Annotated in this window: 52 protein-coding genes, 2 tRNA genes and 1 pseudogene (2 of these 55 running past the window's edge); 28 read left to right on the top strand and 27 right to left on the bottom strand. The window is 33.2% G+C overall.

The features are described 5' to 3' along the window. The 6 genes from EG348_RS14120 to EG348_RS14145 form a co-directional block, all read left to right on the top strand. Positions 1–1,654: the 3' portion of a helix-turn-helix domain-containing protein gene (locus EG348_RS14120; RefSeq protein ID WP_123983655.1), read on the top strand. 50 nt of this gene lie to the left of the window's left edge; 1,654 of the gene's 1,704 nt are visible here — the last part of the coding sequence; its start codon lies off the left edge, out of view; its stop codon occupies positions 1,652–1,654. A gap of 46 nt (positions 1,655–1,700) precedes the next feature. After that, positions 1,701–2,552, top strand: a complete 852-nt coding sequence (locus EG348_RS14125; protein WP_123983656.1) for an RteC domain-containing protein — start codon at positions 1,701–1,703, stop codon at positions 2,550–2,552. A 156-nt stretch (positions 2,553–2,708) separates the two neighbouring features. Further along, positions 2,709–2,975: a helix-turn-helix domain-containing protein gene (locus EG348_RS14130; protein WP_123983657.1), complete on the top strand. Its 267-nt coding sequence runs from the start codon at positions 2,709–2,711 to the stop codon at positions 2,973–2,975. Between the two features lie 35 nt (positions 2,976–3,010). Beyond that, positions 3,011–3,304, top strand: coding sequence for a helix-turn-helix domain-containing protein (locus tag EG348_RS14135; RefSeq protein WP_123983658.1), 294 nt, complete (start codon positions 3,011–3,013; stop codon positions 3,302–3,304). 97 nt (positions 3,305–3,401) lie between these two features. Next, positions 3,402–4,898: a DUF3945 domain-containing protein gene (locus tag EG348_RS14140; protein WP_123983659.1), complete on the top strand. Its 1,497-nt coding sequence runs from the start codon at positions 3,402–3,404 to the stop codon at positions 4,896–4,898. 72 nt (positions 4,899–4,970) lie between these two features. Further along, positions 4,971–7,061, top strand: coding sequence for a type IA DNA topoisomerase (locus EG348_RS14145; protein WP_123983660.1), 2,091 nt, complete (start codon positions 4,971–4,973; stop codon positions 7,059–7,061). 87 nt (positions 7,062–7,148) lie between these two features. Here EG348_RS14145 and mobC read toward each other — a convergent pair whose 3' ends face one another. Further along, a complete protein-coding gene (mobC, locus tag EG348_RS14150; RefSeq protein WP_123983661.1) occupies positions 7,149–9,149 on the bottom strand; it encodes a conjugal transfer protein MobC in 2,001 nt (666 codons plus the stop codon). Between the two features lie 503 nt (positions 9,150–9,652). Here mobC and EG348_RS21735 point away from each other — a divergent pair. Both EG348_RS21735 and EG348_RS21910 read left to right on the top strand, forming a co-directional pair. Then, the gene (locus tag EG348_RS21735; RefSeq protein ID WP_164463303.1) at positions 9,653–9,823 is read left to right on the top strand and encodes a hypothetical protein; all 171 of its coding nucleotides are present in this window, start codon (positions 9,653–9,655) and stop codon (positions 9,821–9,823) included. Between the two features lie 10 nt (positions 9,824–9,833). Then, positions 9,834–10,778, top strand: a pseudogene (locus EG348_RS21910) (recombinase family protein); the annotation flags it as partial. Between the two features lie 580 nt (positions 10,779–11,358). Here the strand turns inward: EG348_RS21910 and EG348_RS14160 are convergent. Both EG348_RS14160 and EG348_RS14165 read right to left on the bottom strand, forming a co-directional pair. After that, positions 11,359–11,440: transfer RNA gene (locus EG348_RS14160), tRNA-Leu, on the bottom strand. A 75-nt stretch (positions 11,441–11,515) separates the two neighbouring features. Then, positions 11,516–12,283: an MBL fold metallo-hydrolase gene (locus tag EG348_RS14165; RefSeq protein WP_123983662.1), complete on the bottom strand. Its 768-nt coding sequence runs from the start codon at positions 12,281–12,283 to the stop codon at positions 11,516–11,518. Between the two features lie 54 nt (positions 12,284–12,337). Here EG348_RS14165 and EG348_RS14170 point away from each other — a divergent pair, with 54 nt between their 5' ends. After that, positions 12,338–13,765: a nicotinate-nucleotide adenylyltransferase gene (locus EG348_RS14170; protein ID WP_072412559.1), complete on the top strand. Its 1,428-nt coding sequence runs from the start codon at positions 12,338–12,340 to the stop codon at positions 13,763–13,765. Positions 13,766–13,778: 13 nt separating this feature from the next. Then, a complete protein-coding gene (locus EG348_RS14175) occupies positions 13,779–14,228 on the top strand; it encodes a GAF domain-containing protein (protein ID WP_066750933.1) in 450 nt (149 codons plus the stop codon). 223 nt (positions 14,229–14,451) lie between these two features. Here the strand turns inward: EG348_RS14175 and EG348_RS14180 are convergent, their stop codons facing one another. Beyond that, on the bottom strand, positions 14,452–15,183 hold the full coding sequence (locus tag EG348_RS14180; RefSeq protein ID WP_123983663.1) for an ABC transporter substrate-binding protein: 732 nt from the start codon (positions 15,181–15,183) through the stop codon (positions 14,452–14,454). A 188-nt stretch (positions 15,184–15,371) separates the two neighbouring features. Between EG348_RS14180 and EG348_RS14185 the strand changes: the two genes are divergently transcribed. Next, positions 15,372–15,869: a hypothetical protein gene (locus EG348_RS14185; protein ID WP_123983664.1), complete on the top strand. Its 498-nt coding sequence runs from the start codon at positions 15,372–15,374 to the stop codon at positions 15,867–15,869. A gap of 58 nt (positions 15,870–15,927) precedes the next feature. Here the strand turns inward: EG348_RS14185 and mgtE are convergent, their stop codons facing one another. From mgtE to EG348_RS14195, 3 genes are all read right to left on the bottom strand, one after another. Continuing rightward, positions 15,928–17,250, bottom strand: a complete 1,323-nt coding sequence (gene mgtE / locus EG348_RS14190) for a magnesium transporter (RefSeq protein WP_123983665.1) — start codon at positions 17,248–17,250, stop codon at positions 15,928–15,930. A gap of 188 nt (positions 17,251–17,438) precedes the next feature. Then, entirely contained in the window at positions 17,439–17,591 is a 153-nt protein-coding gene (locus EG348_RS21740) for a bacteriocin-like protein (RefSeq protein WP_164463304.1), read from the bottom strand. 127 nt (positions 17,592–17,718) lie between these two features. Further along, positions 17,719–18,276 carry a pyruvate decarboxylase gene (locus tag EG348_RS14195; RefSeq protein WP_123983666.1) on the bottom strand — a complete coding sequence of 186 codons (558 nt, stop codon included), beginning with the start codon at positions 18,274–18,276 and terminating at the stop codon, positions 17,719–17,721. A gap of 173 nt (positions 18,277–18,449) precedes the next feature. Between EG348_RS14195 and rpsO the strand changes: the two genes are divergently transcribed. Continuing rightward, positions 18,450–18,719 carry a 30S ribosomal protein S15 gene (gene rpsO / locus EG348_RS14200; RefSeq protein ID WP_054510192.1) on the top strand — a complete coding sequence of 90 codons (270 nt, stop codon included), beginning with the start codon at positions 18,450–18,452 and terminating at the stop codon, positions 18,717–18,719. Positions 18,720–19,151: 432 nt separating this feature from the next. Here rpsO and EG348_RS14205 read toward each other — a convergent pair whose 3' ends face one another. Next, a complete protein-coding gene (locus EG348_RS14205; protein ID WP_123983667.1) occupies positions 19,152–20,576 on the bottom strand; it encodes a sugar MFS transporter in 1,425 nt (474 codons plus the stop codon). 461 nt (positions 20,577–21,037) lie between these two features. Between EG348_RS14205 and EG348_RS14210 the strand changes: the two genes are divergently transcribed. Further along, on the top strand, positions 21,038–23,305 hold the full coding sequence (locus EG348_RS14210) for a polyribonucleotide nucleotidyltransferase (protein ID WP_123983668.1): 2,268 nt from the start codon (positions 21,038–21,040) through the stop codon (positions 23,303–23,305). An 82-nt stretch (positions 23,306–23,387) separates the two neighbouring features. Here EG348_RS14210 and EG348_RS14215 read toward each other — a convergent pair whose 3' ends face one another. Genes EG348_RS14215 through EG348_RS14230 form a run of 4 tightly spaced genes read right to left on the bottom strand, consistent with a single transcriptional unit; the run spans position 23,388 to position 28,573 of the window. After that, on the bottom strand, positions 23,388–24,428 hold the full coding sequence (locus tag EG348_RS14215; RefSeq protein WP_123983669.1) for a DNA polymerase beta superfamily protein: 1,041 nt from the start codon (positions 24,426–24,428) through the stop codon (positions 23,388–23,390). An 18-nt stretch (positions 24,429–24,446) separates the two neighbouring features. Then, positions 24,447–27,296: a KGGVGR-motif variant AAA ATPase gene (locus tag EG348_RS14220; RefSeq protein WP_123983670.1), complete on the bottom strand. Its 2,850-nt coding sequence runs from the start codon at positions 27,294–27,296 to the stop codon at positions 24,447–24,449. Positions 27,297–27,299: 3 nt separating this feature from the next. Further along, positions 27,300–27,803 (bottom strand): hypothetical protein, encoded by a 504-nt coding sequence (locus tag EG348_RS14225; protein WP_123983671.1) that lies wholly within the window; start codon positions 27,801–27,803, stop codon positions 27,300–27,302. Then, on the bottom strand, positions 27,803–28,573 hold the full coding sequence (locus tag EG348_RS14230) for a DNA polymerase beta superfamily protein (protein WP_123983672.1): 771 nt from the start codon (positions 28,571–28,573) through the stop codon (positions 27,803–27,805). The genes EG348_RS14225 and EG348_RS14230 overlap by 1 nt, the downstream gene beginning before the upstream one ends. A gap of 433 nt (positions 28,574–29,006) precedes the next feature. On the opposite strand from EG348_RS14230, the gene cobT reads away from it, so the two are divergent. Genes cobT through cobC form a run of 3 tightly spaced genes read left to right on the top strand, consistent with a single transcriptional unit; the run spans position 29,007 to position 31,333 of the window. After that, positions 29,007–30,011: a nicotinate-nucleotide--dimethylbenzimidazole phosphoribosyltransferase gene (gene cobT, locus EG348_RS14235; RefSeq protein ID WP_123983673.1), complete on the top strand. Its 1,005-nt coding sequence runs from the start codon at positions 29,007–29,009 to the stop codon at positions 30,009–30,011. After that, positions 30,012–30,794 (top strand): adenosylcobinamide-GDP ribazoletransferase, encoded by a 783-nt coding sequence (locus EG348_RS14240; RefSeq protein ID WP_228414750.1) that lies wholly within the window; start codon positions 30,012–30,014, stop codon positions 30,792–30,794. It abuts the gene before it with no gap. Beyond that, positions 30,779–31,333 (top strand): alpha-ribazole phosphatase family protein, encoded by a 555-nt coding sequence (gene cobC, locus EG348_RS14245; RefSeq protein WP_123983674.1) that lies wholly within the window; start codon positions 30,779–30,781, stop codon positions 31,331–31,333. Before EG348_RS14240 ends, cobC begins: the two co-directional genes overlap by 16 nt. A gap of 229 nt (positions 31,334–31,562) precedes the next feature. On the opposite strand, the gene EG348_RS14250 is transcribed toward cobC, so the two are convergent. The 3 genes from EG348_RS14250 to EG348_RS14255 form a co-directional block, all read right to left on the bottom strand. Continuing rightward, a complete protein-coding gene (locus tag EG348_RS14250) occupies positions 31,563–33,314 on the bottom strand; it encodes a hypothetical protein (RefSeq protein ID WP_123983675.1) in 1,752 nt (583 codons plus the stop codon). A 244-nt stretch (positions 33,315–33,558) separates the two neighbouring features. Further along, positions 33,559–33,669 (bottom strand) — tRNA-OTHER (locus EG348_RS21745). 83 nt (positions 33,670–33,752) lie between these two features. Continuing rightward, the gene (locus EG348_RS14255; RefSeq protein ID WP_123985084.1) at positions 33,753–35,135 is read right to left on the bottom strand and encodes an RtcB family protein; all 1,383 of its coding nucleotides are present in this window, start codon (positions 35,133–35,135) and stop codon (positions 33,753–33,755) included. 98 nt (positions 35,136–35,233) lie between these two features. Between EG348_RS14255 and EG348_RS14260 the strand changes: the two genes are divergently transcribed. From EG348_RS14260 to EG348_RS21750, 3 genes are all read left to right on the top strand, one after another. Further along, positions 35,234–35,566 carry a HopJ type III effector protein gene (locus tag EG348_RS14260; RefSeq protein WP_123983676.1) on the top strand — a complete coding sequence of 111 codons (333 nt, stop codon included), beginning with the start codon at positions 35,234–35,236 and terminating at the stop codon, positions 35,564–35,566. 122 nt (positions 35,567–35,688) lie between these two features. Continuing rightward, the gene (locus tag EG348_RS14265) at positions 35,689–36,702 is read left to right on the top strand and encodes a helix-turn-helix transcriptional regulator (protein ID WP_123983677.1); all 1,014 of its coding nucleotides are present in this window, start codon (positions 35,689–35,691) and stop codon (positions 36,700–36,702) included. Positions 36,703–36,769: 67 nt separating this feature from the next. Continuing rightward, complete coding sequence (locus EG348_RS21750; RefSeq protein ID WP_164463305.1) at positions 36,770–36,907, top strand: hypothetical protein; 138 nt, start codon at positions 36,770–36,772, stop codon at positions 36,905–36,907. A 49-nt stretch (positions 36,908–36,956) separates the two neighbouring features. Here the strand turns inward: EG348_RS21750 and EG348_RS14270 are convergent, their stop codons facing one another. Further along, positions 36,957–38,141 carry a DUF1501 domain-containing protein gene (locus EG348_RS14270; protein ID WP_123983678.1) on the bottom strand — a complete coding sequence of 395 codons (1,185 nt, stop codon included), beginning with the start codon at positions 38,139–38,141 and terminating at the stop codon, positions 36,957–36,959. A 79-nt stretch (positions 38,142–38,220) separates the two neighbouring features. Beyond that, positions 38,221–39,600, bottom strand: coding sequence for a DUF1800 family protein (locus tag EG348_RS14275; RefSeq protein WP_123983679.1), 1,380 nt, complete (start codon positions 39,598–39,600; stop codon positions 38,221–38,223). A 233-nt stretch (positions 39,601–39,833) separates the two neighbouring features. Between EG348_RS14275 and EG348_RS14280 the strand changes: the two genes are divergently transcribed. The 7 genes from EG348_RS14280 to EG348_RS14310 all read left to right on the top strand — a co-directional run bounded on the left by EG348_RS14280 (position 39,834) and on the right by EG348_RS14310 (position 46,215). Further along, a complete protein-coding gene (locus tag EG348_RS14280) occupies positions 39,834–40,397 on the top strand; it encodes a hypothetical protein (protein WP_123983680.1) in 564 nt (187 codons plus the stop codon). Between the two features lie 116 nt (positions 40,398–40,513). Continuing rightward, on the top strand, positions 40,514–41,563 hold the full coding sequence (locus EG348_RS14285; protein ID WP_123983681.1) for a glucokinase: 1,050 nt from the start codon (positions 40,514–40,516) through the stop codon (positions 41,561–41,563). Between the two features lie 148 nt (positions 41,564–41,711). Further along, complete coding sequence (locus EG348_RS14290; RefSeq protein ID WP_123983682.1) at positions 41,712–42,278, top strand: YceI family protein; 567 nt, start codon at positions 41,712–41,714, stop codon at positions 42,276–42,278. 78 nt (positions 42,279–42,356) lie between these two features. Further along, positions 42,357–42,983 (top strand): YceI family protein, encoded by a 627-nt coding sequence (locus tag EG348_RS14295; protein ID WP_072411838.1) that lies wholly within the window; start codon positions 42,357–42,359, stop codon positions 42,981–42,983. Positions 42,984–43,284: 301 nt separating this feature from the next. Further along, the gene (locus tag EG348_RS14300) at positions 43,285–44,058 is read left to right on the top strand and encodes a hypothetical protein (RefSeq protein ID WP_123983683.1); all 774 of its coding nucleotides are present in this window, start codon (positions 43,285–43,287) and stop codon (positions 44,056–44,058) included. A 64-nt stretch (positions 44,059–44,122) separates the two neighbouring features. Further along, on the top strand, positions 44,123–44,761 hold the full coding sequence (locus tag EG348_RS14305; RefSeq protein ID WP_123983684.1) for an alpha/beta hydrolase: 639 nt from the start codon (positions 44,123–44,125) through the stop codon (positions 44,759–44,761). A gap of 110 nt (positions 44,762–44,871) precedes the next feature. Continuing rightward, positions 44,872–46,215, top strand: a complete 1,344-nt coding sequence (locus EG348_RS14310) for an ammonium transporter (protein WP_123983685.1) — start codon at positions 44,872–44,874, stop codon at positions 46,213–46,215. A 68-nt stretch (positions 46,216–46,283) separates the two neighbouring features. On the opposite strand, the gene EG348_RS14315 is transcribed toward EG348_RS14310, so the two are convergent. Continuing rightward, positions 46,284–46,763, bottom strand: coding sequence for a hypothetical protein (locus tag EG348_RS14315; protein ID WP_123983686.1), 480 nt, complete (start codon positions 46,761–46,763; stop codon positions 46,284–46,286). A 278-nt stretch (positions 46,764–47,041) separates the two neighbouring features. On the opposite strand from EG348_RS14315, the gene EG348_RS14320 reads away from it, so the two are divergent. After that, positions 47,042–48,463: an L-serine ammonia-lyase gene (locus tag EG348_RS14320; protein WP_123983687.1), complete on the top strand. Its 1,422-nt coding sequence runs from the start codon at positions 47,042–47,044 to the stop codon at positions 48,461–48,463. 275 nt (positions 48,464–48,738) lie between these two features. Here EG348_RS14320 and EG348_RS14325 read toward each other — a convergent pair whose 3' ends face one another. Then, positions 48,739–49,584: a prephenate dehydrogenase gene (locus EG348_RS14325; protein ID WP_123983688.1), complete on the bottom strand. Its 846-nt coding sequence runs from the start codon at positions 49,582–49,584 to the stop codon at positions 48,739–48,741. 408 nt (positions 49,585–49,992) lie between these two features. Between EG348_RS14325 and EG348_RS14330 the strand changes: the two genes are divergently transcribed. Then, positions 49,993–50,481: a GNAT family N-acetyltransferase gene (locus tag EG348_RS14330; protein ID WP_123983689.1), complete on the top strand. Its 489-nt coding sequence runs from the start codon at positions 49,993–49,995 to the stop codon at positions 50,479–50,481. Between the two features lie 75 nt (positions 50,482–50,556). Here the strand turns inward: EG348_RS14330 and EG348_RS14335 are convergent, their stop codons facing one another. The 8 genes from EG348_RS14335 to EG348_RS14370 form a co-directional block, all read right to left on the bottom strand. Then, positions 50,557–52,842, bottom strand: coding sequence for a cation:proton antiporter (locus EG348_RS14335; protein ID WP_410494127.1), 2,286 nt, complete (start codon positions 52,840–52,842; stop codon positions 50,557–50,559). 100 nt (positions 52,843–52,942) lie between these two features. Then, positions 52,943–53,332, bottom strand: coding sequence for a hypothetical protein (locus EG348_RS14340; protein ID WP_123983690.1), 390 nt, complete (start codon positions 53,330–53,332; stop codon positions 52,943–52,945). 110 nt (positions 53,333–53,442) lie between these two features. Continuing rightward, positions 53,443–54,153, bottom strand: coding sequence for a LytR/AlgR family response regulator transcription factor (locus EG348_RS14345; protein ID WP_185145479.1), 711 nt, complete (start codon positions 54,151–54,153; stop codon positions 53,443–53,445). After that, the gene (locus EG348_RS14350) at positions 54,131–54,901 is read right to left on the bottom strand and encodes a histidine kinase (protein WP_123983692.1); all 771 of its coding nucleotides are present in this window, start codon (positions 54,899–54,901) and stop codon (positions 54,131–54,133) included. Before EG348_RS14350 ends, EG348_RS14345 begins: the two co-directional genes overlap by 23 nt. An 8-nt stretch (positions 54,902–54,909) precedes the next feature. Then, positions 54,910–55,281, bottom strand: a complete 372-nt coding sequence (locus tag EG348_RS14355) for a hypothetical protein (protein WP_123983693.1) — start codon at positions 55,279–55,281, stop codon at positions 54,910–54,912. Next, positions 55,281–56,474: an alanine dehydrogenase gene (locus tag EG348_RS14360; RefSeq protein WP_123983694.1), complete on the bottom strand. Its 1,194-nt coding sequence runs from the start codon at positions 56,472–56,474 to the stop codon at positions 55,281–55,283. Before EG348_RS14360 ends, EG348_RS14355 begins: the two co-directional genes overlap by 1 nt. A gap of 70 nt (positions 56,475–56,544) precedes the next feature. Continuing rightward, positions 56,545–56,952 (bottom strand): tRNA (adenosine(37)-N6)-threonylcarbamoyltransferase complex ATPase subunit type 1 TsaE, encoded by a 408-nt coding sequence (tsaE, locus tag EG348_RS14365; protein ID WP_123983695.1) that lies wholly within the window; start codon positions 56,950–56,952, stop codon positions 56,545–56,547. Between the two features lie 163 nt (positions 56,953–57,115). Continuing rightward, positions 57,116–57,671, bottom strand: the 3' end of a protein-coding gene (locus EG348_RS14370; protein WP_123983696.1) for a T9SS type A sorting domain-containing protein. The gene runs 1,229 nt beyond the window's last position; the window shows 556 of its 1,785 coding nt (coding positions 1,230–1,785); its start codon lies off the right edge, out of view; it ends in the stop codon at positions 57,116–57,118.

Genomic DNA, 57,671 nt, shown 5'->3' on the forward strand with positions numbered 1-57,671 from the left:
CTGTATTTCGCAGGTTAAAAGTTCTTTATCATATCAGGAGATCCGTAAATACTATGAAACAAAAGAGCTTAATGATGAAACTGCGTTACCTGCTGTCAATACTTTTATTAAAAAGGCTAAAGCCAATAATGATGATAGAGCTCTGGCTTTAGGATATCGTGATGCCGTCGCGTACTCGTCAGTTGTTGATGTTAAACTGAAATTTGCTGACAGTACGATTCATGCTGCCCTAAGAACAAAAAATAATGATTTAATTAGTGATGCTTATTTAGGTAAAGGAATTATATACTCCTTTAACTTAAAAAAATACCAACCTGCTTTAGATGAGTTTTTGAAAGCCTACAATTATTCTCGTAATAGCAAAGATGAATATCTAAAACATAAAGTAAATTATCATTTGGGAAATGTAAAAAGCTATCTTGGCTACTATGAAGACGCAATTGGACATTTCAATAATTCTATTAATTATTTTGAATCAGGTTCGAAGAGGTCTGCAAACCCAAATACCAGTTACAATTTTAAAAAGGGATATTTTAATATTCTTCATCAAATGACGATTTGTTATAGGAATCTGAATGATTCTAAGACATCAGATAGTCTTATCGAATTGGGAATTAATTTGACAAGACAGCAACGTGATTTTCAATTGGAATATTCTTACTTTCTTAAATGCAAAGGCATATTATATTTTCATAAAAACAAACCGAATGATGCCATCTATTATTTGAATAAAGCATTACCCCCAATACTCAAGAAGAATGATTTTACCTGGGCAAGTGTTATCTATTTTTACTTAGGAAATGTTTTTATTAAAAATGGTGATGAGGAAAAAGGTATCGCTTATTTTACCAAAATCGATTCTATTTTTAATAAACATCAGTTTATTTTTCCGGAAGTAAGAAGGAATTATGAGTTTTTAATTGAGCATTACAAAAAAGAGAATAACGCTGCGAAAGAACTGTACTACACAAAACAGCTTTTAAGAGCTGACAATATTATTGTTAAGGATTTTAAATATTTGTCCAAGAAAATATTTCGTGAATATGACAGGAGAAAGATGGATGATGAAAAAGAAAGATTGGAAAGTTCAAAGTTTCTTACTGTAATTATAGCATTTATTGTGGTAAGTTTTACAATAGCTATTCTTATATATCGTCGTCACCGTGAAAAAGTGTTGAGAAAAAAGTATATAGAATTACAGGAGCGGTTAACTATTTATAGAAATAAAATTGAATCAGCCAAAGAGTCTCGTGAAGATCATACGCAATCAAAAAAACAGATTGTCAGTGACGAGAAGGCTGATGAATTAGCGAAAAAATTGGCTGCATTTGAAGAAAAAAATCAATTTCTCCAAAAAAATCTTACTTGTAAAAAACTTGCCGAGCAATTTAAAACCAATACTCATTATCTATCCACCTATATTAACGAAGTAAAAGGGACAAATTTTAATAAGTATTTGTCTGAATTAAGAATCAGATATATCACAAGTCTTCTGAACTCTGATCGCAAGTATCTCAATTATAAAATTGAAGGTTTGGCAGCAGAATGTGGAATTGCTTCCCGTCAGAACTTTTCAGATTTATTTTTCGAAATTAACGGGATAAGACCTGCAGATTTTATTAAAATGAGGCTTAAGGAACTTAATAATAAGTGATTTTTTCTGTAATTGATTGAAAGTTTGTAAATTTCTTAAAAAGGACATGGTAAACAAACTTTTTACAACGATTACAAAGATGCACGATCATCTTGAGCGAGATTTAAAATTAATCGCTGATGCACATGATGATCCTATTAAAATTGCTGAAGAATCACTTTCCACTATTGATCTCTCCATCAGAGAATTGAAGAAATTGATTAATCTCACTACTTTTGAAGGAATAGGTGAAGAAATACATTTCTTTAAAAATGTGAAGCCACTATTTATCTCAAAGTACATTTACTTTATGAAAGTACTAAGCATTGTTTCTTCAGTTCCTCATTCGAGCGCAAAAACTCTTAAAAAGTATTATGAGAATGAGTGGGAAAAACTTAAAAAATACCATAGTGAAAATGCTGATTTTTACAATTACTACCGTAGAAATGCAACCTACATGGATCACAAATATTTCGTACGAAATTCATTTGACCTCAAAATGAAACTTTCCTTCAATCTGTATAATTTTGATGAAAACTTTACCACCTCTCACTGCCATCAGGTGGCTCATGTGTTAGCCAATGATTTGCTGGAAGTTTTTTTAAGAAAAGAATCTGAGAAAGAGTTTAATGTTATGATTAAAAAAGAAGAGCACTTAACTGTTCTCAAATGGTCTGCCTCCAAGGTGGCACTGATTGAGCTTGCCTATGCTTTGCATCAGAGCAATTGTTTCAATGGAGGAAACATTGAGTTCAGTGAAATTATGCGCTCTTTTGAAAAAACGTTAGATATCGATCTAGGGAATTACTATAAGACCGTTACTGAGATTAAAGACAGGAAAAATGGAAGAACAAAGTTTTTACATAGGCTGTCCGATAATCTCGATCAGCATTTTAAAAATGTTGATGATGAAATTTAATGAGCTAAATAACTTTGTTTTTAAATTTTATAATGTAGTGCGTTTTGTATCTGTTTGATTTATAGTGTTTTTAAAGCTTTCTCTCGGTAGTACCGTTGTCCTACCGAGAGATTTTCTGTGCATTTTTGAAACTTTGTCCCAACAAAATACAACAAAATGCAAACAATTTCAATTTTAACAAAACAAGATTTACTCGATTTTAAAGACGAGCTTCTTAAAGAGCTTCTGGCACTGCTAAATGGTAAAAAGATTAGAAAAGAAGAATGGTTGAAATCTTCTGAAGTTCAAAATCTTTTAAAAATTTCAGTAGGAACTCTTCAGAATTACAGAATAAACGGAACCTTACCTTTTAAAAAGATTGGAGGTACACTCTACTATAAATATCAGGATATTGAAAAACTTCTCAATGGACACAATCAATGAATTTCTACTAATGTGTAATTATAAAATCAAATCTTATGAATATTGACAGAATAGAGTTTAACTCATGGATGGAAAGACTGATGGAGCGTTTTAACTTGCTTGATGATAAAGTAAAAGAAATGAAAAATCAAAATTTTGAAATTGATGGCGAACAGCTTCTCGATAATCAGGATGTCCTTCAGATGCTCAAAATAAGCTCAAGATCATTGCAACGCTACCGCACTTCAAAGCGGTTACCATATTACACCATCAGCGGTAAGTTATATTATAAACTTTCAGATGTCCATCAGTTTATACGGGATAGTTTTAATGGTAATTCCAAAAATTAATCCTTCCAGTCAAGGACATCATAAACCAGTGACTACAATATTCTAACTACGTTTTTTTTGCTTTTTTATCTTCATCCGCATAATTAATAAATTAATTATGAGCGATTCGGAAAAAGATAAAATAAAAGATATTGTTGAGAATCCGCAGTCAAAGGATGTTTCACAAGATAATTTATCTGATGCGCTTTTAGCATTAGATAAAAAGACAAAAAAAGTACAGCTTGTCAATGGATTAGATGCCAATGGAAATCTTATAAAAAAAGATTCTCAAAAGAAAAATCCCAGCCAATTTATTCGTATTGATAGAGGAGGAGACATCTTCTCCAACTTCTTTTCCAATTTCATCAGTCAGCTCAAAAATCCAACTGAATTTTCATTTTTTAAAATTTCAGAACTCGGCGCTATGCAAACTGCAAAAGAGCTGCAGGAGTATGTCGATAAGGCATCACCGAAAGAATTAGAGACCTTAAAAGGTTATGAAATCATAATTCAAAATAGTTTAACCCATAAAAATCAAAACAAAATGGCAACAAAATCAACAGAAACAGAAAATCAAGCCAAACAGGAAAGCCCGCAGTATCGCTATCAACCCGAACAAATCGACTGGCAGATTATGGCAAAGTTCGGATTAGATCAGGAAAAGCTAACAAAGATGAACGTCTTGGATCGTCTGCTCAGAGGATTTAAATCACACAAGTTGGTACCTATCACTATTAATTTAGGGAACGCGGTCAGCAGGATGGATGTTCGTCTTTCTCTACAAACGAACGATAGCGGACAAGTCCTCATTAATCTACATGGAATCCGTAAAGAACCTGATTTTAAAATGAAGTTTTTAGGTCACGAATTTTCTGAGCAGGATAAAGAAAATCTTAGAAATACCGGTAACATGGGAAGGGTAGTTGATCTGGTCAATCCCAAGACCAATGACATTATACCCTCTATAATCAGTAAAGACCGTTTAACGAATGAATTGGTTGCTTTAAATACCAATTATATTAAGATTCCCGATGATATAAAAGGAGTGAAACTTAATGATGAGCAAAAGCAAATTCTCAGTGAAGGGAAACCTCTTTATCTTGAAGCTATGATCTCAAGCAAAGGAGATTCTTTTAATGCTTCAGTACAATTTAACGCTGAAAAAAGGTATGTGGAGTTTCTGATAGATCCTTATAGAAAATTGGATCAGGTTCAAAACAGACAACAAACTGTAAACGAAGAACCACAAAAAGTTTTCAGAGGAAAAGAGTTAACTGATCAGCAGTTTGACAATCTGAAAGAGGGAAAATCGGTTTACCTAAGTGGATTGATTGATCAAAATGGGAACACATACAACGGTTATATTACGTTCAGTAAAGAAAATAGAACCACAGATTTTTCTTTTCAAAATCCTAACAAAGTAATTGATCAGGCTAAACCTGACGAAGCCCATAAAACTCAAGTGGCTGTTAATTCAGAAGGGAAGATCAACGAAGCAACGAAAAATACGAAAGAGTCTTTGCAATCAGCTCAAACAAATCCTGTCAATAAAAAGCAGTCAGAAGAACAACAAAAAACTAAACAGCCAACTAGAACTCGAAGAAGAAAATTATAAACGAATTTATTAGGCAACCCAATGGATTAATAAAGCTCATTGGGTTTTTTATTAATCAAAAAAAATAAAAACATGAAAGCAGTTATTGCAGAAAAGCCAAGTGTAGCAAGAGAAATTGCATTGCTCTTAGGTGCTACCGATAAAAAAGAAGGTTTCATTACAGGAAACGGATACTATGTAACGTGGGCATTTGGACATTTAGTAAGTTTAGCCATGCCTGAAGATTATGGGATTTCCGGATATCAAAAGGCTTCATTACCCATATTTCCTGACCCCTTTAAATTGATAGTAAAGAAGATTAAAAAGGGAAAAAATTATGTAAGTGATTCGGGAGCATTGAAACAATTAAAAATTATTGAAAAAGTAATAAATGATTGTGATAGTATAATAGTGGCAACAGACGCAGGGCGGGAAGGGGAATTGATATTCAGATATATTTATGAATATTTGAATTGTAAAAAACCTTTTGAAAGATTATGGATCAGTTCTTTAACTGAAAAAGCCATTAAAACTGGCTTTGAAAATCTCAAAAAAGGAAGTGATTTTGAGGGTTTATATCATGCTGCTGTCGGAAGAAGTCGTGCGGATTGGCTTTTGGGAATCAATGCTTCTCAGGCTTTATCTATCGCAGCTGATAATGGTTCTTATTCCCTTGGGAGAGTTCAAACACCTACATTGGCTTTACTATGCAATCGGTATTTGGAATATAAAAATTTTGTTGCTCAAAAATATTGGCAGATTCATTTAACTCATCAGAAGGGAATGCTAAATTTTAAAAGTACTTCTCAATTGAAATTTGATGATCAAAAAAAAGCAAATGACCTTTTAAAGGTTATCGAAAGAGGAGATGGCAATGCAAAAGTTGATGTTGTGGAAGTAAAAACAATAACAGAGCAGCCCCCTCTTTTATTTGATTTGACAGGTTTACAGAAAGAAGCGAATAAAAAACTAAATCTTTCTGCGTCTGATACCCTTGATATTGCCCAAAGTCTATACGAGAAAAAGTTTATCAGCTATCCAAGAACAGGAAGTAAATATATTCCTGAGGATATGTGGCAGGAAATACCCAACCTCATTAGGATTTTAAAAGATAGAGATTCTTTTAAACAGGCTGTGAGTCATGTTAAATGGGGACAGTTCAATAAAAGAATTGTTAATGATCTTGGGGTTACAGACCATCACGGCTTGCTCATTACAGAGAAAATTCCTTCGGCATTATCTGCGAAAGAAAATGCAATTTATGATATGATTGCATATCGATTGCTCGAAGCAATTTCAGAAGCCTACCTCAAAGAAATAACTCAAATCTCATTAGAAGTTCTCCATTATGTTTTTATTTCTAAAGGAAGTAGAATCATAAATCCTGGATGGAGAATAATGAGAGGTGATTTTTCTGAAGATGAAAATAATGAACTTCAGGAATTACCACAGGTTTTGAAAGGTGATGACATCAAAATCAAAAAGTCAGTCATATTAGAAAAGAAAACACAACCACCTTCATTGTTTACTGAAGCGGATTTATTGTCGGCAATGGAAAGCGTAGGAAGCAAAATTGAGCAAAAAGAACAAAGAAAAATCTTGAAAAATATAGGTATTGGAACTCCTGCTACTAGAGCTGCCATTATTGAAGTTCTTTTTGACCGAGATTATATTCAAAAAGATAATAAATCATTAATTCCAACAGAAAAAGGTTTACAAGTCTATAGACTTATCAGAGATAAAAAAATTGCCGATGTTACAATGACCGCAGAATGGGAATTGGAGCTCCAAAAGATCGAAAATAAAGAGAATGATTTATCAAATTTTCAGAAAAGGATTGAAGCCTATACTTCAGTTATAACGAATGAATTACTTCAGACAAAAATTATCAGAGAAGATTTACCGGATTTAATCTGCCCTAAGTGTAAAAAAGAAAAGCTTCGCATTCTTGATAAGATTGTTAAATGTAAAGATGAACGCTGTAATTGGATGCAATTTAGAATGGTTTGTGGGAAATTATTGACAGTCAATGATATTCAATTGTTGATAGAAAAAGGAAAGACCTCACTGATCAAAGGGATGAAAAGTAAGGCTGGGAAGAGTTTCGATGCTTACATGATTCTAAATGATGCTGGAGAAAGTGTTTTCGAGTTTGATAAAAATAAAGCAACTAGGAGAAAGTAGGGGCTGCAATTTTGTGATTCCGAACATCAATCATTAAAAGAGTGGAAAGTTATAACTCTCCACTCTTTTAATGATTCTATCGTTTTTTTATTCTTTTTGTATAAGATGCTTTAGGTCTGGATCATTTTCAATTCGATCTATTTCATTTTTTACAATAAATAAAATGTCTGATTTGATTTTCTGGTAATTAGAATGAATTTCTTCTTTCATCGTATCTTCTCCAAACTCATTTTCAAAGTTCATAATCTGTGGTATTTTCTGATATGATTTTGTTTCTGAAGCAACCTTTTCATTGTCTACAACGATTTCCGAATGAAAGATTTTTTGTTCTATTCGTTCATCAAAATTATCTGACACTGCTCCTACAAACATTCCCTGAGTTAAAGTCGAAATTTTGGAAGCTGGTATTAAACTGTCTAACTGTGTTGAAATAGAGGTGGAAGTATCGTTTCTATTAATGCTTAAGCTTTGTCGTTTTTGAAGTACTTTCCCAAATCTTTCAGAAAGATTTTTAGCGGTTTCTCCCACAACCTGTCCACTGAAAATATTTCCTACTGTGTTTTGAATGACCTTGCTTTCTTTATCTCCGTAATCACGAATAACCTGTGAGTAATCCTGAAATCCTAAACAAACAGCGACCTTGTTACTTCTGGCTGTAGCGATAAGATTGTCTAGTCCCCGGAAATAGATGGTTGGCAACTCATCGATTATAACAGAACTTTTTAACTGCCCTTTTTTATTGATGAGTTTAACAATTCTGGAATTATACAGACCCAATGCGGCGGAATAAATATTTTGTCGATCCGGATTGTTTCCTACACAAAGTATTTTGGGTTCTTCAGGATTATTAATGTCCAATGTGAAATCATCTCCTGTCATCACCCAGTAGAGTTGTGGAGAAATCATCCTCGATAAAGGTATTTTTGCAGAAGCAATCTGCCCTTGGAGCTGATCCTGTGCGCCTCCTTGCCATGCATCCATGAAAGGAGATAGATAATTTTCTAGATCAGGATAGGTCGTTAAAATGGTGAATACATCAGCATATTTTTTGTTCAATAACTCAATAGCGTGAGGAAATGTACAATACTTTCCATTGTCATAAATTTTTAAAAACCAAATAATAGCAGCCAATAGGATGATTGGACTTTCAACAAAAAAATCACCTTGCTTTTGAATCCAGCTTCTATTCAGATTCAACATGATGGTATAGGCAGCTTCATAAGCATCTGAAATATCCGTCATGAAATCAGGATTCAAAGGGTTGCAACGATGGCTTTTGCTGGGATCATCAAAATTGATAACATAAAATTTTGGCCTTATTTTGTATTTGTCTGTGTGTTTTAAGAGATGGTTATAGGCAATCACAGACAAATCATCAAACTTAAAGTCATAAATGTACATTGAAAACCCTTTTTCAATATGTTGCTTAATATAATTATTGATAATGGCGTATGACTTACCTGAGCCGGGTGTACCTAAAACAATAGTCGCTCGAAAAGGATTCACTACATTAATCCACCCGTTATTCCATTGGCCTTTATAATAGAATTTTGTAGGAAGGTTTACTGAATATTCATTCTGCATCAGTTTTGTCTCCTGCTGAAAACTTTCATTTTCGTAATTGAAAACATCTTCCATCAGATTAGTTCTTAAAAGACGACTTATCCAAACGCCAGACATCATTAAGCTGATGTAACCACAGCATGTAGTTAGTATATATACAGAGAGAGAATATTTGAAAAGAGAATTAAGAAATAAACCATTAAAAAAGAAAAATAATACGCCAATTACTAAAGTAGTAATTATCTTTTTCCAAGTAATTTTTTCATTTTTGACACCTTTCGTTCCCCAGCAGCTTAATGCCAAAAGAACTACTGCAAAGATTTTAGTGTATAACGGATGAGAAAACAATCCTGCTGTTTTCTGAAAATTCGATAATATCTTATTAATTATCTCTAAAACCCATCCATGCTCTAAAAAGAAGGCATAACAAAACCAATAAAAATGCATTATGACCAGTATAATACTTACTGCTCGCATGAATCCCATAATTTTAGCTAATCCTCTCAAATCATCTTCTCCCTGCATAATTTTTATTTTAAATTATTAAGGTCGAAAGTAATGTTGTGCTGTGAGAATTGTGTTTATTGACATTGAATGGCTTTACATTTCTGTCATTATCTCAATATACTTTATGAGAAGTTATTATGGAAATTTAAAAGGAATTCTTAAATTTAATTAGGGTAGGATTTTAGTATTCGACTGATTATTTGTATTTTAGTTGAATATAAGAACGATGAATTTCTTCATAAGATTTTTGTTTTCTCGTTACCATTTTGAGAATTAAATTTACAATTATACCATATATACAAAAGAATCTCTATTAAAATGCACGTAGAAATTAATTTTCTCAGAGGCTTAATCTTATTTGTACTTGCTTACTAATGCAAGAAAATATTGGAGATATTACATTAAAATTTTTTAAAATTTACATTTATATTAAGAACTTTCGAAGCCAAGTACTACGGTAATAATGTCTTTGTTCAAAAAAGTATGATGTGCCGAATATATTTATTTTAAATATATCAGGTATGGAAAAGAATAGTGACGTTAAGATTATTAGCATTGATGAGGTTATTAAAATCTTTAAAGAAGAAGAGGGAATAGAATTAACCAATGAGGAAGCAGAACAAATCAGCGTTTTTCTTTCAATGCTTTTAAAAATTACAGTAAGGTGTTTTTTAGAAGATAATATGATTTAACATTTTTAAAATGAAAAGAGCCGATTTATATATTCGTGTGTCAACTGATGAACAAGCAGATAAGGGATATTCCCAGAGAGATCAGGAAGAGAGATTGAGACGCTACTGTGACCATAACAATATTGTTGTTGGACAGATCATTTATGAAGATTATTCAGCAAAGACTTTCAATAGACCAGAGTGGATCAAACTGCTTGACACGCTTAAGAAAAAAAGTTCAAGGACAAATGTATTATTATTCACAAAATGGGATCGTTTTAGTAGAAATGCTGGTGATGCTTACCAAGTAATAAATATCCTCAAAAAACTCAACGTTGAACCACAGGCAATCGAGCAACCTTTAGACTTGTCAATTCCTGAGAACAAAATGATGCTGGCTATTTACCTTGCTGCCCCCGAAGTTGAGAATGACAGACGCGCTTTGAATACCTATTACGGAATGCGTCGAGCTAAAAAAGAAGGAAGATTGATGGGAAGGGCTCCCTATGGATATGTCAATAAAATATCAGAGAATGGTAGGAAATATGTTGCTCCAAAAGAACCGGAGGCTTCTAATATGAAGTGGGCATTTAACGAAATGGCAAAAGGTATATTTTCTGCCAGTCAGATTATGGAGATGATGAATAGAAAAGAAGGTAAATCAGCTAAGCTAAGTGCCTTTCTTGCTGGCTTGCGCAATACTGCATATTGTGGAAAAATATTTGTCGAGCAATATAATGAAGAAGAGGCGCATTTTGTTCCAAGCATACATGAGCCCTTGATTAGTGAAGAATTATTTGAAAAGGTGCAAAATATTATGGATGGAAATGTTAATCCTGCCAGACCCAATGTTAAAATCCTGTCTGATGACAACCTTCCGCTACGAGGATTTCTTATCTGTCCGGAATGTGGTCATTTAGTAACTGGGAGCGCATCTACAGGACACTCGAAGAAATATTATTACTATCATTGTCAGTCACCATGCGGATATCGTTATAAGGCAGAAGTTATTAATAATAAATTTTTGGAAGTATTGCAAGCTTTAGAAATGAGGGAATCCATTAAAAAATATTTGAGAAAGGTCTTGAAACAGAACTTTGAGAAGTTTATCAATAATCCTCAACATGAAAGAAAAATGATATTACTGGAAATAGATGGATTGAACAACAGGTTAAAGTCGGCACGAAATAAATTGTTGGAAGAGGTCATTGATGATGATGAGTATTTGGAAATTAAGACTGATTGCAAAGACCAAATTGAAAAGTTAGAAAGTAAATTGACCAAAGTAAAAGATAAAAAGAAAATAGATTTCCCGAAACTACTTGACCATGCATTATCGAACATTATAAATCTTGCTAAAGTCTATTCTGATGGGGATATTGACTTAAAACGTAAGATTATTAGTTCGATATTCCCTGAAAAATTGGAGTTTTTTGAAAATCATTATCGAACTATTCGAGCCAACGTTTTACTGTCTTATATCTATCAGATAAACAATGAGTTAAGAGCTAAAAAAAACCAGAAAGAAAGTGAATTATCACCTCTTTCCGGTCTTGTACCCAGTACCAGAATCGAACTGGTACATCTTTCGATACTAGAGTTTGAGTCTAGCGCGTCTACCAATTCCGCCAACTGGGCTTGATGTTTGTTTTAAATTGGTGTGCAAATATAGAAACTTTTTTTAATGTTCAAAAGTTTTTTGCAGAAAATTTTTTAAAAATTTATCTCCAAACCATCGTAGGCAAGGTGCATTCCGGCCGGAAGTTGTTTATCTTCAACATCATGTAAACCTAAATGATGACTGATATGAGTTAAAAATAATTTCTTAGGTTTCAGCTCTTCAAACAATTTAATAACGTCCGGAAGAATAAAATGTGCCGGATGCGGATCAAATTTTCGGATACAGTTCAAAATTAAAACATCTAAATTCTTCAGTTTTTCCTTTTCCGTGTCAGAAATAAAACCGGCATCTGTAATGTAAGCAAGGTTTTTAAACTTATATCCAAAAACAGAAATTTTATAATGGATGACTTCAACTGGCGTAATTTCCGTGTTTAAAACAGTGAATGGTTCATTTTCAATTTCATGAAGATCAAATGCAGGTGCGCCGGGATATCTTTCGTCTGCAAAAGCATAAGGAAAACGATTTTTTATTTCGTGCCCGACTCTTGGATAGCAATAAATCGGCATATTTTTTCCGCTTTTAAAAATGAGAGGTCGCATATCGTCAAGCCCGATCACATGATCATTGTGTTCGTGAGTTATAAGAGCAACATCAACCGTATTTTCTTTATTTAGAAGCATTTGCTGCCGAAAATCCGGACCGCAATCGATCAGGATTTTTTTATTTTCTTCTGTCGAAATCATCACAGAAGATCGAAAACGATTGTCTTTGGGATTTTGTGATGTACACACTTCGCAGGTGCAGCCAATAACGGGTACGCCTTGGGAAGTTCCCGTTCCTAAAAATTTCAACTTCATTTTCTTTTGAGGTTGGTTTAATTTTGGTAAATTTACGAAAAATTTAATGTCCTAATGTATCAGAAACTAACTCCTAAACAAAAAGCATTAACAATTAATCTAGATCCTACTATTTATGGTACTTTCGCAGAAATTGGAGCAGGGCAGGAGACTGTTCGACACTTTTTTAGAGCAGGAGGGGCTTCAGGTACAATTGCTAAGGCGATGTCTGCTTACGACAAAGATTTTAGTGATGCCATCTACGGAAAAGAGGTTAAAAACAGGTATGTTACTCAAAATAGACTTCGTAAAATGCTTCGTTATGAAGTAGCCTTGATCGAAGAAAGAATTTCCAGAGATAACAACCCAAACAGAAAGTTTTTTTCTTACGCGAATACTGTTACCACTATTAATTTTGATAAAACTGTAAGAGGTCACGGTTGGGTAGGAATACGTTTTCAGGTGAAAGAAAATGAGGATTACAACGAGATCGTTATCCACGTAAAATTCAAAGAGAATGATGCTACTTTGCAGCAGGAAACTCTTGGAAATTTGGGGGTAAATCTTATTTTCGGGGCCTTTACGTATTATGATAACCCGAGAAGATTAATTGAATCTCTTTTTGACGACGTTGCAACCGATAATCTTGAAATTGATATGATCGATTTCAGCGGTCCGGCTTTCGCTTATGTTGATAATAGACTGATGTCTTTACAGTTGGTTAAAAACAACATGACAGATGCAGTTATCTTCAATTCACAAGGGAGCAATATGCTTCCGGCAGATAGTTTATACAAGAAAAATATTTTTGCGATAAGAGGAAGTTTCAGACCTGTAACCAAGGTAAATATTGATATGCTTCAAAACGGTATTGATATGTTTTTGAAGGATGCAGTCTGTACCCACGAAGAAACAGAGATTTTAATTGAAATTACCATTTCAAACCTTCGAGCAGATGGAGATATTGATGAAAGAGATTTCCTTGATAGAGTAGACGTTCTAGGTAAATTAGGCTACACAGTTATTATCTCAAACTTCTCTGAATATTATCGATTGATCGATTATTTTGCATCTTACACTACTGGAAATATTGGGGTAGCAATGGGTGTAAATAACCTGTTGATGGTATTTGACGAGAAATATTATAAGAATTTATCAGGCGGAATCTTAGAGGCTTTCGGTAAATTTTTTAGAAACGGAATGAGAGTGTATCTGTATCCTTATAAAGATCCTGAAACTCATGAGTTGCTAGATTCTGAAAATCTTAAAGTAGAAGAAAATCTTAAGGAACTTTATAAATATTTTAAACTGAACAATCGTATTGTAGATATTAAAAACTATAATCCTGAGTTCCTGGAAATTTATTCCAGAGAGATATTACGAAAAATTGCAGGGAACATCAAAGGTTGGGAAACTCAACTTCCTGAAGGTGTTGCTGAAATGATAAAAGAGCGCGGAATGTTCGGATATAAACAAGAACTTTCGCTAAAACAATTCTCCTAAAAAACAAAATATAATGTCAGAACTAAAGAAAAGACTTTCTTCCATTCTTGAAAGTCCAAAACATAATACTGAAGAAAAACTTCAAAAAGTTTGTCATCTTTTGGATCAAGAAATTTCTTATTTCAACTGGACAGGTTTCTATTTTAAAAATGGAGATAAAGACGAGTTGAAATTGGGACCTTACGTTGGAGCTCCGACAGATCACGACATTATTCCTTACGGAAAAGGAATTTGTGGTCAGGTTGCCGTTTCTAATGAAACATTTGTGGTTCCGGATGTTCATCAGCAGGACAACTATTTAAGCTGTTCAATTGATACGAAAGCTGAAATTGTAGTTCCGATCTTTAAAGACGGACAAAATATTGGTCAGATTGATATTGATTCTCACAAAATAGATCCTTTTACGGATGAAGACCGAGAATTATTAGAATGGCTTTGTAAAGAAGTTTCTAAAATTCTATAATTGAAAAAATATAAACTCCGATCTTTTGGTCGGAGTTTTTTTATGCTAATAATTGGTGGCTTCGAGACCCTCAGCCACCAATAAACGAAAATCTTCGATTTTCTGAATGAATACCATCAATAGAAATGGGCTTTAGCCCGTTTTCAAAATAACCAAATCAAATTGGCTTTAGCCAAAACTTAAAAGTGAAGCTTACAATTAGTGTCATTTGTGAAATTTGTGTTTAAACAAAATTCACCTTAGTAATCAATTCCTTAAAATAATTCTCACACTTCGCAATATGCGTTCCATACCACGAAAATGCTTCTCCATCAACGATCATGATCTTCTTATTTGGATAAAACTCTTTTAATTCATCAATATGTTTCTCTTTAAATGGAAATGGTTCAGAGGAAAGCATAATAATTTCAGCTTCCGCCAGATCTTCGGTTTCAATTACGGGATAGCGGGTTTTATTTTTAAATATATTTTCAAAACCAATTTCAGATAAAATACGATTGATAAAAGTATCTGAGCCAATCGTCATATAAGGATTTTTCCATATAAGATAGGCTACTTTTATTGGAGAATCAATTTTAGCCTGACTCAGAACTTCGTAAGTTTTAAGATTGAATTGTTGCGCTTTTTCTTCTTTATTAAAAAGCAATCCAAGATTTTTAAGAAGATAATAGTTGTCTTCAATGGTTTCAACATTAGTCACGAGAACGTTGAAATCTTCCATCAAGGCTTCAACCTGCTCTTTGATGTTTTCCTCTTTATTTGCAAGGATTATATCGGGTTGTAAAGCTTTAATTTTTTCAATATTAATGTTTTTTGTCCCACCTATAATCGCTACATTTTTTACTTTTTCTTTGGGATGAATGCAGAATTTGGTTCTTCCGACCACTTCATTTTGAGTTAAACCCAAATCAAATAAAGCCTCAGTAATTGAGGGAACAAGAGATATAACTTTCATTGTTAGACTTTGTCTAAAATTACAAAAAGTTATTTTAATATCATTTTACAAATAAATAATACACTAATTAATGAATTATTTATTTGTAATAATTATCTTTGTGCCATTAAATAATATTTATGAAAAAAATAGTGGTTTTTTTAACTAGTTTACTTTTTATTACATCATGTTCGAATAATGATGATTTAATGAACAATGGGAAACTTTCCAATGATGTGTCTACATCTTCAAAATCTGTTTTAGAATCTAAAGAAGTAGCTAATTCACCTTTTATAGCTTATAACGGTGATTTTGCTAAAGTAACGGATACAAATCCTAATGGTGTTACCAGTGTTCTTTTTTATGTTAAATTTCTGGGAAAATGGAGGCATGTTGATAATCAGGCAACTTGGGATGGATTATTTATTAATAAAAGTATTAAACAAGAATTTGATCTTCCTTCAATTAGTTCCTTGTCTGTCACTACTCAGACTCCAATCGGAACTCCGCTTTATATCGATAATGGATTACTCCAAAACCCTAATAATGGAAGAATATATTTTAGAGAAGGGAATACTTTAAGATGGATACCTTCTATGGCTTATTTTAATCAATATCATTTTAATCCAAATGCTATTATTCAATCAACTGAGACAGAAACATCAAAGTATGTTCATTTACCAGACTTTTCAGTTCCTCCATTTTAGTATATTGAATTAATATATTTCAACAAAGCTCCAATTTGGGGCTTTGTTTATATTAAAATTACAAAAGTTTACCCGTTAAGAAAAGTCCTGCTACAGAAAAGTAAATAATAAGTCCGGTAACGTCTACCAAAGTCGCTACAAATGGAGCAGAAGAGGTTGCGGGATCGAGTTTTAATTTTTTAAGGATAAATGGAACCATAGAGCCTGAAAGTGTTCCCCAAAGCACGATCAACACTAAGGAAACAGCAACACTTAAACCTACAAAAGCCCAGTGAATACCATAATTGAACAAGCCGATTTTATGCCAGATCATGATTCGTAAAAATCCAATAATTCCTAGAATTCCGCCAAGAAATAATCCTGTGAAAATTTCTTTTTTCATGACGTACCACCAATCTTTCAAACCGATTTCCTGAAGCGCCATCGCTCTAATAATCAACGTTGCAGCTTGCGAACCGGAGTTTCCTCCACTGGAAATGATTAACGGTACAAACAATGCCAAGACCACTGCTTTTTGAATTTCATCTTCAAAATAACCCATTGCGGATGCGGTTAGCATTTCAGAGAAAAATAAGATAACAAGCCACATTCCTCTTTTTTTTACCATTTCCATAAAAGAAGTCTGGGTGTATGGTAAATCTAAGGCTTCAAGACCCCCGAATTTTTGGATGTCTTCTGTATTTTGTTGTTCGATTTGATCGAGAATATCATCAATTGTAACAATTCCTACCAAAACTCCAGCTTCTGTAATGATGGGAAGGGCAGTTCTGTCATATTTTTCGAAATAAGTAACTGCATCTTCTTTTGAAGTCATTGTGGTTATAGCAACGAAATGATTATCCGTTAATTCAGAAACCAATGTATCTTCTTCAGCTAATAATAAACTTCCTACGGCTAAGTCATCGATCAAACGGTTTCTTTCGTCCACTACATACAAGTGGTTCATTGTTTCCACTCTTTTTCCTACTTTTTTAATCTGTTGAAGGCATTTTTTTACCGTCCATTCCTTACGGATCTGAATGTAATAAGGTGTCATCAAACGGGCAATAGAATCAGAATGATAACCCAATAGTTTTAAGGCAATTCTTCTTTCCTGCGGATTAAGATGATTGATGGAATATTTTATAAGTTCATCCGGAAAGTCCTCAAACAGGGCAGTCCTGTCATCCGGAGTCATCGAGTTTAAGATCTCGGAAACATCATCACTTCCGATGCTTCGGATGGTTTCTTCCTGAAAATCCGGATCTAAATGTGAGAAAACTTCAGCTTTGTATTGTTTCGGAACTTTTAAAAATGCCAAGAGCCTCTCATCAGCGTGAAGTTCACTTAGAGTTTCGGCAATATCGGCAGGATTAAAGATAAGTTCGTCGTTATAATTCAAAACGTGCAATTTTAGGATATGCAAAAATAATTCAATTTTTTAGAACTGACCAATGATGTGGGAAAATTAAGAATTAATTAAAGCTTTATTATTTTCAAAACAAAAATTGAGCTGTTAGAAATAAAAAAACACCCGCGAGAACGGGTGCAACAATATAGTTTATTTAAGTGATCAAATAATGTTGATGATTACGTTAGAGGACAGTTATAAAGGACGCAGATATTTTCACAGCATGAGCCGCCGGGGCACTGATAATGCTCTGTGCATCTTTTAAATGGTCCGCCTCCCTGAATTTCTTTTTGCTGAGCTCTGTTGAGCTTTTTCAAGTTTGAATTTTTCATAGTATTTAGATTTTAATGCAAGACTAAGTTAATAAAAATATTTTAAATTAATCACTATTAAATGAATTAATTTGATTTTAAATATAATTATTACGAATAAAAAATATTGAATTAGTGCATTAAAACGTTAGAATCCGGCTTCTGTAGAAGGCTTCAGTCTTCTTAATTCTTTCAGAATACCTTTTATTGCTCCGTTTGTACCGATTTTGATGGAATTGTCTGCTGAACCTAAAAGGCGCATGTTTTTATGATATGTATTGTAATCTGTTTCTGTAATATAGTTTCCTGCAGCATCAAAAAGTTTCATGCTTACAACAACTTGGTTGGAGAAAACATATTTCCCAAGACCTACTTTAAAATATCTTACTTTTGGAACGATGGCGAAATCTGCATCATTATTTAGGCAATAATCAACAATAGTTTGCTTATCAACACTGTCAAACGAAACCTGAGTTTCCGTTCGGAGCATTTTGTTTCTCTTATATCTGCTTAAATTATCAGAAACTGCACTGAAAAATGCATGATTAGTGGGTTCTTTGATTTCCTCAAGGTCAGGTTCTACCTCAGGATTGAAGTATAAGACCTTTTTTATTTTATCTTCTGAAGCATTTCTTTGTGCTTTTACTGAAGCAATGCCCATCAATAAAAAAGTGAAAACCGTACTAAAAGTGAAAATTTTTCTCATTTGTAATTCATTTGCAAAATTACTGTCTTTTAATGGTATGGCATAATTTTTTTAAGATATTTTTAACATTTTTTTCTATCAAATTTGATTCATGAAATCAATAATGTTTTGCCCAATAAAAAAATAGTCGTACTTTTGCACCCGTTACATAATAATCATTAAACAATATTGGAATGTACTTAACAACAGAAAAAAAGCAGGAAATTTTCTCTAAACACGGGAAATCTGCAACAGACACAGGAAGTGCTGAAGGACAAGTAGCTCTTTTCACTTTCAGAATCAACCATTTATCTCAACACTTAAAGGCTAACCGTCACGACTTCGCAACGGAAAGATCTTTGGTTAAATTGGTAGGTAAAAGAAAAAGTTTACTAGATTACCTTAAAAATAAAGATATCGCAAGATATAGAGCAATTATTGCTGAACTAGGTTTAAGAAAATAATCTACAAAGATTTTCAGATAAAAAGCAACTTCGAAAGAGGTTGCTTTTTTGTGTTGAATAAATTTCTGAAATCAATGGTGAATTATCAATTAATTTCGTTGTTAGTTTTTACTTGTAAATTAATACCTATCTTCGTTTTACTTCTATAAACGAAGTACCTTTGTTTTTCTTTAATTAAAGATCTATTTAGGCTAAAACTTTGTTTATCCTTGCGATAAGATTAAACGCAAAGTCAGACAAAGAATTATTTTTAAAACTTATTAAAATTAAGTTAAACAAAGACGTTTCACTTATTTTTGAAAGACAAAGTTTTGTATTTAAAAATACTTTATCATTCTGACGAAGTAAGAATCTCAACAATAGGTCATATTAATTCCTAAAAAAATGAGACACTTAAAAAGTGCCTCACATGATTTATATTTTTAATTAAAATTAATGTCCAGATTTGGATTCTGTAGTTTCTACATGACCAAGATATTTCGTACAATAAGCTCCAAAAATTAAGATCATTACATAACAGAAAACAGGAATAATAAACGAATGTTGAACTCCAAACTGATCTGCCAGATATCCCTGGAAAATAGGAACAATAGCACCTCCCAGAATGGCCATTACCACCAAAGATGATCCCTGACTTGTATATTTTCCTAATCCTGAAATTGCCAGTGTATAAATGTTTGAGAACATAATAGAATTGAAAATTCCGATTCCCAGAACGCTGTACATTGCCAATTCGCCGTGATTTACCATCGTAGATATTAATAGAATAACGTTGATTGCAGCAAAAATTGAAAGTGTTCTTGCCGGAGCAGCCTTACCAATAAAGAATGCAATGAAGTTAAGAACAATAAATACCAAGAAGAAACTGATCTGTGCAAACGAAAGATTCACAATGCTGAAAATTACTAAAAATACCAACGCTGCAGCTCCCAACATATAAATAGCTTTTTTCTCTTGGCTTATCGATTGATTTAAAGAGATAGCCCCCAGAAAACGCCCAATCATGGCACCTCCCCAATACAGAGAAAGGTAATTTTTACTAATCACTTCATCAAAGCCCATAATTTGTGGCTGTTCAAGGAAACTGATGATGAAACTTCCAACAGCAACTTCACCTCCAACATAACAAAACATAGCAAAAACCCCGAATTTCAAATGGTTGAACTTCAATGCTCCCCAACCTTTTACAACTTCTTCGCTGTCATTGGTTTGGAATGATGGCAATTTTACTCTTGAGATCAATAAAGCGACCAATAAAAGAATACCTGCGAAGATCAAATAAGGAATTCTTGTTGCCACGGCACTGAAAGAACCGTCTTCGGCTGAAAATAATTCAAAGATCAAATGTCCTCCTAAAACCGGAGCGATCGTAGTTCCCAACGCATTGAAAGCCTGCGTCATATTCAATCGGCTTGATGCTGATTCTTCTGATCCTAATAAAGAAACGTAAGCGTTTGCAGTAATTTGAAGTACCGTAAATCCTAATCCAAGAACAAATAAGGCTCCTAAAAATAAAGGATAGGAAGAGAAAGTAGCAGCCGGATAAAATAAAATACATCCAAAAGTTGCCAGGAAAATCCCGAAAAGAATTCCTTTTTTGTAACCTACTTTGTTGATGGGATCTCCTTTTGTAATAGAGATGAAGAAATAAATTAATGAGCCAATAAAATAAGCTCCAAAGAAACAAAACTGTACCAACATCGATTCGAAGAAGGTCAGTTTGAAGAGTTGTTTCAGGTAAGGAATCAAAATGTCATTCATACAAGTGATGAATCCCCACATAAAAAATAAAAGAGTGATGGTAATAAGCGGAATAGTGTAATTCCTGCTTTGCGATTTTACTTCATTATTATTCATATACACACATATTTAAACAAAAAGAGCTTTTATAAAACTCATTCAGTTGATTTTAAAGTTAGATTTCTTTAAATTTTTCACATATTTAAAGAACAGGCAAATATAGGGGAACCACTTTTTTTTCTGCAACTTTTTTAGTGTTTTTTCTGTTAATTTTACCTTTAAATACAATATTTCTTATTTTGAGACAATAATATAACGAGTGTAGGATTTTTAAGACCAAAATAATCACAGACTAAGTTCTTTTTTATTTTTTTGATGTTGATGAATAAACTGTTGTTTTTTTACAATAATTCTATTTTTAAAGCTAAATATTTAATCACAGCATTAAAACAAGAGGTATTATTTATTCATTTGAAAATTTAATTATCTCATTATTATACGCTATATTTGCAAACGAAAATTTAGACGAAATATCAATAATTAAAGCGCTCAATACGGAGTGCAACACTAAACAATTTATGAGTATACCTCAAGCAATTACAGAAACGATTACTCTTGCAGATGGCAGAGAAATTACAATTGAAACAGGAAAGTTAGCAAAACAGGCCGATGGTTCTGTAGTCGTAAAAATGGGCGGAACAATGCTTTTAGCAACTGTTGTAGCCAGTAAAGAAGCAAAAGACGGTGTAGATTTTCTACCCTTAACGGTAGATTACAGAGAAAAATTCTACGCAGGAGGTAAAATTCCTGGAAACTTTTTTAGAAGAGAAGCTAGACCATCAGATCAGGAGATCTTAACGATGCGTTTGGTAGACAGAGTTCTTAGACCATTATTTCCTGAAGATTTCCACGCGGAAGTTCAGGTAATGATTTCATTAATTTCTTATGACGGAGTGTCAATTCCTGACGATTTAGCAGGTCTTGCAGCTTCTGCAGCAATTGCTATTACAGATATCCCTTTCAACGGACCAATGTCTGAAGTAAGAGTTGTAAGAATCAACGGTGAACTTTCTGTGAACCCTAATTATGCAGATCTTAAAATTGCTGACCTTGACATCATGGTTGGAGCAACTAAAGATTCTATCGTAATGGTAGAAGGGGAGATGAAAGAAATCTCTGAGCAGGAAATGCTTGAAGCAATCCAGTTCGCTCACATAGAAATCAAAAAACAAGTTGAAGCTCAGGAAAGATTAGCTGAAAAAGTAGGCAAATCATTCCCAAAAAGAGAATACAGCCACGAAAATCACGACGAAGCGATCCGTGAGAAAGTGTGGAAAGAAACATACGATAAAGTTTATGAAGTAGCGAAAACTCCTTCAGGAAAAGAAGAAAGAGGTGAAAAATTCAAAGCTGTTTTAGCTGAATTTTTAGCTCAATATGTTGAAAATGCTGAAGAATTAGAAAGAGTAACTCCTTTCGCTAAAGTATATTTCCATGATGTAGAGAAAGAAGCGATGCGTCAGATGATTTTAAATGATAAAATCCGTCTTGATGGTCGTGATCCTGAAACAATTCGTCCAATCTGGAGCGAAATTGATTATTTACCTGGAGCTCACGGTTCTGCAATCTTCACAAGAGGTGAAACTCAGTCTTTAACAGCTGTAACATTAGGTTCAGTGAAAGATGCGAACATGGTAGACAGCGTTATGGTAAACTATGACGAAAGATTTTTCTTACATTATAACTTCCCGCCGTTCTCAACGGGTGAAGCAAGACCTTTAAGAGGAACTTCAAGAAGAGAAGTAGGACATGGAAACCTGGCTCAGAGAGCGTTGGCAAACATGATTCCTGAAGAAAACCCTTATACGATCCGTATCGTTTCTGATATTTTAGAATCAAACGGTTCATCTTCTATGGCAACTGTTTGTGCAGGAACTTTAGCGTTGATGGATGCTGGTATTCAGATTACAAAACCGGTTTCCGGAATTGCAATGGGATTAGTAACAGACGTTAAAACCGGAAAATTCACTGTACTTTCTGATATCTTAGGTGATGAAGATCACTTGGGAGATATGGACTTTAAAGTAACGGGAACTGCAGACGGTATTACAGCTTGTCAGATGGATATCAAAATCCAAGGGTTATCTATGGATATCATGGAGAAAGCTCTTTTACAGGCTAAAGACGGAAGATTACACATTCTGGATAAAATTACAGAAACCATTGCAGTACCAAGAGAAGACGTGAAACCTCACGCTCCGAAAATGGTAATGCTTGAGATCTCTAAAGATTTCATCGGTGCTGTTATCGGACCTGGTGGAAAAATCATTCAACAGCTTCAAAAAGATACAGATACTGTTATTGCTATTGAAGAGGTAGGAGAAATCGGAAGAATCGAGATTTCTGGTGTAAGCAGAGAGAAAATCAATGCTGCAATCGCAAGAATCAACGAGATTACATTTGTACCTGTAGTAGGTGAAGTGTACCAAGGAAAAGTGGTTAAAGTAATGGATTTCGGAGCTTTTGTAGCCATTGCAAAAGGAACTGAAGGATTACTTCACATTTCTGAGATCGAGTGGGCTCGTCTTGATAAAGTACCTTACAACGAAGGTGACGAAGTGGAAGTAAAATTCATGGGTTACGATGACCGTAAGAAAATGAAACTTTCGAGAAAAGTTTTGTTGCCAAGACCTGCAAGACCTGAGTCTAAACCAAGACCTGAAGGACAAGACAGACCTCAAGGTGACAGAAGACCAGAAAGACAGGACAGACCAGAAGGTGATAGAAGACCGGCACCGGCTGATCAAGCTCCAAAGGAAAATCAAAATCCTTCATCTGAAGCATAAAATCAAATCTTAGATATATTTAAATCCCTCAATTTGAGGGATTTTTTTATGGTTTTAAAAGTCAAATCTTTGCAGAAAATAATTAACGGTATAAATTTTCTCTGATTTCAATTAAAATTTTTGTCGTTTTCTCCAAATCAGGCACATCGGGAAGACTGGAAATCGAATGATAATGCTCAATAGATTGTATCAAATCTTCTGCTTTCTGCATAACGGCATCGTAAGACCAGTTTCCTGCTTTTATATCTAATAATTCATTCCGATTTTCTACACGAATGTTCAACGAACCGGTTTTGAAAATCTGTTCACAAGACTGCAACAAACGAATCGTGTGCATCATATTTTTGCTGTCATAATTTTGTCCGTGAGTTTTATTGACGTTGTAGCGGTCTTCATTTCGTTCGGAAACCCACTTCCAATATTCTCTGTAATCTTTGCAGTAAGTAGAGTAGGCATCGAGGTTAGAAAACAAATAAGCAACAGATTTTTCCTCTTTCGGGACAGATGATACAGAAACCTGATTGGCTTCTTCATTCTGGATAATTCCTTTATAGTTTAAATCTCGCAATTCATCATAGAAAAGCGCAAACATTCCTTTGGTATTATCGATGCTTACCAATCCGCATTGTTCCTGAACTTTTCCGTTTTCTAAAAGCCATTTTTTCAACGGAATTGAACCCTGATTTTGCAAAACATAACAAAAATCAAGAATCGATTTTCTTTCTTTATCGACTGGATTGAGGATCTTTTTATTCAATCCTTTCGCTTTTTTGATCTGCGAAATCGCGTAACCCGCAAACGTATCTTTACATAATTTGGAAAGAAAATCTTCAGGCTTCAACAAATCCATCAACGGATTTTTATGTTGAATACAGTCTTCCGGACTTGCCAAAACTTCCAGAATATTCGGATTATTTTTCTGTAATAATTCTACAAATCTCCCGATTTCATAATAAGTAATATCATTCGTTTCATTGGAAATTTGCGGAATATAATGTAAACCAAAAAAGTCTTCTTTAGGTAAATAATATACTCCACGGATATCTGTATCCGAGTTTTCCGTTGCGAGCCCGAAGGAGCGGCTGCCGGAGATGGATTCGAGGAGGATGAAGTTATTTTTCATTTTTTTATAAAGAGACTTTTACCTTCTTCTTTTTCTACTCTTTAATCCTAATCTATATTTATATAAAAATGCAAAACTGTATTTGAAATTGCCAATTTGCTTTATGATTCCATTAATAATTAGTAAATCTTCTAAATCTTCAATAGTAGTATCTAGATTATATTTTGATATAACATTATTTAATAGGTCATAAAGATCATTTCTCATTAGTTGATAATATTGGTATTCTTCATTTTTATCAATAAATTCAAATATATATTCCAAGTTTTCATTTCCTTTTTCAGTTATTAAGTCTTCAAAATGACTTTTAACGGCTTCGCTTCTAACAGGTTTAGCGGTGTAATATTTTTCGGGTAAAACAGATGAAGAATCTTTATAATAATCTTTAGTATATTCTTTTATGGATAAGCTTAATAAATCTAAAAAAGGTCTTATACTAATTGTTTCATCAGCATTCATTACGTTTTTATAAAGCCAATCATATGACTCTCCATGAGCTTTAATGTCAGGATACTGTCCAAAAAAAACCCAACATAGCTTTCTCAGTATATTTTCGTCAAATTGATGTTGCTTTTCATTAGTGAATTTTTTTTCAAATTCTCTTTTCCACTCTAATGCATCATTTGATATTTTTTTAAAATCATATGAGTCAACGGCATCAATGAATTCTTCTTTGGCGTATTGTTTCACTAAATTAAAAAAATAATTAAAGATTTCTTCTTTTTGCCACTCGATGGATATTATACTGTTTTTTAATGATTGAACATTATTGATACCTCTGATTGTTTTATATAAATCAGATCTTAAAAATAGTTTGCAGTGAATTCTTTTATAGTTGGAGAATTGCCAAAAATTAATTAAGGAAGACATTTCATCTTTCCACTTATAAGGTTCAACCATTAAGTCAAGATTATCATATATAGCAATTATATCAGTTTGCATGCTATTTAAAAGAGAATCTATTTCTTCTAATTCTTTCTCTACTGCAATTATATTATTTAAATCCTGTATAAATTCTACGATTAGTTTTAGATTTTCAGTATCATTGTTTTTAATAGAAAAAGTCTTTTTAATTGATGAATTAAAATTGAGTATAGGATTTATTTTGTCAATTATACTTTTCCACGTATAAATTTTCCAAAATTTTGTATAAAAATCTCCAATTTTATCAATGTCTTGCTTAAAAGACTCTAAGCCCTTAGTACTAATAAAATAATTATCCTTCTTGTCAACTAAATGTAAAAAATCAATCTTAAGATTTGATTTTTGTGCTTGTGCTTTTAGTTCATTTGTTATATTATCATTTTTCAAAGCTTGAAATAAATATGACTTCCCTGTTCCTTTGTTACCTAATACTATAAATTTATTGAAATTGAATAAATCTTTCATAGAATCTCTATAAAAAATTCTCTTTTCATCAAATTCTATTTGATAATCAACATTTTCACTGTCTGCATATAAATTAGGCCATTTTTCCTGAAGATTTAATAATATCTTTTGTTGAGTTTCGGGAAAATCAATCTTGCTGTCGTATACTGATGTGCTATTTTCAGATAACAGATTTAAAGAAGGATTATTCTTTTCAGTAGTATAATTGCTTGCTTCTTGAAGCTGATCTCTTTCACTTTTTTCCTCTTTATGTAAGTATTGAATCAATTTTTCAGAAACATCCTTATATCCTATTAAAAATCCACTGCTATCAACCATTGAAATCCAAGTTTCTTTATCTTCATCACTAGTTCCCAGCTCAGAAAGTACACTATCATACCTGAAGTGAAAATATTCTGGAGAAAGTAAAAAAGTTTCGTTTTCGGAGTCGTTTTTTTCTATGTATGTGTTTATTTTTTTTTTGAATTTATCAAATAATTTAGTGTTTGAAAATGCATTAATAATTATCGGTGGATTAAAATCTTTTTTTATTTTAGTTAGAGATTTTATCGAATCAATAAATTGATAAATTCCTGGATTGTTTTGTACACTATTACCGAAAATTCCAACAATTTGAGAAGATAAATGTAGTGCTGTAATACCAAAAATATCAGTAAAACCAGTCCGGCTATCAATGAAAATTGCATCAGGGCTATATTGATCTTGGATATCTTTTATAAGTAACTTAAATCTTGTAATAATTTTATCAGTTGAAGTAAAATCAAGGCGTGATAAACCTTCTAAATATTGATTTAAGTTAGTAGGAAAATTATCGTTGTTAACTTCCTCTTCAATATCTAAGTTTCCTGCTGGAATAATTCTAATTTCACCATTGCTAGAATATTCTTTTGAAACTTCCCAAGAATATTCATTCAGATTAATATTGGGAGATAACTCCTTATCAAAAAGATATTCAATTAAACCGTTTTGATTTCGTGGAGATGAAGGTTCTTCTAAAAAAAAATTTGAAAAGCCAGGTGCTTCAAAATCGCAATCAATAATCACGATTTTTTTATTATAATTTCTAGCTAAATGTGTTGTCGTTAGTACTAAATTAGTAGATCTTCCCATTCCTCCTTTATAACTATAATAAGTAATAACTGGAATATCGGGCATGAAATCATTTCCTGGATTTAATAAATTTGTTAGTTTTCTTCTGGAATTTTCATATTCAATTATTTCATCACCATATTTTTGGAATTTTTGAGAATAAAAATAATCTTCATTTAATTCGTCATTACTAATTTTAAAAAAAATAAAATCAATACTAGGTAAAACTGATTCTATATTTTCTTTATCAAATTCATTATCAGTAATAACGATGATCTCGATTTCATTTCGTTGGTTAATTGATATGGAATATTTATTAATTTTTTTTTTGTCTTTTTCCTCTTTTAAATGTTTTGCTAAAAGGTCAAAGCCTTGGAAAAGTAGTATCATTTTTTAAGAAAATTTCGTTGTTATTTTATTTAGAATATCTTCGATGGAGGATACAAAATCTTTTATCCGTGATTCGTCTAACATTATAGTATTGTTTGCTAATGATAAATTATAACGAATTTGAACATCCCATGAATTAATTAGACTTTCAATTTCTTTATTTTCGATCTTACTTCCAAAGTATGGTATATCGGTACTAAAATTAAGTTTATTATCAGTACATAATAATCTTAATTTGGAGAAATCATGGTCTTTCCATTTCTTTTTAAAACTATCATCTCCGAAGTTATAAATATTATCAATTTTATTTAATCCTAAATGATGAAATAATGCATATTTATAAGAAAACTCAATTATATATCCCGATAGATAATAAATTTTGTGTAAGATATTATTTTTATTTTTAGACTCACAATTATCTAATCTTTCTAATAATTCTTTACATACATTTAAATTTCTGAAACTAGCTGTTCGAAAATCTATATATTTTAGGTCGTTTTTGGGCATTAGTTTTTTTTCAAAAATACTGATAATTTTAATATCTCCCTAAAAACCCTCTCCATCTCTTTTTTATTCGCCTTTCCTCCAGCCAAACTCTTCGCTCTTTCCTCATTATCCTTCACCATCTCCTCCAAAAACCCAAAAAGTTCCCAGTCATTTGCATGAAAATAAGATTCTCCTTTGGTGGCTTTTAAGGCAACAAGATTTTCTATTTTGGTTCTCGTAAAATCATCGACCAAAACCAATAATTCACTGAACAAAACGGGCGGTACCGTTCCTTTTTCTACTATCCATTTTCCTGTCAAAGCTGTTCGAAGGCAGTAGAAATAACTTTTTAGTTTTACTTCATCGGCTCTGCAGGCTTCTAGATATTTTTTGCTCATGCTCAGATAATGGTAAGAGAACGCTATCGGAGAAAAGCATTCATCTGCCAGAGGTTTAAATAGGTCATAAAACTTTTCGTTTTTCACATAAATGATAGGCGAGTAGAACCAACTCAACAAAGCGGCGTTTGATTTATGCAAAAGATGAAAAGTCTTTCGCAAGTCCCATCCGGAACCGTCCAGATCATCTTCGGTCATAAATTCTATCGTTTCATCTTTATCCCACGGTGACAGATACCAGTCTTTTTCGTGTCGATATATGAAACGTATGTCGTAATCGCTGTCAGGAGACGCAAAACCCCAGGCTCGGCTTCCCGATTCTACGGCAAGAAGTATTTCTATGTTTCTTTCTGCCTCTATTTTTTTTAGTTTTTCTAATATTTTTGGTGTCATTGTTATTAATTTATAATGCAAAGTAAAAGAAGAGCTGCGCAATGTTTTTGCGTAATATTTTTTGAGTGGGAGAGTTTTAGAGTCTTAGGATTGTAGGGTTTGAGAGTTTTAAAGTAGAGAGTTTTAGAGTTTACTTGATTAATCGGAGTTGAATTTCGACATAGGAAAATGAAGCGTTAAGAAAATTAAAGTTTAATCCGTTAAAAAATTCCCACTGTTCGAAGCGCGAGACAAATTTTGAATTGAAAAACCAATCATGAATTCGCGCTAGTTTTGGGGATTTTAGGATTAAATTTTAATTTTTAGCGGAAGTTTCCATGTCTTGACTTTTTGTTTCTTTTGTGTTAAGATAAAAGAAAAAATTAACTAATATTGCATCGTTATTATTTAACATAATAATAAGAATTATTCTCAAAAAACTTACACTACATCAATGTTAAGAGACGAATTACAACACAAAATTGATTTCAAAACAAAACCTTTAGGCGCATTAGGATTTCTTGAGCAATTAGCTCATAAAATCGGGATGGTTCAACAAACCACTTCACCAAAATTAATTAAACCTCACATGATTGTTTTTGCAGCCGATCACGGAATTGCAACCGCAGGAGTGAGTGCTTATCCGCAGGAAGTTACCTATCAGATGGTGATGAATTTTTTAAATGGAGGAGCGGCAATCAATGTGTTTTGTAAACAGAATGATATTCAAATTAAAATTGTAGATGCCGGAGTGAATTTTGATTTTCCTGAAGATTTGGATTTGATAGATAAGAAAGTCAGAAAATCGAGCCGAAATATGCTGGATGAGCCCGCCATGACGATTGAAGAATACCAACACGCTTTGGAAAACGGAAAATCTGTTGTTAAGGAAATTGCAGAAACGGGTTGTAATGTTATTGGTTTTGGTGAAATGGGGATTGGGAATACATCCTCCTCTTCATTATTGATGAGCCAATTGTTTAATGAACCGATTGCCGATTGTGTAGGTAGAGGAACAGGTTTGAATGATATTCAGCTACAGAATAAAATTAATATTCTTTCAAAAGTAATAGAAAAATATTCTGATCTTAAAAGTATTGATGAAATTGTACAAACTTTTGGCGGACTTGAAATTACCCAAATGATTGGAGCGATGCAGGCAGCTTATGACCAAAATATGTTGATCTTAGTTGATGGATTTATCGCGACGGTTGCCATTTCTGTTGCCTGGAAAACAAATCCTGAAATCCTTAATAACTGTATTTTTTGCCATGTGAGTGATGAATATGCTCATATTAAATTGTTAGATTTATTAGACCAGAAAGCATTATTAAACCTTAATCTCCGAGTAGGTGAGGGGACAGGTTGTGCGTTGGCGTATCCAATTATTCAAAGTGCAGTTAATTTCCTGAATGAAATGTCGAGTTTTGAAAATGCTAATATTTCCAATAAAGAATAGATGAAAATTATAAAAAATGAGTTGATCTATTTTGCGACGGCTTTGGTGTTTTTCACAAGAATTCCGATACCTTTTAAAATTCCGTACTCCAATGAAATCATGAACCAGTCTCAAAAGTATTTTTCATGGGTCGGATTGTTGGTCGGGTTGATGAATGCTGTTGTTTTATATGGTTCTTTTCAGCTTTTCAATTTAGAGATTGCAATTATTTTAATGATGATTTCCAACGTTTTATTGACGGGAGCATTTCACGAAGACGGATTTACAGACGTGTGCGACAGTTTTGGTGGCGGTTATGGTAAAGAGAGAATTATGACCATCATGAAAGACAGTCGTGTAGGTGCATACGGAGCGATTGGGATTATTCTTTTATTTGCCTTAAAATTTCTCAGCATTAAAGAATTAGGGAATTTAGATTTAATAAAAACATTAGCAGTCATTATTTTAGCACATACTATAAGTCGGTTTATTGCGGGAACAATGATTTATACGCATCGATATGTAACTGATATTGATGTAAGTAAATCAAAACCGTTGGCGAATAAAGCGTTGGATGGAAAGTCTTTATTTATAAGTTTTATCGCTGTTTTATTGGCTTTTTCTTTAATTCTGGATAGACGATTAATCTTAGCTTTTATTTTGGCTTACCTCGGAAAAATATACTTAGGTTGGTATTTCAAAAAACATATCGGAGGATACACGGGCGATTGTTTAGGAACGGTTCAGCAGGTTTGCGAAGTGTTATTTTATTTAGGAGTAATCATCGTATGGAAATTCATTTAATTCGTCATACTGCGGTAGAAAATCCAGACAATCTGTGTTATGGATTTGCAGAAATGTCTTTACGTAAAAATTATGTTGAAGATTTTAAATTAATTTCAATTGATAAAGATTTTGATTTTATTATTTCGAGCCCGTCTCAGCGTTGTCATTTATTAGCGAAATATTTTCAGCTAAATTATCAAACTGATGAAAGAATTAAAGAAATGAATTTCGGAGATTGGGAACTTCAAAAATGGACATCTATTCCCGAAGATGAAATCAATCTTTGGTATGAAGATTTTATCAATGTAAAAGCCACAAACGGAGAAAATCTGTTAGAAATGCAAACCCGAGTTTCCAAATTTTGGAATGAATTGATTTCTAAAGAAAGTATCAACAAAGTTTTGATAGTTACGCATGCTGGAGTAATTCGTTTAATTCTGCAATCTATTTTACAGTTTCCTTTGGAAAATATGTTCAATATTCAAATCGGTTATGGAAAAAGAACTGTAATTGACGTGAGGGAAGAATTGATTTCAATTAAAAATATAAATGTATGATAAGGTCTCTCGCAGATTTATTAGAGTGATTATCTGCAAAATCAGCTTAATCAGCGAGAGAAAAAACAAAGAAAATGAAAAAGTCGTTAAAAAAGTTAGCTTCTTAAAAATCATTGAAATTGATTCCTCTCTTTGCTCTTTAAACTATTCAGTAGCAAAAATAAACCTTTGCATCAAAAACAAAAGCCGCCATTTCAAGATTTTTCACTCAAAATGGCAGCTAAAAATATTATTTAAAAATCTTGGTAAAGCTATCTTTTTCCAAGGTTTCCAATGAGAAATCAAAGTCTGCTTCTTCTTTTTCTGAAGTGATGGTTGCTCCCAATTCTTCTATCAGATGATTAAAAGAAACTGGCTCATACCATTGCTGATACAGGGCATTTGTCGCCATTGTAGAAACTTCGGAAGTTCCGGAGACATGTGAATTTCCTGCTCCGAAATTCAACAAGACGAAACATTGTTTTCCATCTTTTGGCAGTAATATTCCCAAAATCGTCTGCTTCTGAACCGAGTTACACTTGGCTTCTGCAAAGAGATTGTTAGGATTCATCATATAATCATAGGAAATATCATCTCCCTTTCCGATCACGATTTTATAACCACAATTGGCATCTCCTGAGAAAACACTATTCATCACAAGCGTTGGAGTATTTAAATAGGTATTCGCATAAAGATATTCTACTGCACCTTTAGGGGCAGAGGTCATATCTCCGGAATACATCAATTGTCCGTTATCTTGATTATAGTCTGCATTCCATCCGATTTTTCCTGCGATATTTAATCCGGAAAGGTCGAGATCATTCGCGCCCCAAGCATCTTCCCAATAAATTCCGATCGCTAGTCTTTCTCCATAAAATCTCGTTCCGGTCGGAATATTTCCGACAAACATTTTCTCTGAAGTTGGTAAACCAAATTCTACATCTTTAGGGAAATACATCTTCTTTTCGGAAAGATTATATTTTGATTTTAAATAATTTAGGATAAAATCATAATTTAATTCATTTGCAGAAGTAGGCGTTCCTTTCTTCGTCCATGATTTTCCGTTTCTGATTCTATAGACAAAAGTATCCTGACCATTAATTCTTGAATAACAAGCAGATAAAGCTTTAAACAAAGCAAAAGGCGTTGCATTCTCCAACCAGTGTAAATCGCTGTTTTCCAACAAAATATTGGTAGCATTATTTAATGGATTTGAAATTAATGGTTGATGATAAACTTTTGACAGCTTCGAAATTTTATTAATTGTTTTCGGAGCTCTCTTTTTATAAGCTAAAAATAAAGGTTTAAATCTATTAAAGATTTCCGCCAATTTTTCTAATCCAAAACTTTCAAATAAGTAGATTGGATTAAAATTACTTTGCTTAATTAAATCAATCAAATCATCGTTTTTAATTAAAAGCGTTGTGTTTGTCGTTTTATAAATCACGTAACGGAAAAACTCAACCGGATTTTCAGGGTAAATATCGTATAGGTCGGCAATTTTTATAATCGCTTCTTTGTTTCGGATATTTTCTTTTCCTGTGAAATCATAGTCCAATTCTGTATGCAGAATATAAAGCAAATCATCAATTGTTTCTTCTTTCAAAGCAATACCTGATTTTAAAAGAGAAAGGCACTTTTCCTGTATTTCTTCTTGTGAATAGGCTTTAATTACTTTAAAAGTTAACTTTAGATTAGGAACATTCAACACTTCATTTGGAATATAAATTTCATTCTGAAAATTGCTTCCATAAGTTGAAATATAATGATTGATTTGTTCAATTAACAGGTCAATTCTAGAGCTTTCTTTGATTTTTTGCCACGATTTATGAAAGGTTTTATTTAAATCATTTCCATTCAGTTTTTCTTTTGAATAATAAGAAATAATTTCTTTTTTAGCCCAAAGTGCGTCAGACTCAATGATAAAACCCTCATCTGAAATGAATGGATTTTCATCAGATTTTCTTGCTAATACAGCGTTGAATAATTTTAATGTTTTCATTGTTTTTAATTTAAAAAAATAAGTGAGGAGTAGTTCTTTTAATGAAATATATAGGAACTCCTTTTACCTATAGTTTTTTATAAAAGGCGGGGAGTAATTATCCAAATATAGGAACTCCCTTTGCCTCGTAATTTATAAAAAGGCGGAAAGTAAATGTGGGAAATCAAATAGGAACTTTCTTTGCCTTAATTTTTTAACTAATGAAAATAATTAATAGTTAAATATACTTATTTTCATTCTTTTGAGGAGTAGGCAGGACTCGAACCTGCGACCCACAACTTTGATGTTTTACAGGAACTTTTATTTGCCAAAAGCGAAAAGTAATCTGTTGCTCTACCATCTGAGCTACTACTCCTACCGTTATTATTAAAAGTTTTCATAAACCTTACAGTCTTTTACACCTGCAAGGTTCAGTTATTAGTTTTAGTTATTTAAAAACTATGCTTTTCTAAATTTTTTCTTCTTTTTCCAAGGCGCATTCTTCTGAACATCCCCAGCCATAATACATCCGTAAGGCATCACTTCATCCAAGACTTCACAAAGTCCATATTCTTCAATTTGCGCTCTTACGTTTTTGGCGCTTTTATAAGCCGTCGGAAGTTCCGAAATATCAATTTCATTCGAGAAAAAACGGATATCTAATCCTTTAGTTTCTTCTTCAAAAACTTCTTCAATCGTCTTATGAGCCAATGTTTTTTTATGTTGGGTTCTGCTAAAATTTCTTCCTGCTCCGTGTGGGGCAAAACCTAGGTTTCTCTCATTAGTTTTTCCCTGAACGATCAAAACGGGTTCTGACATATTCAACGGAATCAATCTTGGTCCTGTAATATCCGGCATAAATTTATCGTCCAAAGGCGTTGCTCCTTTTGCATGATAAAATAAATCACCATCCTTGAAAACAAAATTATGTTCGTTCCAATATCGGTCTTGTTTTTCAATTCCTAATTTATTTAAAGTTGCATCGTGAATAGAAGTATGGTTTTCTTTTGTCCACGTTCTTATCAATTGCAAGGCTTCCCAATATGATTTTCCTTCTTCAGTTTCATAAGGAATCCAGGCGTTTTCTTTCAAGGTTTCAGGAGAAATTTCCAGTCTGAATCTGTTCGCGACCTTCATTCCTTTATCATATAAAGCGGCTCCCGGAGCTCTCGATCCGTGGTGAGTCACCAACATGGTATTTCCTGTATTTTTAGAAATTCCGACAAATAAAAAATGGTTTCCATCACCTTGTGTTCCCATATGTGAACGGGAGATGCTGATTAATTTTTCATCATTCAAGAAGTAATTTTCTCTAAAAGCATCCATTAATTCCTGAGACATTTCCATTTGTTCACCTCTTGGTCTTCCTCCATATCCAAAGTGCGTGATAGAATGGGCTGCATCCAAAACTTCTTTAGGATTTGCTTTACCAAAATCTGTCAACATCACCGAACAACAGATATCTGCGCTATGAAATCCAGGATGAATGGCATTTTTCGCCACAACAACTCCACCAACTGGAATCTGACCTTCCGGACCTGTCGGGCAGGCATCCGGCATGATGGCTCCATTAATTAAAGTTGGAGTTTTCATCAAAACTTTCATCGTATTGATTACTTTTTCCACGTTATCATTTTCACTTTCGTGTTCTGCTTTGATGTTGATGATAAAATCTTTTGCCGTTTCATGAAGCGGAATCAAATCCGGTTGTTTGAATTGTTCCAAATATGCTGTGATTTGATTTTCATCTAAATTATTTTCGTTGATATGAATGATGGCTTCTTTGAACCATTTCGCTGATCTATATCCTAATTCTATTAAATTGTTTCCGTTAAATTCCATGTTTTCTTTCATTTTGTTGATGCAAAGTAATAACACAAGTGTGCAATGTTTTTGCGTAGATAAAAATATTTTAATTATTTTTGATAAAATTTAAAAAAATGTTATTAGAACAATTAAAGACTTCGCCTGAAACGATTCAATTTAAAGAGGTAATTTCATACATTGATGAAAACTACGATTTCACGCCAACAAAATTCACCAACGGAAATACAGTCAATGAAGCAGATCAGAATAATGGTTCATGCAAAGTTTTCAGTTTTGCAAAATTGCATGATTTGTCAAAAGAAGAAGTTTTAAACATTTTCGGAGAATTTTACAGAGAAGATGTATTGAAAAATCCGGAAGGAACAGATCATCAAAATATAAGAAACTTCATAGAATTCGGTTGGGACGGAATTTCTTTTGAAGGGGAGGCTTTGACGAAGAAATAGTTATTAAATTAATTTCAATTTGTCATTGCGAACCGAAGGTGAAGCAATCTCATTTATAACAATCAGATTGCTTCGTCGCTTTGCTCCTCGCAATGACACAAGAAAACACAAAAAACAACACCATGTCATCCAACAAAAACGCTCTAATCCGCTACAAAACGCTTGATAAATGCCTTAAAAACAAATACAAGCAGTATACTTTAGACGATTTAATCGACGAATGTTCTGAAGCTTTGTTTGAGTTTGAAGGCAAAGAATCTTTCGTAAGCAAACGAACTGTACAACTCGATTTGCAAAATATGCGAAGTGAAAAGTTCGGTTATGAAGCTCCAATCGAGGTTTACGAAAGAAAATATTACCGTTACAGCGATCCCGATTACAGCATTCATAATATTTCGGTGAATGAAAGTGATTTAAAGGCCATGAATAATGCGGTACAGATCTTAAAACAGTTCAAAGATTTTTCAATGTTCAAAGAAATGAATGGGGTTATTCAAAAATTGGAGGATTCTATACATTCAACCAACCAAAAATCAATTATTCATTTAGATAAAAATGAGCAACTGAAAGGGTTGGAGCATATTGATGTTTTATATGAAGCTATTTTAAATAAGAAAGTTTTAAATATTCTATATAAAAGTTTCAATGCAAGAGAATCAAGTAATTTTGTTGTGCATCCTCAATTATTAAAGGAATTTAATAACCGTTGGTTTTTGATCTGTCTTCACAAAGGAAAAATGTATAATCTGGCGTTGGATAGAATGGAAAGTATCGAAACCGACGAAAAAATTAAATATATTGACCAAGATCTGGATGGCGATGAATATTTTAAAGATATCGTTGGAGTAACCGTTTCACCAACGCTGGAGCCAAGAAACGTTGTCTTTTTTGTTGATTCTTCTAATGCGCCGTATGTAAAAACAAAACCGTTGCATAAAAGTCAGGAAATTGTAAGTGAAAATGAGGAGGGAACTATTTTTAAAATCTGTGTGCAGATAAACAACGAATTAGAAAGGCTTTTGCTTGGGTTTGGAAATTGTCTGATCGTACATAAACCCAGAAAATTACGGTTAAGAATGGAAGAAAAATTTAAATCAGGAAGTCAGAATTATGAAAATTTAATTGTTTCTGATTAAAGTTGAAATTTCCAATGAGCATGTTATGGCTTAGAAATTGTATTAATCAAATTCTAAAATAAATAGTATGAAATCAAGAATATTAAAAACTGTACTTGCTATTGTAGCACCTTTGGTAATTGAATTTATTGTCAAGAAAATATCAGAAAAACTGGATAAAAAACCACAGGGAACTGAACCAAAAAAGCTTCCTGCTTCAAATTAAAAGTAATTAAAATTATAGAAAGAGACTGTTGTTAAAACGGTCTCTTTTTTTAAATAAAATCATAAACCCCATTTTTCCAGCCCAGAACTTTAGAAGAATCTGCTTTTAACCAGTTTTTAAGAATGGTAGCATATACTTTTCTGAAATCTTCGGTATAAATTAAATCACCTTCATTCAAATGCTGTAAATCGGGTAGTGCGTTCAGAAGTCCTTTCTTTTTCAATCCTCCGCCGATGAAAAACATTTGATTGGCTGTTCCATGATCGGTTCCGTTGCTGGCGTTTTGGGCAACACGACGACCAAATTCTGAGAAGGTCATCAATAAAATATCATTGAATAAACCATTGCTTTTCATGTCTGCAACAAAAGATTTTACAGCTTCATTGATGTCACTAAAAAGTTTTTGCTGTCTTTCATTTTGGTTGACGTGAGTATCAAAACTTCCCACAGAAAGGTAATAAACCTGTGTATTAATATCAGATTTTATCAAAGAAGCAACGGTTTTGAAATCTTTTCCTAACTGTGAATTAGGATACGTTTGATCTGTCTTTTTTGCTTTACTTTTATCAAAAATATAGCCTGCATTATTGATCGTTGATCCCAATGTTTGATATAAATAAGAGACCGTTTCATCTTCATGATGATGATCATACAATGACTTAAAATATTTCTCCTGACTCGTTTGATATAATCTTTTAGGATCTTTAAAAGCAAAAGCTTTATTATTTTCTCCTTTTAAGGCTAAACTTAGCATATCATCAACTTCCAAAGCTTGCGTGGGATGGTCGCATTTATAGCATTCTTCATCCAGAAAACGACCAAGCCAGCCTGTTTCCAAAAACTCATCACTTTTGCTTGCTGACTGCCAGATATCCATACTTCGGAAGTGTGATTTATCAGGATTTGGATACCCAACGTTATTCATAACAGAAAGCTCTCCATTATCGAATAATTCTTTAAAATAAGACAGAGATGGATTAATTCCTGCTTCATCATTAAGCTGTAAAGAATTTTGTATCGCTATTTTGCTTCTTTCTTTGAAATAAATATCATTTTTTGTAGGAATGATCGTATTTAAACCATCATTTCCACCTGTGAACTGAAGGACGATTAAGATCTTCTGATTGCGTTCCAAAGCATTGTCCAACGTCATCGACTTCAGGAAATTAGGAACCATTAATGAAGCCGTTGCTAATGAACTTATTTTTAGAAATTCTCTTCTTTTAATTAGCATAAAATTAGGTTTTAGGTTAAAGATGATAGGTTGCAGTTGCTTAACTAATAGCTAAAATCTGCAGCCTGCTACCTCATAACTACATTAACTGATATTCCGGTGTTGACATCAGATTGATTACATTCATTTTCACGGTATTGTCGGAGAAACTTTTCACAGAATCCATACTCAACGTGTTTGAGTTTTGAATTAAATAATCTTCACAGTTTTTATTGCTGAAAGCTTTTTCAACACGAGCCCAGTCGATGGTGATATTCGGATTTTTGAAGCTCTTGTTTAAAGCTGTTTCACGTGATTTCATACCCATATCAATATCATCATCTTGACGCGGACTGTATTCTAAAGGCCGTAAACCCGACCAGATTTGAGGAATCTGAAGTCTCAACATCAAAGTAGAACTGTCGATCCACGATTTTCCGTTTGGCCATCCCGAAACGTTGGGAGGGTAGAGCAATATTTGACCCAATAATTTTTGATACACGATAAGATTTTCAGGATTTTGAATATGCATTGGTAACGTTCTCATCATTCCGACCATCAATTCTATGGGAGATTTTATTCTGTTTCCAATATTTTTTTTGTCATAAAACCACGAACTTAAAAATATATCGTTCATCAATTTTTTGATGTCATAATTGGAGGTGTAAAAACTGTCGCTTAGCTTATTAACAATACTTTCATCTACATTTTCATTGACAAAGAATTTATAGATTTTAGTAGTAATAAATTTTGCCGTTGCTTTTTGTTCTAAAATGATATTTAAAGCATCTGTTCCAGTAAAATTTCCTGTTTTTCCGAGAAAGTTTTTTGTGTCTTCGTCGTGAAGTTTTTTTCTTTCTGCAAAATTCCCTTCTTTATCATAACCCCAGCCTGTAAAAGCTCTTGCGCCTTCCCGTATGTCTTTTTCGGTATAATTTCCGCGTCCCATTGTGAATAATTCCATCACTTCACGGGCAAAGTTTTCGTTGGGATGATCTTTTTTATTTTGTTGATTATTAAGAAAATTCAGCATTGCCGGAGCCTGGCTTACTTCAAACAAAAGGTCTTTGAAATTTCCCAAAGCATTTTTCCTGATAATATTTAATAATTGTCTGTTGAATTTTGGGTTTTGAACTCTCGACGCGAAATGGCCGTGCCAGAAGAAAGCCATTTTTTCTCTCATCTGTTCGTTGCTGTTGATCATTTTGTTGAGAAAATTCAGGTTCAGTTCGTTGTTTTGCTCTCTGTTGATCCTCTGGATTTCCTTTTTCTTTTCGGCGGGAGATTTGTCGCTCATGTAGTCAATGATTTCCACATCAGGCTTTTCGTAGGTAACTTCAACAAAATTTTCTTCTTTAAACAAATCTTTAAGTAAAGTTTTGATGTCTTTATTTTTCAGATCTTCAAACTGGTTGATTCCCGCCCCGAAACCGGCGCGCCAAAGAAGATGTTTGTTATTTAATAAGGATGAGAGCATCATAAGACAATTTATTTTTTGATGTTGGAAAACACAAAAGGTTAAAATTATAACGGTTAAGAATTATTAATATTGTTATTTTTAATCTCAAGTTAAACATGTATTTAATTTTTGGTTAATTTAATTAATTGATATTCATTATTTTGCGATTTTTATTAATGTTAAAGTGAGAAAAACAGGCTTCCTTGGCACGATTTTTACATCCTTCAGATTAGTAAAATTTAAAAATCAGAGTTATGAAAATGTTTAAACAGGCCATCTTACTAGGCGGAATTTTAACGGTTGGTGTAGTAAGTGCTCAAAGCTCACAAATGAATAATATGATTAAGGTAGGAGCGAATGCTGGTTTAGCTGTTCCCGCAGATAATGTTTCTGCTTCTGCTGGTGTAGACGTAGCTTATCAAAACTTGATTACTCCTGGATTTGGATTAGGTATCGCAACAGGTTATACCCATTATTTTGGGAAGGATAACAACGGGATCAACAACAATGATGTGGGAGTAATTCCTGTAGGTGCTTTGATCAGAATTTATCCTAAACAGACCGGATTTTATTTCGGAACAGACTTAGGTTATGGTTTCTTGGTAGGTGACGAAAAAGTGGCTTCCAATAGTACGGTTGACAGACCGGACGGAGGTTTTTACATCAAACCTGAGATCGGATATCACAACAGAGACTGGAATTTCTTTGTACAGTATCAAAAAGTATTTGTAGGAGATAAAGGCGATTTGCCCAATCAGGACTACAATGTGGGGAACATTGGAGTAGGATTTTCTTACAATATTCCATTAGGGAAGTAGTTAGATTTAAATATAAACAATTATTAACCAAAACCTTTTCGTTTTTTTGAAAAGGTTTTTTCTTTCCCTATAGTATTTACCAAAACAATTATTATATTTGATAAAATTTGCTGATTATGATTTTGAACCCAAAATTTCCACTTTATTTACCAGGCGTAAAGAACAGTAATAATGATAATGTTTCTATCATTGGGGCAAACCTTCGTGAAGATACTACAACCTTGGGTTATTTTGTTTCCGGTAACGGAGGTCTTGAGGTAAAAATCCAAAACGATTACCCAACGAAAGAATATGCTTCTTTTTCAGATATCTTGAAGAAATTTATTCAGGATAACCAGTTGGAAAATGTAAAACGTTTAGGAATGGCTGTCCCGGGACCCGTTCTTAATGGGAAAAGCAGCCCTGCAAGATTAGGCTGGAACTTAGATCAGGAAGAGATCACAAGAGATTTCGGATTCGAGAAAGTGGATATGCTTAATGACTTGGAAGCTTCTGCTTACGGAATGGGGCTTCTTGAAGATTCTGATATGGATGATATCTACACAAGCGGTCATCTTGAAAATGGTAACGTAGCGATCCTTGCTCCAGGAAATGGATTGGGTGAAGCCGGATATTTCTTTGACGGAAAATATTTGAGACCATTTGCAACAGAAGGAGGTCACTCAGAATTTTCTCCGAGAACGAACGTTGAAGTTGAGTTCTATCAATTCTTAAATAATATTTATGGAATTGTAAGTTGGGAAAATGTACTTTCTAAGACAGGGTTATTTAATATTTATAGATTCTTAAGAGACGTAAAAAGACATCCTGAACCGGAATGGTTATCAGAACGTCTTGCCAACGGTAACTTTGTTGAGGTGATCTACAAAGCGGCAGTTGAGGACGATGCGTTGATCTGTAAAATAGCTTTAGATACTTTCCTTGAGTTTTTGGCAAGAGAGGCTAATAACCTTACTTTAAAATTAAAAGCTACAGGAGGATTATTGATCTCAGGAGATATTCCGCAGATGATCAGTAGTTATATGGATAAAGATAAATTCTACGAAAAATTTAGAATAAGCGATAAAATGGAAGACATGCTTAAAAACATTCCGATCTACCTGATCAAACAAAATCAGACAGGATTGAATGGTGCAGCGCTCTATACCGCTTACTATCAAGAATAAACATCAGCTCCGAAGAAATTCGGAGTTTTTTTATGGATGATATTATTCATGAAAATTATTATTTTTATTGATATACATCAATGAAATCTATCAGATAAGTTGGCTACATTTGCATCATTAACAAACAAGGTAAATAACTTATTTCAAAATGAAAAAAATATTTTTATTAGCAGTTTTAGCTGGTGGTTTAGCTTTCGGGCAGTCTAAAAAAGTAGTAGCATCTGATGTTCACTGGTGGGGTTATAAAGTTGCTAAATCTGAGGCTAGCTCTCATGATGGTACTGTAAAAGTAAAATCTGGAGACATGATCATGAAAGGAAATCAATTGGTAGGTGGTTCTTTCACTTTAGACATGAATTCTATTACTTCAACTGATCTTACAGGAGAATACCAAGGAAAATTGAATGGGCATCTTAAAAACGGAGATTTCTTCGAAGTTGAAAAATTCCCTACAGCTACTTTCAAGATTACTTCTGTAAAGAAAAATAACGATAAAATTTACAGTTCTTTGGTTACAGGAAACCTTACAGTTAAAGGAAAAACTAACGAAGTTTCTTTCCCTGCAAAAATTTCTTACAGTAAAGGAGTAGTAAGTTTAGTGTCAAATAAATTCTCTTTCGACAGACAGAAATTTGATGTTGCTTACAAGTCTACAATGCAGGATGTTTTTGTGAAAGATGAAATAGATATGCTTGTAAAAGTGACTGCTAAATAATTTAATCAAAAAAAGATTGTTAAAAGTGTAGAAGTTCTACACTTTTTTTTATTTTTGTTGAATTGTAAATAAAAAAGAATGAAAAGATTACTATTGTTTGCGATGGTGTGTGCGAGCATATCATTTGTTTCTGCTCAAAGAAAATTTGATAAAGTATCAAAAGTTACTTCATCTGAGATCAGATGGTGGGGGTACAAAGTTGTAAAAACTGAAGCTTCATCGCATTCCGGAACGGTAAAATTAAAAAGTGGTAAATTCAACTTTGATAAAACTGTCTTGGTAGACGGAGAATTTGTGATAGATATGAGAAGTTTGATGGCTGGAGATGTTTCAGACGAAGACATGATCAAGTTGACAAATGATCTTAAAAGCACGAATTTCTTCGAGGTTAAAAAGTTCCCGATCGCGAAATTTCATTTAACTAAAATTATTCCTCTGGCAAACAGTCAGTACAATTCAACGGTTTACGGTGATGTTACGATAAAAGGCGTTAGAAAAACAATTACTTTCCCTGCAAACGTATATGTAACTCAGTTTACGGTAGTTGTTGAGTCTGCAAAATTCTCTTTGAACAGAAGAGATTTCAAAGTGTTCTATCAGTCTTCATTAAAAGATTATTTCATTAAAGACGAAATGGATATTCAGTTCAAAGTTTCTACAGAGAAATTGGATAACGAAAACAGAGTTCCTGTAAAAAAGAAATAAGACATACTGTTTATAGATAAATGAATGAGTGATTTTTTAATCACTCATTTTTTTTGTGATTTTCATTAAATCCATAATTTTCATTAAAATGAATTTTTAATATTTTTTAATGAATTAATATTTTCCTTTATTTTATTATTATGTTTTTATTTTATTATCATTTATTTTGAATTTTATGTATTAATATTTAACTGTATTTAGTTTCTAATTATTATAATTGAAATATTTTTTACATATTTGTAATTACTTACTACAATGAAGGTGTATGATTTTTTAAATATTTAAAAACAAATACACGTTTATGCGAAAAAAAATTGTTATTCTCGTTCTTGCATCTTTTGTAAGAATGAATGATCAGGTAGGAATTAACACAACCAATCCTAAAGGTGTTTTGGATATTGTTTCCACAACATCCGGTGTAATTATTCCTAGGTTGGCAAATCCTGTAAATATTGTAGCTCCCGTTGAGGGGATGATAGCTTATGATACAACTAATAAAAGTTTACGTTACTTTGATGGGGTGAGCTGGAGTAGTCTTATAACAACGAAATTAACGAAGCCTAACGAAGGTGTTGTTAAAATTAATGCAGGAGGTGTTGGAGCTGGAACAAAGCCAAGTTGGTCTAATGTCTCTGCTAATACTACCCGACAGGTTATTTATTCGTTGCCGTTGGTATATGCCACTGCGCCTACAACGAGTTGGCCGGAAAATTCTGTAATTTCTGATGCTAAAATTTTTTCAGGAAATCAGTTTATTGAAAATAGTGTATTGGGACAGGTTCATCAATGGCGACTTATTGTGAATTATACCAAGTCGTCCAATATTTTAAGTCAGGATATCAGGTTTATCTTAAGAAATCCTTTGTCTGGCTTTAGGTCTGAGATTAGCGGGGTGATTCCATCAAGTAAAACAGGCGGAATTTTGGTATATAATTTTACAACAATTGCAGATGGGGTCAGTTTGCCTGCTCCGTTGGGAACTGGTAGCGGATATATTTTAGAATGGGTGGCTTCGGATGATATTTCAACAATTTCTATTGATAGTATTACCCGTATCTCTTTTCATAAAGATTAATTAAAAAAATAAATGACAAGTATAAAAGCATCTTTAATGATGCTTTTTTTTTTATTTTAGTAACATGAAAGTTTATATAGTAAGTGGTCTTGGAGCAGATTTTAAAGTACTTGAAAGATTGGAGTTTCCCGCGCGTTGTGAAGTTGTTTTTATAGACTGGTTGATTCCTGAGAAGAATGAACCTCTTTCTGATTATGTAGTAAGAATGGCAGAGAAAATAGATGTTTCAGAGCCGTTTTATCTTTTGGGGTACTCGTTTGGAGGAATCATTGTTCAGGAGATTAATAAAATAAAACCTGCCGAAAAGGTAGTTATTTTAGGCAGCATAAAATCCGATAAAGAGAAATCTAAATTTATAAGAACGGGTGAAGTGACGAAGATTCCACGAATACTCCCTTTGGGTCTTTTTAATGACAGAGCTGCAAATGTATATTCTGTGGTCAGAAAATTATTTGATCCTAAAAATCCTAAGATTCTTCAATATTTTAAGGTTCGCGATCCATATTATTTAAAATGGTCGGTAGAAAAAGTATCAGAATGGAAATTTGAAGAAAATCCTAATGTAATCCAAGTGTTAGGAGATAGAGATATTGTTTTTCCGGTAAAAAATTCAAAACCCAATTATATTATCAAAGGCGGAACTCATTTATTTCCCGCAACAAAATATAAAGAGGTTTCTAAGGTTTTAAATGAGGTATTTTAGATTTAAAATCATTTTATTTTAATTTACGGTTAAATTTGAAGGGGTATTTGTTTTAATTTGTGTTTTTATGAAATTTATGTTTAATTTTGGAGGGGTTAAATTAAAATTTTATGAAAGTAGGGTTGAAATGGATCGTTTCATTTACCACGATTGCTCTTATTGCAGTAGGAGGTTTATTTTGGAGTCCAATCGTTGATTTTCCAAATAATGGAGAATTTTTAGGGGAAGATAAAATTGTTGGAGCAGATGTAGCCTGGATTTTGGCTGCTGCAGGTCTTGTTTTGCTCATGACTCCCGGATTATCTTTTTTTTATGGCGGAATGGTCGGTAAGAAAAATGTAATTTCCACGATGCTGCAAAGTTTTATTGCATTGGGCGTAATTTCCATTCTTTGGGTGGTCGTTGGCTTTTCTTTATCTTTTGGTGATTCTTTAGGTTTTGAAATTAATGGCGAACATTATGGTATCATCGGAAATCCGTTAAGTTATCCTTTTTTCAGCCGTGTAGGAGTTTTACCTCATAAAATGATGGCTTCTACCATACCTTTTGTACTTTTTGCTCTGTTTCAGATGAAATTTGCGGTCATCACTCCTGCTTTGATAACAGGTTCATTTGCAGAAAGGGTACGTTTTATTTCCTATTTATTATTCATGGTGCTTTTCAGCATTTTCATTTATACGCCGCTTTGTCATATGGTTTGGCATCCAGATGGACTTTTAAATAAATTTTTCGGAGTTAAAGATTTCGCAGGCGGAACAGTTGTTCATATGAGTGCCGGATTTGCCGCACTGGCTGGAGCTATCGTTTTAGGAAACAGAAAAAATCCGCATCATGAGCCTTCAAATATTCCTTTTGTCCTTTTAGGAACCGGAATGCTTTGGTTTGGATGGTTCGGATTCAATGCCGGTTCTGCGTTGGCTGCAAACGCAACGGCTGCAACGGCTTTTGGAACAACAACGATCGCTTCTGCATCAGCAATGATGACGTGGATATTTTTTGACAGAATTAATGGTCGAAGCGTTTCTGCTTTGGGAGCCTGCATTGGTGCGGTGGTTGGATTGGTTGCCATTACTCCCGCATGTGGCTTTGTTTCCATTGCAGAAAGTCTTTTTATAGGTTTTATTTCCGCTATTGTTTCTAATCTGATGATGAATTGGAAAGCATTAAAAAAAATCGACGATACTTTGGATGTTTTTGCCTGTCATGGAGTAGGGGGGATTATGGGAATGATTTTAACGGCAATTTTTGCACATGGTGAGAATGCAAGTCTTCTTCATGGCGGTTTTGAAGTTTTTACGCACCATATGATAGCGCTGGTTCTTGTTTCTCTATTTGCTTTTTTTGGTTCGTTGCTATTATATAAAATTACAGATCGTATTATTACGTTGAGGGTTTCGGAAGAGGCTGAAGAGATGGGACTAGACCTTTCTCAACACGAAGAAAAGTTCCAGTAGATTTGGAGATTTCATTTTTTTTCTATTGTAATTGTGAAATCTTTATAATTAATAATTTGGGCTCGAATTTATCCCTCTTTAGACCGAAAAATATGTTTTTTAATGAAGTGTAGCCATTGGGTTGGTTTGCTATTAATCTCAGCCCCTTTTTCAGGGTTATCAAGTTGTTTAAGAAGAGAAATTAAACATTTTTCAAAATCAACTTTCATGAAAGTTGCTATGGATAGGTCTTTACTTTTAGATTCGGTCTCGTTAGATAACTTGATATGAACATGCAATTTTTTGTTTTTATAATAAAACTGTACAGATAATTCATATTTTTTTTCATGAAGTGTGATGATTTTTATTTGATAAAAATCAGTATCAGGCAGTGAATGGGAATGTTTTTGACTACTGAAGAGTCCTAAGCCTCTCATTTCTATTTGTAAGAGATAATTTGCTAGTTTAGACCTTTCATTAATGAATGAGTCTTTGAAGGCTTTTTGAAGTACTATTTCTTGTTCTTTTTGCTCAGTATTTCTTATGATATCAATATACTTGTTAATCATTTTTGCTTTTTTATATTGTTTAGAGGGAATTCTTTTTAAACATATATAGCAAAAATATAAAAGCTCACTTAAAAATTAGTTACTGCAACGCTACTGCAATTTTTAATTGTTTGATTATTAGTGGATTTTTTTGTGGTATTGTTAACAGAATTGAAGGAGATAATGATTTATAGCATATTTTAGATTTAAAAATAACGCTATAATACACATAAAGTTGATAAATATTTTCGGATTTATCGTGTATCTTTGTTTTTGAGGTAAAATGATGAATCATTTATATGGAATCAATATCGGTTTTTGAGATTATTAAAGTAGGAATAGGTCCGTCAAGTTCACATACGATGGGACCGTGGAATGCAGCGTCTGCATTTATCAGAATTATAAAAAGAGAAAGATCAATCGCTGAGGTTAAAGAAGTTTTTCTTGAATTTTTCGGTTCATTAGCAAAAACGGGAATCGGGCACGGAACCGATATTGCCGGAATGCTTGGTTTGAATGGAGAAGATTTTAAAACGATCAATACGTCAAAAATTGATGAGAAAATAGAGAGCATAAAAAATACTCAGATTCTAAATCTAGGCGGTGAAAAGGAAATTCCTTTTATATATGGTCATCACTTAGTTTTAAATATGCAAAAATCCCTTGATTTTCATCCAAACGGAATGATCTTCAAAGCAGTTTTTGAAGATGGAACCGAGCTTGTGCAGGATTTTTATTCTGTTGGAGGAGGTTTTATTGCAAGTCAGGAAAAAAACTCGATAGAAAAGCAGTGTGTACGTACATTATACCCATGTCATAAGGCTGCAGATATTGTAAAATACTGTGAAAAATTAGGGTTTAACAAGATTTCAGATTTAATTTTAATTAATGAAGAAAGCTGGAGAACTCAGGAAGAAACAAGAGCCGAAGCACTTTATATCTGGAAACAGATTAAAGAATGTATCTATAAAGGCGTAAACAAAGAAGGAATTCTTCCCGGCGGACTGAATGTTACCAGAAGAGCAGCCGGAATCAACAGAAAATTATTAGGAGAAGATAAGATCTATAAAAATAAAGATGAATGGTTTCAGATGGTTGTAGATGCCGAAGAAAACTTCACCAATATCAATAAATGGATTGCTTGTTTTGCATTGGCTGTAAACGAAGAAAATGCGGCTTTTGGAAGAATAATCACAGCTCCAACCAATGGAGCGAGTGGTGTAATTCCGGCTGTATTAATGTATTCTCAGGCCTTTACACCTTTCATCAGTGAAGATGATATTGCAAGATTTTTATTGGTTGCGGGAGAAATCGGAACATTATTCAAAAAAAATGCGACAATTTCCGCAGCAATGGGCGGTTGCCAGGCTGAGGTCGGAGTTTCTTCGGCAATGGCAGCGGCTGGTTTGACGGAAATTCTTGGCGGAAGTGTTGGTCAGGTTCTAATGGCTGCTGAAATTGCAATGGAACATCACTTAGGATTAACCTGTGATCCCATCAAAGGCTTAGTTCAGATTCCTTGTATTGAAAGAAATACGATGGGCGCTATAAAAGCGATCACAGCAGCAAATATCGCTCTTGAAAGTGATCCTGCAAAAGCTAAAGTAAGTTTAGACCAGGTTGTTCAAACCATGTGGGAAACTGCGTTGTCAATGAACGACAGGTTTAAAGAGACTTCGGAAGGTGGCTTGGCAATTGCGGTCAACGTTCCGGAATGCTAACTATGAATAATAAGTAATTGGTAATGAGTAATATTTAATTACGGATACAAATTCTGATTATGTCTAAAAAACGACCTAGGAAACTTTGGCGTTAAAAAAATTAAAACTTAATCCGTTAAAAAATTCCCACTGTTTGAGCGCGAGATAAAATTTGATAATAAATCTATTTTTAATTCGCGTGAGTTTTGGGGATTTTAGAATTAAATTTTAATTTTTAGCCAAAGTTTCCAGTCTTGACTTTTTGTTTCTTTTATGTTAAGACAAAAGAAAAATACCTACTTATCGAGTATTCCTCTTATTTTATTAGCATTAGAAATTAATTCTCCCAAATATTCATAATTCTCTTTTTCCAAAGCAGCTTTGAATTTTCTTAACTGAGAAATATGTTCATTTAAAACATCCAAAACATTTTCTTTATTTTGTTTAAAGATAGGAACCCACATTTCCGGATGAGATTTTGCCAGACGAACCGTACTCGAAAAACCGGAACTTGCCAATTGAAAAATAGTATCTTCCTCGCGTTCTTTTTCCAAAACGGTATTCGCCAAAGCATAAGATGTGATATGTGAAATGTGCGAAATATAAGCCGTGTGTACATCATGAGCTTCTGCATTCATGTAGATCAAATGCATATCAAGACTTTCAATAATTTTTTCAACTAAATGTAAAGCGTCTTCAGCAGATTCTTCTTTATTGCAAATCACGCCCGCTTTTCCAGAAAAACTTTCTGAAATAGCCGATTTTGGACCATTGTTTTCTGTACCCCACATCGGGTGAAAAGCCACAAATCTTGAACGTTTCGGATGGTCTTTTACAGCATCTACAATTCCAGCTTTGGTAGAACCGGCATCCATTACAGTTTGGTTATCTGAAATTAGATCTAATACACTAGGCAAAATTTTCCTTGCAGCATCTACAGGAATAGCAACGATGATAAGATCAGAATTTTTTATTCCGTATTCCAGATCAACTTTAGCATCAATAATTTTTAAATCTAATGCCTGATTAAGATGTTCATTATTATTGTCGATTCCGTAAATGAAATCTATGATGCCTTTTTGTCTTAATTTTAAAGCAATCGACCCTCCAATAAGACCTACCCCTATAATACTTATTTTCATCTTTTTTAAATTTTAAAATAAAAAAACCCCGTCCGAGGACGAGGTTTATGTTATGTTTACAAGAATCCCTATCCCAAATTTGAGGTTAAAATTCTATAATAATATGTTCTTTTGTTTATAATCACTAAGCGAAGGTATAAAATAATTCTTAAATGCAAATATGATTTTTAGTTAATAATTACAGATTTGTTAAAAATATGCTTTAAAATAAAAATCCCTGGGGTTAACCAGGGATAAAAACTAATAACCATGAAAACTCAAATTAAACATGAGTTGTATGCTTATATTAAAATATCGTGCCAAAGATTAATTTTATGTTATGATATTTTTACAAATATTAAAAAAATGAAATATAGCATTAAGACTAATAGCATGAAGATATTAAATAAAATTGTATAAATTTAGAATATGAAAATTGAATATCGCGAGCTTTTGCCCCATGAAAGCAGGCATTACAGAATGATCCGCTTAGAAAGTTTAAAAGTATTTCCTGAGTCTTTCGGAGCAAATTACGAAGAATCTCTAAAAATTGAAAAATTCAGATTACAAAATGATATCGAAAATCCTGTTCAGGAAAGATTTGTATTCGGAGCTTTCGATAATGCAGAATTGGTTGGAATTTGTGTTTTTGTAAAAGAGGAAATTGCTAGAGGGAATATTTATCAAATGTATGTTAAACAAAGCTATCAGGGCAAAAATATAGGTTTTGGATTGATTCAGTCAGTTATCAATGAAGCAGAAAATCGATTTAATAATATTGAATTTTTTTTAGAAGTAAAAGCTAATAATGTAGTGGCTTATCATTTATATAAAAAAATAGGCTTTGAAGAAGTAGAAGCTGATATCGATGCGAAAGAAAAAAGTACTAATAAAGTCATGAAATATTTTAAAAAATAATTAAAAAAAAACCGAATCTATATCAAAAAAGCCAACTTTTTAAGTTGGCTTTTCTGATTAAAATACAAATCAAATTTAAGGATTAGAGATAATAAGTGTCGATGGAATATCTGATAACCAAAGACTTTTGGTGTCGATCAGATTTTTCCAGCTTTTGCTGCTGATCAACATTAAATCTTGGGAATCCAGAAATTCTTTCTCAATCTTCTTCTCGTTATATAGTGTGATGTGATTGGGTGCAACTTGTTCGATACTTCTAATTAGTTCTTTAACTTCAATATTGCTTCTTATCTGCCCTCCGGCATCAAGAATGATGATCTGAGAATTGTTATTATTGATCAGTCTTTTCGCATATTCAAGCAAATAAAAATCACTTAAATTAAAGATTGGGATAAATATTCTTTCAGCCGATTTAAAGTCTTTTTCAACCAAAACTCCAACGGGAATATTTGTTTTATCTAAGATTTGCAAAGTGAAATCGTCAAAAGGAGAGTTATTGAAAATATAACCTTTGCCTTTTACTGTATTTAAAAGTTTTTCAGGATTAATAATTTTAGTTGTAAAGCCTAATAACCTTCCCAATAAACTTCCTTCGTACATTGATTTTCCAAGCATGATCAAAAGAAGATCGTAATTTCCTTTATTGGTAATGTTGGTAAGATCATTTTCAATATCAGTTGAAGCTTTAAAAAGAGTAGTTACCTCAAGATTAAGTTCATTAGAAGTTTCTATAACATCTTTGAACTGCTCCTTTTCATAATTATCGATATCAAAGGCGTGGAGCTCATCAATAGGAGCGATATTCATTGCTGTTACACTTTTATTCCCGTTCATTTTGTGGGTAAGGTTGTCTGCAAGTTTCAACAAAGTGCTTCCAGATTCTGGAGTTTCAAAAGATAAAAGAACTCGGTATTTTGCGTCATTCTCTTTGTCCTCATCATCTTCGATCGATTTTTTACCTTTAAAAAGATAATTGATAAGATCAAGGCATGGACCAGTCATAAAAGTAGTAAATAGTGCCATGATGACGAGCATTGCAAACAATTCAGGACCTAAAACTCCCAGATCATAACCAATATTAAGAACGATAAGTTCGGTAAGCCCTCTGGTGTTCATTAATGCCCCGATGGTGAGACTGTCTTTCCAGCTTAGTTTCAAAAATTTTGCGGCAAGTGCACTTCCTACGAATTTTCCGGTAACAGCGGTTAAAATGATGAATCCTCCGATTTTCCACAAATGAGGATCATTTAATAATCCGATCTGAGTTCTTAATCCTGTAAACACAAAGAAAAGTGGAAGTAATAAAACTAATGCGACATCTTCTATTTTTTCTATGAAAAGATTTCTGAATTTTACATTTTCCGGCATGATTGCACCAGCCATAAATGCTCCAAAAAGCGCATGAATACCAATTACTTCAGTTGCATAAGATGAGATGATCAGTATAAGGAAAAATACAGCTACCAGTGCTTTACTTATAAAGCCTTTTCCTTTCTGTGATTCCGCAATTCTGGTAAGGAATGGTCTTACCGCTTTTATCATGATGAAAACATATAGAATGGCCATCAAAATAACAAATACTGATCCCGAAAAAGATCCTGCTTTTACAACAGCAATAACAGCGGCCAAAATACACCAAGCGGTAATATCATCTGCAGCGGCACAGGTAATAACAACAGTTCCTATTTTTGTTTTGTGAAGATTTCTCTCCTGAACAATTCTTGCCAAAACAGGAAATGCGGTAATACTCATCGCAATGGCTATAAATAACGCAAAGGAACTGAATTGGATCCCGTCCGGAGCAAATTCTTTATAAATGAAATAAGAAAGTCCAACTCCCAATGCAAAAGGAATGATAATACTTGCGTGACTGATCACTACGGCATCGTGTGCTTTTTTTCTTAAGACACTCAAGTCAAGTTCCATGCCGACAATGTACATGAAAAGAATCAGACCTATCTGGCTTAAAAACTGTAAGTTCGGCAACGATTCTTTTGGAAAGATAAATGCAGAAAGTTCCGGAAAATATAGACCAAAAAGTGATGGTCCCAGAACAATACCTGCGATCATTTCGCCAATCACAGAAGGCTGTTTAAGCTTTACACAAACCCATCCAAAAAGTTTTGCAACCATGATGATCGTAACGATCTGTGCAAGAAGAAGCGCTAAAGGATGGTGAAGATTTGTTAAAAATGAATCAACAAAATTCTCCCACATTGTTGCTCCTGTAGCTTTACTCGGAGCAATATTTTCTCCGATCTCTAATGTTTTTCCTTCAACGAAGAACCAATACATCAGGCATGAAAAAAATGCAATAGTACTGATGTAAAAAATTATATTTTTATATTTCCCCAAGTTCATAACTCCGTTATTTAAGTGTGTAAATTTCTTAAGAATATATGGATGACGACTAATTTTCTTTCTTAAATGTAATCAATGTCCTTAATAATGTAATAAAAATCTATTTGAACGAATATCCAAGACCGATACCCATTTTCCAGACGCCATTTTCTGTCGCAGTTTTAGAATTATAATACATCGGAAGCTGTAGAGCGATCTTTTTGTAGACGACTGTAAGACCGGCTCCAAGATTTGGTGTGATCGCGCTGTTTTTGGTTCCCGGAGATTTATCGTTTTTAATTCTTAATGAAGGAAGCATTCCCAAAATGAATTTAATGTCTTTGTGAGTTAAACTGATATTCGGTCCCGTAAAATTGATGAAAGCTCCATGATCTACATATCCGGCCACTGGAATTCCGTCAAAAAAAGCTGCTTTTATTTTAGGAGCTGATTCCTGAGAAAAGCAAAGTCCGGATATGAGAATCCCACAAGCATAAAGAAGTTTTTTCATTATCAAATTATTTATTCAAGGCGCAAAAATACGTTGACCAAATATTTTAATTAGTGATGATGTAATGAAACTGCAAAATTCTGGAATGAAACCAAAAATGTATGAAAAATCTACTTTCCAAACATCTCTAATAATGAATTTTTATACGTGTCTCCGATTTGAAGTTTAATAAAATTCTCTCCGTCTAAAGATATTGATGTAATAATTTCGTTGGTAGAAAAAACTTTGATGGAAGATAATGCAATGATCTCTTTTTTATTGACCTGAGCAAAATCTTTTGAAGGAAGCATTTCTAAAAGTGATTTAAAACTAAGATTTTTAAGAACGATCGTCGTTCCGTCGTTCAGAATAATTTCTTTGTCACGGCTGTCGATTTCCGAAGTTTTGATGTAAGCGATTTGTTCTGTGAAGATGATGGTTTTCCCGATATTGGTATTCCATTCGATAAAATCTTTCTTTTGTGGAACTGAAACAAGTTCTTTTGCCTTTTCAAATGCCTGGATTAGCCTTTCTTTTTTGATAGGTTTTCTTACATAGTCTACAACATTTAAATCAAATGCTTCAGCAGCATATTCTTTATAAGCGGTCGTAAAAATGATTTTTTTTGAATCTGAAATAAGCTCAGCGACCTGAAGACCAGTCATTCCCGGCATTTCGATGTCTAAAATGCAGAGGTTGCAGTCGAGGTTGTCAATTTCATTAAAAAAAATTTTAGGATCATTGAATGCTTTTACAACTTCTACATTTTCAATTTGTTCGCATAAAAGTTTTAAATAACTGATTGCCAGTAGTTCATCATCAAGAATAACGCATTTTATCATAGAATTCACCTAAATTAATTACTAATTCTGCCGTGAAGATACCGTTTTTTGAACTTTTAGTAAGCTGATAATAATTGTTGTAGATCATTTTTAATCTTTGATCCAGAGACTGACTTCCAAATCCGCTTTTCTCTTTCTCCAACACATTTTTTAAGGAAGCTTTATTGCTTACTTTCATCGTGAAATTACTGTCTTGCAGCTCTAATTGAATGGAAATAAATGAATCCTGCGCCAGGAAATCTGTATGTTTAAAAGCATTTTCAATAAGATCAACGGAAATTAAAGGGGCAAAAACTTTTTCTTCAAAAATTTCATCCGATTTATCAATTTTAGATTTAATTCTAAAATCAAAAAGTGGATTTATCTTTATTTTATTGATCTCAATTAGGCTTAAAGCGAAGGTTAATTCTTCTTTCGGACTTACAAATTTGTTGTTGCTTTCGTATAAAATATAATCCAGAACGTTTGCCAGTTTATCCAGTGACATATACGTCTGATAAGCGTGGGATTGAACAGAATTAAGGATATTTTTAAACAAATGCGGGTTCAGTTTTGTACCGATATGTTCCAGCTGAACTTCGTTTAATCTTTGTTCGATCAGTTTATTCGTTTCTGTAAGTTTGCTGTTTCTTTGTTTAAGCCTTTGATTCTGACTGAATAAATAAATAGCAACCGTCAAAAAAAAGAAAATAGCAAAAACTCCAATGAATATCAGATAATCATGAATCATGTAGTAATTGCCTTCCATTGAAATAGTTATTTAATTTTTTTCAGACTGTTCAGTGTTACGATTTCCTCACATTTCTCAAACGTAACTTCGTAAGTTGGATTGTCTTTTGGGTAAACTAATAAATAATCGGGACATGGCTTTTTCTGAGCGTGACTTTTGTCAAAATCTACCTTACCATTTGTAATAATCTCGTCTTTTAAGAATTTTTCATTGATTTTATAGGTATTCATTTCGTTTTTGAAACTATCGGAATACTTAAAATCTTTAGAAAGAGTTTCTGCAATCACACGGCTGTTGGGTAAATAGCCGCTGCAGCTTGCTCCTTTTTTGTTTAATATAAAAAATACAATAATCAGTCCTGGAATAAGACCAACCATATAAAACTTAAGCTTCTTCATTAGAAAATTAAAAGATTGATATCGTGATAAGTAAGTCCGAAACGGTCGCAGATTACTTTTTTAGTATGCCTTCCTTTGTACATGTATAAACTCTGCTTCATTTCGTTTTTGCGGGTCAGCATGTTTTCGAAACCGCCTTCTTCGTCGTAATTTAAAATGTATGAAAGGAAAAAGTTTGAGATTGCTTTTGTAGTTGTTCTTGGCATTTTTGATGTCAGGTTCGGAAGTCCGCAATGGATTACACCGTGTTTAATGATGTAAGGATTTTCCATTGTTGTAAGCTCCGAAGTTTCAATTACCTTTCCGTTATCGATGGTGATATCAATGATAACGCTGCCTTTTTTCATTTTCATGATCATGTCTTCGGTAACGATTGGCTGCATGTTTAACCTTGGAAGGGCACCAATTACAACATCTGCACGTCTTAATGCTTTGCTTAATTCCTTAGGATCAATGATTGACGTAGGAACGCGACTGTCAACGATGCTGTGAAGTCTTCTTAATTTAGATAAAGAATTGTCAAAAACTCTTACACTTGCACCAAGACCGATTGCGGCTTTGGTTGCAAATTCTCCAACGATTCCTGCTCCAAGAATAAGAACTTCAGAAGGTCGAACTCCTGTAATTCCGCCTAACATTAATCCGTTTGATAATGCTAATAATTCCGAAGCGTATAAAATGGAAACGGTTCCGGCAATTTCGCCTATTAATCGTACTAACGCCAGTTGTTTATATTCATCAACGATAAATTCAAATGCAATGGCATTGATTTTTTTGTCTGCTAATTTTAAGAAATAATCTTTCTCTCTTAAATTAATTTGAAGTGCTGAAACCAAATACGTGTTAGGTTTCATATAATCAATCTCATCTTCTGTAGGAGGGTTGATTTTCAGAATAAGATCCTGCGAAAAAGCTTCTTTGGGATCGTTCGTAATTCTTGCTCCAGATTCAGAATACTGTAGATCTGTAAAAAATGAACCTTGTCCGGCTCCTGATTCAATAATGATCTCATGGCCGTGCTCTACCAATACCTGTACGGCATCTGGGGTGATGCATGTTCTCCTTTCGTGAAGACAGGTTTCTTTAGGAATTCCAATACTGAATTGTTTTCCTTTTTTAATAACCTCCAATTTTTCCTCTTGCGGCATTAATTCTTCCTCAGTAAATGGAGTAAAAATATTTGTAGTACTCATTCTTTAAACTCAATTATGTCTTACAGATAATTATTTTACGGTTGATTGATGTAGCAAAGATACATAATATTTAGTCGAATGTAACTTCTCGATGTTCGTCTGTATTATTAATGCTCATTGTGTGGTACTTGAGTCCGTAAAGTTCGTCTTCGTATACTTCAGGCCATTCTATTATGCATAAAAAAGCGTTGTCCAGATATTCTTCGATACCAATATCGTAAACTTCTTCAATATTTTTCAGGCGATAAAGGTCAAAATGAAAAACTTTCCCTTTTGGTGTATTGTATTCATTTACAATAGAATAGGTAGGAGAGTTTACCTCGTCCTGACTTCCTAGATTTTTAAGCAAAAACTGGGTAAAAGTAGTTTTCCCTGCTCCCAAATTTCCTTTTAATAAGAAGATGTTATGTTGTAGCTGTGGAATTATTTGGTCTACAACTCCTTGCCAGTCTTCTAGTTTATTGATAATAACTTCCATTTTTAATGAATGATTTGCTATAATTAATCTTCAAAAATAAGTAAAATAAAACTTGAATATACATTGTGAAAGAGAGAAAAATTTAGATAGTACCATTTATAATTAAAACTAAAAAAGCGGGAACTTTGAAATTCCCGCTTTCATAAATTAACTGTAAAAAAAATCATTGTTTTATTAAGCTAAAGGCTTTGATTATAGTGTTCTGGCTATCTTTTATAATTAAACGGTAAAATCCTGGGGGTACGTCGTAAAAAGAAATACTTAAAACCTTTTCTGATGTACTGGTTTTGTGTATTGATTGCCCTAAAGCATTCACAATTTCTATATAATGATTTTTTTTAACCGATCCGAAATCAATATTTAACTTATCTTTAACGGGATTTGGATAAATATTGATCATACCGTTATGATTATTTGCTATGCTTAAACTTAATGTTGAATTAATGACTGATCCCGAGATGTTGTAACCTCCCAGAGAAGCATAACTGGTGTAGCCTGTGTCAACGGTTCCATCTCCAATGCCTGTGATAGCTAAATAGTACTTTCCTGCATTGAGATTGGTATTGATGACAACCGGAGCACTCAGATTGGAAGGATTTCCTTTGTAAGTACCTATTAGGATATTTTTATTATCATATAAAGATACTTTTAAAAGCAAATTACTGTGTCTCTCTGCGGTTTGTATATTGAGTATTGTATTTCCTCCACCAGTGTTGAAC

Origin of the sequence: Chryseobacterium sp. G0201, from assembly GCF_003815655.1 — a bacterium.
Taxonomy (GTDB): domain Bacteria; phylum Bacteroidota; class Bacteroidia; order Flavobacteriales; family Weeksellaceae; genus Chryseobacterium.

Coding starts and splice junctions, on each gene's coding strand:
- EG348_RS14255 (WP_123985084.1), bottom strand. CDS start 35,135: ATGGAATTTAACGGAAACAATTTAATAGAATTAGGATATAGATCAGCG.
- EG348_RS14260 (WP_123983676.1), top strand. CDS start 35,234: ATGTTATTAGAACAATTAAAGACTTCGCCTGAAACGATTCAATTTAAA.
- EG348_RS14195 (WP_123983666.1), bottom strand. CDS start 18,276: ATGAGAAAAATTTTCACTTTTAGTACGGTTTTCACTTTTTTATTGATG.
- rpsO (WP_054510192.1), top strand. CDS start 18,450: ATGTACTTAACAACAGAAAAAAAGCAGGAAATTTTCTCTAAACACGGG.
- EG348_RS14360 (WP_123983694.1), bottom strand. CDS start 56,474: ATGAGTACTACAAATATTTTTACTCCATTTACTGAGGAAGAATTAATG.
- EG348_RS14295 (WP_072411838.1), top strand. CDS start 42,357: ATGAAAAGATTACTATTGTTTGCGATGGTGTGTGCGAGCATATCATTT.
- EG348_RS14170 (WP_072412559.1), top strand. CDS start 12,338: ATGTATCAGAAACTAACTCCTAAACAAAAAGCATTAACAATTAATCTA.
- mobC (WP_123983661.1), bottom strand. CDS start 9,149: ATGCAGGGAGAAGATGATTTGAGAGGATTAGCTAAAATTATGGGATTC.
- EG348_RS14215 (WP_123983669.1), bottom strand. CDS start 24,428: ATGAAAAATAACTTCATCCTCCTCGAATCCATCTCCGGCAGCCGCTCC.
- EG348_RS14315 (WP_123983686.1), bottom strand. CDS start 46,763: ATGATTAACAAGTATATTGATATCATAAGAAATACTGAGCAAAAAGAA.
- EG348_RS14290 (WP_123983682.1), top strand. CDS start 41,712: ATGAAAAAAATATTTTTATTAGCAGTTTTAGCTGGTGGTTTAGCTTTC.
- EG348_RS14350 (WP_123983692.1), bottom strand. CDS start 54,901: ATGGAAGGCAATTACTACATGATTCATGATTATCTGATATTCATTGGA.
- EG348_RS21750 (WP_164463305.1), top strand. CDS start 36,770: ATGAAATCAAGAATATTAAAAACTGTACTTGCTATTGTAGCACCTTTG.
- cobC (WP_123983674.1), top strand. CDS start 30,779: ATGGAAATTCATTTAATTCGTCATACTGCGGTAGAAAATCCAGACAAT.
- EG348_RS14180 (WP_123983663.1), bottom strand. CDS start 15,183: ATGAAAGTTATATCTCTTGTTCCCTCAATTACTGAGGCTTTATTTGAT.
- EG348_RS14130 (WP_123983657.1), top strand. CDS start 2,709: ATGCAAACAATTTCAATTTTAACAAAACAAGATTTACTCGATTTTAAA.
- EG348_RS14230 (WP_123983672.1), bottom strand. CDS start 28,573: ATGACACCAAAAATATTAGAAAAACTAAAAAAAATAGAGGCAGAAAGA.
- EG348_RS14140 (WP_123983659.1), top strand. CDS start 3,402: ATGAGCGATTCGGAAAAAGATAAAATAAAAGATATTGTTGAGAATCCG.
- EG348_RS14125 (WP_123983656.1), top strand. CDS start 1,701: ATGGTAAACAAACTTTTTACAACGATTACAAAGATGCACGATCATCTT.
- EG348_RS14205 (WP_123983667.1), bottom strand. CDS start 20,576: ATGAATAATAATGAAGTAAAATCGCAAAGCAGGAATTACACTATTCCG.
- EG348_RS14220 (WP_123983670.1), bottom strand. CDS start 27,296: ATGATACTACTTTTCCAAGGCTTTGACCTTTTAGCAAAACATTTAAAA.
- EG348_RS14275 (WP_123983679.1), bottom strand. CDS start 39,600: ATGATGCTCTCATCCTTATTAAATAACAAACATCTTCTTTGGCGCGCC.
- EG348_RS14270 (WP_123983678.1), bottom strand. CDS start 38,141: ATGCTAATTAAAAGAAGAGAATTTCTAAAAATAAGTTCATTAGCAACG.
- EG348_RS14355 (WP_123983693.1), bottom strand. CDS start 55,281: ATGAAGAAGCTTAAGTTTTATATGGTTGGTCTTATTCCAGGACTGATT.
- EG348_RS14285 (WP_123983681.1), top strand. CDS start 40,514: ATGATTTTGAACCCAAAATTTCCACTTTATTTACCAGGCGTAAAGAAC.
- EG348_RS14280 (WP_123983680.1), top strand. CDS start 39,834: ATGAAAATGTTTAAACAGGCCATCTTACTAGGCGGAATTTTAACGGTT.
- EG348_RS14265 (WP_123983677.1), top strand. CDS start 35,689: ATGTCATCCAACAAAAACGCTCTAATCCGCTACAAAACGCTTGATAAA.
- EG348_RS14175 (WP_066750933.1), top strand. CDS start 13,779: ATGTCAGAACTAAAGAAAAGACTTTCTTCCATTCTTGAAAGTCCAAAA.
- EG348_RS14185 (WP_123983664.1), top strand. CDS start 15,372: ATGAACAATGGGAAACTTTCCAATGATGTGTCTACATCTTCAAAATCT.
- EG348_RS14240 (WP_228414750.1), top strand. CDS start 30,012: ATGAAAATTATAAAAAATGAGTTGATCTATTTTGCGACGGCTTTGGTG.
- EG348_RS14145 (WP_123983660.1), top strand. CDS start 4,971: ATGAAAGCAGTTATTGCAGAAAAGCCAAGTGTAGCAAGAGAAATTGCA.
- tsaE (WP_123983695.1), bottom strand. CDS start 56,952: ATGGAAGTTATTATCAATAAACTAGAAGACTGGCAAGGAGTTGTAGAC.
- cobT (WP_123983673.1), top strand. CDS start 29,007: ATGTTAAGAGACGAATTACAACACAAAATTGATTTCAAAACAAAACCT.
- EG348_RS21740 (WP_164463304.1), bottom strand. CDS start 17,591: ATGAAAAATTCAAACTTGAAAAAGCTCAACAGAGCTCAGCAAAAAGAA.
- EG348_RS14250 (WP_123983675.1), bottom strand. CDS start 33,314: ATGAAAACATTAAAATTATTCAACGCTGTATTAGCAAGAAAATCTGAT.
- EG348_RS14340 (WP_123983690.1), bottom strand. CDS start 53,332: ATGAAAAAACTTCTTTATGCTTGTGGGATTCTCATATCCGGACTTTGC.
- EG348_RS14345 (WP_185145479.1), bottom strand. CDS start 54,153: ATGATAAAATGCGTTATTCTTGATGATGAACTACTGGCAATCAGTTAT.
- EG348_RS14210 (WP_123983668.1), top strand. CDS start 21,038: ATGAGTATACCTCAAGCAATTACAGAAACGATTACTCTTGCAGATGGC.
- EG348_RS14225 (WP_123983671.1), bottom strand. CDS start 27,803: ATGCCCAAAAACGACCTAAAATATATAGATTTTCGAACAGCTAGTTTC.
- EG348_RS14300 (WP_123983683.1), top strand. CDS start 43,285: ATGCGAAAAAAAATTGTTATTCTCGTTCTTGCATCTTTTGTAAGAATG.
- EG348_RS14325 (WP_123983688.1), bottom strand. CDS start 49,584: ATGAAAATAAGTATTATAGGGGTAGGTCTTATTGGAGGGTCGATTGCT.
- EG348_RS14330 (WP_123983689.1), top strand. CDS start 49,993: ATGAAAATTGAATATCGCGAGCTTTTGCCCCATGAAAGCAGGCATTAC.
- EG348_RS14135 (WP_123983658.1), top strand. CDS start 3,011: ATGAATATTGACAGAATAGAGTTTAACTCATGGATGGAAAGACTGATG.
- EG348_RS14320 (WP_123983687.1), top strand. CDS start 47,042: ATGGAATCAATATCGGTTTTTGAGATTATTAAAGTAGGAATAGGTCCG.
- EG348_RS14305 (WP_123983684.1), top strand. CDS start 44,123: ATGAAAGTTTATATAGTAAGTGGTCTTGGAGCAGATTTTAAAGTACTT.
- EG348_RS14310 (WP_123983685.1), top strand. CDS start 44,872: ATGAAAGTAGGGTTGAAATGGATCGTTTCATTTACCACGATTGCTCTT.
- EG348_RS14335 (WP_410494127.1), bottom strand. CDS start 52,842: ATGAACTTGGGGAAATATAAAAATATAATTTTTTACATCAGTACTATT.
- EG348_RS14165 (WP_123983662.1), bottom strand. CDS start 12,283: ATGAAGTTGAAATTTTTAGGAACGGGAACTTCCCAAGGCGTACCCGTT.
- EG348_RS21735 (WP_164463303.1), top strand. CDS start 9,653: ATGGAAAAGAATAGTGACGTTAAGATTATTAGCATTGATGAGGTTATT.